The sequence below is a fragment of the Allobosea sp. 10L417 genome (assembly GCF_056395485.1).
Genome location: NZ_JBFTJP010000010.1, coordinates 166,630 through 210,585, shown reverse-complemented (window position 1 = coordinate 210,585; position 43,956 = coordinate 166,630). Strand labels below are relative to the sequence as shown.

General features: G+C 67.2%; 35 protein-coding genes and 1 pseudogene (1 of these 36 only partly in view). 20 read left to right on the top strand and 16 right to left on the bottom strand.

Translation table 11 applies throughout. The features are described 5' to 3' along the window. The coding region (locus AC1DE3_RS22455) for an aldehyde dehydrogenase family protein (RefSeq protein ID WP_476780551.1) at positions 1 to 1,041 on the top strand (1,041 nt) is incomplete at its 5' end. A 54-nt stretch (positions 1,042 to 1,095) separates the two neighbouring features. On the opposite strand, the gene AC1DE3_RS22450 is transcribed toward AC1DE3_RS22455, so the two are convergent. Then, complete coding sequence (locus AC1DE3_RS22450; protein ID WP_441510812.1) at positions 1,096 to 2,109, bottom strand: zinc-binding alcohol dehydrogenase family protein; 1,014 nt, start codon at positions 2,107 to 2,109, stop codon at positions 1,096 to 1,098. Positions 2,110 to 2,208: 99 nt separating this feature from the next. On the opposite strand from AC1DE3_RS22450, the gene AC1DE3_RS22445 reads away from it, so the two are divergent. Continuing rightward, positions 2,209 to 2,571, top strand: a complete 363-nt coding sequence (locus AC1DE3_RS22445; protein WP_441510813.1) for a winged helix-turn-helix transcriptional regulator — start codon at positions 2,209 to 2,211, stop codon at positions 2,569 to 2,571. A 4-nt stretch (positions 2,572 to 2,575) separates the two neighbouring features. Here the strand turns inward: AC1DE3_RS22445 and AC1DE3_RS22440 are convergent, their stop codons facing one another. The 3 genes from AC1DE3_RS22440 to AC1DE3_RS22430 all read right to left on the bottom strand — a co-directional run bounded on the left by AC1DE3_RS22440 (position 2,576) and on the right by AC1DE3_RS22430 (position 9,436). Then, positions 2,576 to 3,454 carry a transglutaminase family protein gene (locus AC1DE3_RS22440; RefSeq protein WP_441510814.1) on the bottom strand — a complete coding sequence of 293 codons (879 nt, stop codon included), beginning with the start codon at positions 3,452 to 3,454 and terminating at the stop codon, positions 2,576 to 2,578. After that, positions 3,451 to 5,973, bottom strand: coding sequence for a circularly permuted type 2 ATP-grasp protein (locus AC1DE3_RS22435; protein WP_441510815.1), 2,523 nt, complete (start codon positions 5,971 to 5,973; stop codon positions 3,451 to 3,453). Before AC1DE3_RS22435 ends, AC1DE3_RS22440 begins: the two co-directional genes overlap by 4 nt. A 73-nt stretch (positions 5,974 to 6,046) precedes the next feature. Further along, the gene (locus tag AC1DE3_RS22430; protein WP_476852793.1) at positions 6,047 to 9,436 is read right to left on the bottom strand and encodes a transglutaminase family protein; all 3,390 of its coding nucleotides are present in this window, start codon (positions 9,434 to 9,436) and stop codon (positions 6,047 to 6,049) included. Positions 9,437 to 9,682: 246 nt separating this feature from the next. Between AC1DE3_RS22430 and AC1DE3_RS22425 the strand changes: the two genes are divergently transcribed. The 8 genes from AC1DE3_RS22425 to eda all read left to right on the top strand — a co-directional run bounded on the left by AC1DE3_RS22425 (position 9,683) and on the right by eda (position 18,045). Next, complete coding sequence (locus tag AC1DE3_RS22425; protein ID WP_441510817.1) at positions 9,683 to 11,275, top strand: ABC transporter substrate-binding protein; 1,593 nt, start codon at positions 9,683 to 9,685, stop codon at positions 11,273 to 11,275. Between the two features lie 134 nt (positions 11,276 to 11,409). Next, positions 11,410 to 12,474, top strand: coding sequence for an ABC transporter permease (locus AC1DE3_RS22420; protein WP_441510818.1), 1,065 nt, complete (start codon positions 11,410 to 11,412; stop codon positions 12,472 to 12,474). Between the two features lie 10 nt (positions 12,475 to 12,484). Then, a complete protein-coding gene (gene nikC / locus AC1DE3_RS22415) occupies positions 12,485 to 13,390 on the top strand; it encodes a nickel transporter permease (protein ID WP_441510819.1) in 906 nt (301 codons plus the stop codon). A 4-nt stretch (positions 13,391 to 13,394) separates the two neighbouring features. Beyond that, on the top strand, positions 13,395 to 14,252 hold the full coding sequence (locus tag AC1DE3_RS22410; RefSeq protein ID WP_441510820.1) for an ABC transporter ATP-binding protein: 858 nt from the start codon (positions 13,395 to 13,397) through the stop codon (positions 14,250 to 14,252). Continuing rightward, positions 14,249 to 15,001 (top strand): ABC transporter ATP-binding protein, encoded by a 753-nt coding sequence (locus AC1DE3_RS22405; RefSeq protein ID WP_441510821.1) that lies wholly within the window; start codon positions 14,249 to 14,251, stop codon positions 14,999 to 15,001. The genes AC1DE3_RS22410 and AC1DE3_RS22405 overlap by 4 nt, the downstream gene beginning before the upstream one ends. A gap of 171 nt (positions 15,002 to 15,172) precedes the next feature. Then, the gene (gene zwf / locus AC1DE3_RS22400; protein ID WP_441510822.1) at positions 15,173 to 16,675 is read left to right on the top strand and encodes a glucose-6-phosphate dehydrogenase; all 1,503 of its coding nucleotides are present in this window, start codon (positions 15,173 to 15,175) and stop codon (positions 16,673 to 16,675) included. Then, positions 16,675 to 17,361, top strand: coding sequence for a 6-phosphogluconolactonase (locus tag AC1DE3_RS22395; RefSeq protein WP_441510823.1), 687 nt, complete (start codon positions 16,675 to 16,677; stop codon positions 17,359 to 17,361). Before zwf ends, AC1DE3_RS22395 begins: the two co-directional genes overlap by 1 nt. Positions 17,362 to 17,400: 39 nt before the next feature. Continuing rightward, the gene (eda, locus tag AC1DE3_RS22390) at positions 17,401 to 18,045 is read left to right on the top strand and encodes a bifunctional 4-hydroxy-2-oxoglutarate aldolase/2-dehydro-3-deoxy-phosphogluconate aldolase (protein ID WP_476780554.1); all 645 of its coding nucleotides are present in this window, start codon (positions 17,401 to 17,403) and stop codon (positions 18,043 to 18,045) included. Between the two features lie 134 nt (positions 18,046 to 18,179). Here eda and AC1DE3_RS22385 read toward each other — a convergent pair whose 3' ends face one another. Together AC1DE3_RS22385 and AC1DE3_RS22380 are read right to left on the bottom strand one after the other, a co-directional pair. Next, positions 18,180 to 19,283, bottom strand: coding sequence for an NAD(P)/FAD-dependent oxidoreductase (locus AC1DE3_RS22385; RefSeq protein WP_441510825.1), 1,104 nt, complete (start codon positions 19,281 to 19,283; stop codon positions 18,180 to 18,182). A gap of 9 nt (positions 19,284 to 19,292) precedes the next feature. Continuing rightward, complete coding sequence (locus tag AC1DE3_RS22380) at positions 19,293 to 20,468, bottom strand: M20 aminoacylase family protein (RefSeq protein ID WP_441510826.1); 1,176 nt, start codon at positions 20,466 to 20,468, stop codon at positions 19,293 to 19,295. Between the two features lie 451 nt (positions 20,469 to 20,919). Between AC1DE3_RS22380 and AC1DE3_RS22375 the strand changes: the two genes are divergently transcribed. Continuing rightward, on the top strand, positions 20,920 to 21,231 hold the full coding sequence (locus tag AC1DE3_RS22375) for a peptidoglycan L,D-endopeptidase MepK (protein WP_441510827.1): 312 nt from the start codon (positions 20,920 to 20,922) through the stop codon (positions 21,229 to 21,231). A gap of 18 nt (positions 21,232 to 21,249) precedes the next feature. Here the strand turns inward: AC1DE3_RS22375 and AC1DE3_RS22370 are convergent. The 3 genes and pseudogenes from AC1DE3_RS22370 to AC1DE3_RS22360 all read right to left on the bottom strand — a co-directional run bounded on the left by AC1DE3_RS22370 (position 21,250) and on the right by AC1DE3_RS22360 (position 24,157). Then, positions 21,250 to 21,775, bottom strand: a pseudogene (locus AC1DE3_RS22370) (GNAT family N-acetyltransferase). Positions 21,776 to 21,807: 32 nt separating this feature from the next. Beyond that, positions 21,808 to 22,776 carry a threonine ammonia-lyase gene (locus AC1DE3_RS22365; protein WP_441510828.1) on the bottom strand — a complete coding sequence of 323 codons (969 nt, stop codon included), beginning with the start codon at positions 22,774 to 22,776 and terminating at the stop codon, positions 21,808 to 21,810. A 124-nt stretch (positions 22,777 to 22,900) separates the two neighbouring features. Further along, positions 22,901 to 24,157 carry a peptide ABC transporter permease gene (locus AC1DE3_RS22360; RefSeq protein WP_441510829.1) on the bottom strand — a complete coding sequence of 419 codons (1,257 nt, stop codon included), beginning with the start codon at positions 24,155 to 24,157 and terminating at the stop codon, positions 22,901 to 22,903. 188 nt (positions 24,158 to 24,345) lie between these two features. On the opposite strand from AC1DE3_RS22360, the gene AC1DE3_RS22355 reads away from it, so the two are divergent. Both AC1DE3_RS22355 and mobA read left to right on the top strand, forming a co-directional pair. Continuing rightward, positions 24,346 to 24,861, top strand: coding sequence for a DUF2478 domain-containing protein (locus AC1DE3_RS22355; protein ID WP_441510830.1), 516 nt, complete (start codon positions 24,346 to 24,348; stop codon positions 24,859 to 24,861). 33 nt (positions 24,862 to 24,894) lie between these two features. Then, entirely contained in the window at positions 24,895 to 25,521 is a 627-nt protein-coding gene (gene mobA / locus AC1DE3_RS22350) for a molybdenum cofactor guanylyltransferase MobA (RefSeq protein ID WP_441510831.1), read from the top strand. Between the two features lie 15 nt (positions 25,522 to 25,536). On the opposite strand, the gene AC1DE3_RS22345 is transcribed toward mobA, so the two are convergent. From AC1DE3_RS22345 to AC1DE3_RS22335, 3 genes are all read right to left on the bottom strand, one after another. Beyond that, positions 25,537 to 25,938 (bottom strand): SRPBCC family protein, encoded by a 402-nt coding sequence (locus AC1DE3_RS22345; protein WP_441510832.1) that lies wholly within the window; start codon positions 25,936 to 25,938, stop codon positions 25,537 to 25,539. 88 nt (positions 25,939 to 26,026) lie between these two features. Beyond that, a complete protein-coding gene (locus tag AC1DE3_RS22340; RefSeq protein ID WP_441510833.1) occupies positions 26,027 to 27,142 on the bottom strand; it encodes an Mrp/NBP35 family ATP-binding protein in 1,116 nt (371 codons plus the stop codon). Positions 27,143 to 27,171: 29 nt separating this feature from the next. After that, positions 27,172 to 27,399 (bottom strand): sulfurtransferase TusA family protein, encoded by a 228-nt coding sequence (locus tag AC1DE3_RS22335; RefSeq protein WP_441510834.1) that lies wholly within the window; start codon positions 27,397 to 27,399, stop codon positions 27,172 to 27,174. Positions 27,400 to 27,609: 210 nt separating this feature from the next. Between AC1DE3_RS22335 and AC1DE3_RS22330 the strand changes: the two genes are divergently transcribed. Then, positions 27,610 to 28,824 (top strand): molybdopterin molybdotransferase MoeA, encoded by a 1,215-nt coding sequence (locus AC1DE3_RS22330; protein ID WP_441511187.1) that lies wholly within the window; start codon positions 27,610 to 27,612, stop codon positions 28,822 to 28,824. Between the two features lie 15 nt (positions 28,825 to 28,839). Here AC1DE3_RS22330 and AC1DE3_RS22325 read toward each other — a convergent pair whose 3' ends face one another. The 3 genes from AC1DE3_RS22325 to AC1DE3_RS22315 form a co-directional block, all read right to left on the bottom strand. Beyond that, positions 28,840 to 29,610: a TIGR02186 family protein gene (locus tag AC1DE3_RS22325; RefSeq protein ID WP_441510835.1), complete on the bottom strand. Its 771-nt coding sequence runs from the start codon at positions 29,608 to 29,610 to the stop codon at positions 28,840 to 28,842. Then, complete coding sequence (locus AC1DE3_RS22320; protein ID WP_441510836.1) at positions 29,607 to 30,536, bottom strand: sulfite exporter TauE/SafE family protein; 930 nt, start codon at positions 30,534 to 30,536, stop codon at positions 29,607 to 29,609. The genes AC1DE3_RS22325 and AC1DE3_RS22320 overlap by 4 nt, the downstream gene beginning before the upstream one ends. Positions 30,537 to 30,715: 179 nt before the next feature. After that, positions 30,716 to 34,081 carry an SEL1-like repeat protein gene (locus AC1DE3_RS22315; protein ID WP_441510837.1) on the bottom strand — a complete coding sequence of 1,122 codons (3,366 nt, stop codon included), beginning with the start codon at positions 34,079 to 34,081 and terminating at the stop codon, positions 30,716 to 30,718. 400 nt (positions 34,082 to 34,481) lie between these two features. Here AC1DE3_RS22315 and AC1DE3_RS22310 point away from each other — a divergent pair, with 400 nt between their 5' ends. The 5 genes from AC1DE3_RS22310 (at position 34,482) to AC1DE3_RS22290 (ending at position 40,960) form a co-directional block, all read left to right on the top strand. Beyond that, positions 34,482 to 34,877, top strand: a complete 396-nt coding sequence (locus AC1DE3_RS22310; protein WP_441510838.1) for a MerR family transcriptional regulator — start codon at positions 34,482 to 34,484, stop codon at positions 34,875 to 34,877. A gap of 191 nt (positions 34,878 to 35,068) precedes the next feature. Next, positions 35,069 to 36,865: an acyl-CoA dehydrogenase C-terminal domain-containing protein gene (locus tag AC1DE3_RS22305; protein WP_441510839.1), complete on the top strand. Its 1,797-nt coding sequence runs from the start codon at positions 35,069 to 35,071 to the stop codon at positions 36,863 to 36,865. A gap of 150 nt (positions 36,866 to 37,015) precedes the next feature. Then, positions 37,016 to 38,224, top strand: a complete 1,209-nt coding sequence (locus AC1DE3_RS22300; protein WP_441510840.1) for an acetyl-CoA C-acetyltransferase — start codon at positions 37,016 to 37,018, stop codon at positions 38,222 to 38,224. Positions 38,225 to 38,247: 23 nt separating this feature from the next. After that, on the top strand, positions 38,248 to 40,452 hold the full coding sequence (locus AC1DE3_RS22295; RefSeq protein WP_441510841.1) for a 3-hydroxyacyl-CoA dehydrogenase NAD-binding domain-containing protein: 2,205 nt from the start codon (positions 38,248 to 38,250) through the stop codon (positions 40,450 to 40,452). Positions 40,453 to 40,465: 13 nt separating this feature from the next. Then, positions 40,466 to 40,960, top strand: a complete 495-nt coding sequence (locus tag AC1DE3_RS22290; RefSeq protein ID WP_441510842.1) for a peptide deformylase — start codon at positions 40,466 to 40,468, stop codon at positions 40,958 to 40,960. 143 nt (positions 40,961 to 41,103) lie between these two features. Here AC1DE3_RS22290 and aptA read toward each other — a convergent pair whose 3' ends face one another. Then, a complete protein-coding gene (gene aptA / locus AC1DE3_RS22285) occupies positions 41,104 to 42,444 on the bottom strand; it encodes an omega-aminotransferase AptA (RefSeq protein ID WP_441510843.1) in 1,341 nt (446 codons plus the stop codon). Positions 42,445 to 42,621: 177 nt separating this feature from the next. Here aptA and AC1DE3_RS22280 point away from each other — a divergent pair, with 177 nt between their 5' ends. Then, positions 42,622 to 43,956 carry the 5' portion of a hypothetical protein gene (locus tag AC1DE3_RS22280; RefSeq protein WP_476852792.1) on the top strand. It continues 468 nt past the right edge of the window, so only the first 1,335 of its 1,803 coding nucleotides appear in the window; it begins with the start codon at positions 42,622 to 42,624; its stop codon lies beyond the right edge, outside the window.

Sequence of the window (43,956 nt, the reverse complement as noted above, 5' to 3'; positions counted from 1 at the left end):
ACGCGCGAGCCGCTCGGCATCATCGGCATGATCACGCCGTGGAACTTCCCGATCGCGATCCCCGCCTGGAAGATCGCGCCGGCGCTCGCCTGGGGCAATTGCGTGGTCCTGAAGCCGGCCGATCTTGTGCCCGGCTCGGCCTGGGCGCTCGTCGACATCCTCCAGCGCGCCGGCCTGCCGAAGGGCGCGCTCAACCTCGTCATGGGCCGCGGCTCGGTCGTCGGCCAGGCGCTGCTGGAGCACAAGGACGTCACCGCCATTTCCTTCACCGGCTCGGTCGCGACCGGCCGCAAGGTCGCGGCTGCCTGCATCGCCTCCAATCCGATGAAGAAGGTCCAGCTCGAGATGGGTGGCAAGAACCCGCTCGTCGTGCTGGACGATGCCGACCTCAAGACGGCGGTGGAAGTCGCGGTCAACGGTGCCTTCTTCTCCACCGGCCAGCGCTGCACGGCCTCCTCGCGCCTCATCGTCCAGGCCGGCATCCACGACAAGTTTGTCGAGGCCTGCATCGAGCGGCTGAAGGGCGTGGTCGTCGACGACGCCCTGAAGAGCGGCACCCATATCGGCCCGGTGGTCGACCAGGGCCAGCTCGACCAGGACCTGAAATACATCCAGATCGCCAAGGACGAGGGCGGCAAGCTGGTCTTCGGCGGTGAATTGCTGAAGCGCGAGACCCCCGGCTTCTATCTGCAGCCGGCGCTCTTCACCGAGACGACCAACGCCATGCGCATTTCGCGCGAGGAGGTCTTCGGCCCGGTCGCCAACATCGTCCGCGTCAAGGATTATGACGAGGCGCTTGCGGTGGCCAACGACACCGAGTTCGGCCTCTCCTCCGGCATCTGCACGACCTCGCTGAAGCATGCGACGCATTTCAAGCGCAACAGCGAGGCCGGTATGGTGATGGTCAACCTGCCGACGGCGGGCGTCGACTATCACGTGCCGTTCGGCGGCCGGAAGGGCTCCAGCTACGGCCCGCGCGAGCAGGGCGCCTACGCCAAGGAGTTCTACACCACGGTCAAGACGGCCTATACGCTGGCTTGATCGGTTTTTCAGGCGGAAAAGAGAGGGCCGCGCCGCATGGCGCGGCCCTTTTCGTCAGAAGCCTTCCAGCACGATCTTGCCCTTGGCGCGGTTGCTCTCGATCAGGGCCTGTGCGCGCTTGAGGTTTGCCGCGTTGATCGTGCCGAAATGCTCCGCGAACGTCGTGCGGATCGTGCCGGCATCGACGAGGCGCGACACTTCCGTCAGGAGCTTGCCCTGCTCGGCGATGTCGGCGGTCTGGAAGACCGGGCGGGTGAACATCATCTCCCAGTGCAGCGACAGGCTCTTGCGCTTCAGCGGGTTGGCGTCGAGCGTCTTGGGGTCGTCGATCAGGCCCAGCCGGCCCTGCGGCGCCAGAAGCTCGACGATGCCCGCAAGATGCGTGTCGGTATGCGTCGTCGAGAAGACGAAGGCGGGCGCGCCGATGCCGAGCGCGGCGATCTGTTCCGGCAAGGGCTTCGTGTGATCGACGACATGGTGGGCGCCGAGCTGCTTAGCCCAGGCCTGCGTCTCGGGCCGCGAGGCCGTCGCGATCACGGTGATGTCGGTCAGGCGGCGCGCAAGCTGGATCGCGATGGAGCCCACTCCGCCTGCGCCGCCGATGACGAGCAACGCAAATGCCGCGCCCGGCACTGGCTTGCGGATGTCGAGCCGGTCGAACAGCATTTCCCAGGCTGTGATCGAGGTGAGCGGCAGGGCCGCTGCCTCCGCAAAGCTCAGCGTCGCCGGCTTGGGGCCGACGATGCGCTCATCGACGAGATGGAGTTCGGCATTCGAACCGGGCCGATCGATTGCGCCGGCATAGAATACGGCATCGCCCGGCCTGAAGCCCTTCACCTCCGGCCCGACCGCTTTGACGATGCCCGCGGCGTCCCAACCGAGCACATTCGCCTGTCCATCCGTCGGCTGGCTGCGGACGCGGACCTTCGTGTCGACCGGGTTGACCGAGACGGCTTTGACCTCGACCAGCAGATCGCGCCCGGCGGCCACAGGTTCGGGCAATTCCAGATCGATCAGGCTGGTCTCGGCGGCGATGGGTTGTGACTGGCGGTATCCGACGGCGCGCATGGCGTCTCTCCTGCATTGCGATGGAGGTGAAATGCGCATAACTGTCGCATGGCACAAGAACGCACAATTTTAGCTCATAGTGTCGAAAAGGGTACCGTGATGCCGCCGCGTTTCAAGGAGCCGTATTCCTCTGCCGCTTGTCCGGTCGAGGCCACGCTGGGGCTGATCGGTGGCAAGTGGAAAGGGATCGCGCTCTATCACCTGATGGGCGGAACGCTGCGCTTCAGCGAGATCCGCAGGCGGGTTCCCGGCGTGACGCAGCGCATGCTCACGACCCAGCTCCGGGAGCTGGAGGTGGATGGGCTGATCGTCCGCGTCGTCTATCCCGAGGTGCCGCCACGCGTCGAATATAGCCTCTCGGCCAAGGGGCGCACGCTGGAGCCGGTGATCGTGGCACTGAAGGCGTGGGGCGAGGCGCATGCCTGCTCCTCGCAGCCTCGAACGGCGGTGGCCGCGGCGTGAGCGTTCAGCCGACCGGGATGACGTCCACGGCAACGCCGATCTTCTGCGAGCCGGGGCCGATCACCACGCCGTCGAGAGGGGCCACATCGGCATAGTCCCGGCCGATGGCGGTGACGATATGGTCGTCGGCGACGATCAGATCATTGGTCGGGTCGAGGCCGACCCAGCCTGTCTCCGGGCCGCACCAGAGCAACACCCAGGCATGGCTGGCGTCGGACCCTTCGAGGCGTTTTTCGCCGGGCGGCGGGATGGTTCGGATGTAGCCGCTGACATAGGCGGCCGGTAGGCCGAGGCCCCGCAAACCACCGATCATGATATGGGCGAAGTCCTGGCAGACGCCGTGGCGCTGGGCGAAGGCCTCGGCGATGGGCGTGCTGACCTCCGTCGCCTCCGGATCATAGGAGAAGTCGCGCCGGATGCGTGCCATCAGCTCGCTGGCGGCTTCGAGCACCGGTCGCCGCGCGCCAAAGCTCTCGGCCGCATAGGCGATCACCGCCGCAACGGGGGGAACGAGCCGGCTCGGATAGAGGTGATGCGCCGGCGAATCCGGGGCCAGGCTGTTCGATGCCAGCGCGAGCTGCGCGACCTCCTCCCAGTTGCGGGTCAGCCCGGCATGGGGCGGGGCCTGCCGATGCACTTCGATCCGGGCGCGCATCTCCACCTTCAGCTCGCGATGCGGCTTGGTGATCGTGACCGTGGTCATCCGGTTGCCGAAGAAGCATATGCCGTCGCTGCGCTCGGCCGGCCGCGGCGAGATCGAGAGCTCGGCCTTCCGCACGATCTGACCGGGGCCGTCATGCGGCAGGAGTCGCAGGATGCAGCGGGAAAACGGGACCTGGCGGCTGTAGCCGTAGGTGGTGACGTGGCGCAGCTCGTAGATCACGCGATGCCCGTCATCCGCGAGCCTTCGGGGCCGCTGTTCTGGAGGAAATAGCGGTCGGCGATCGCGCTGGAGACGCCCATCAGCAATTGCTCGAACAGCAGGATGCTGGTGCGGTCGAGCCGGCTCGCTTCGGTCGTGCGGCAATCGGCGGCGAGCCGCAGCACCAGCCGGCGCGGCGCTTCCAGCATGCCGTCGTCGGAGAGCGCGGGCAGGGCGGCGATCTCGGCATCGAGCCGTTCGATCTGGAAGGCGACGGAGCGGGGATTGTAGGGGTCGAGCATCACCAGATCGAGCACCGGCTGCAGGCTCGCGCCGAGCAGGTAGCGCGAGCGGTAGGTGATCTGCGAATCCGTCAGGTCGAGCAGGGTGTCGAGGCTGTCACCGGAGGCATGGCTGTCGGCGAATTGCCGGGCGAAGCGGCAGGTCACGATGCCACGCTCTAGGCGCCGGCCGATATCGAGGAAGCGCCAGCCCGCGCCGCGCACCATGTTCTCCTGGCTGAGGCCGGAGAAGGCGGCGAGCGTCTTCAGCGCCCGGTCGGCGCTCTCATAGGTCTCGCCTTCGCTGTGCTTGCGGCCTTCCTCGGGGAGAAGCTGGCGCTGCAGATCGCCGAACAGCCTCCAGGCATCGACCGAAAGGCGCTCGCGGATCACCGAGGCGGTTCGCCGGGCCTCCCGGACCGAAGCGGCGGCCGAACCATAGTCGTCGAGGCTGAAGAGCGCAGCGCGTGCTTGTGCAGCCGGGTCCTTGTGTCCCGCACCGCTCGGGGCGGCTCCCCAGGCGACGAGCATGCCCGCCAGTTGGCGGACGGTCTCGCCGTGGCCCGGCGCCGGATCGGGATCGATCAGCCGGCCGAGCAGGGCCCGCACCAGCCGCAACGTGGCCTCGCCACGCTCCAGATAGCGGCCGAGCCAGAACAGATTGTCGGCGGCGCGGCTCGGCAGCGTGCCGGTCACCCGCCGGATGCTGGTGCGGTCGGGTGTCGGCAGCAGGCTGATCTGCGCCACCGGCTCCTCCGAGGTGATCCAGACATCGCTGGAGCGCACGCCGTTGCGCAGGCTGACTGCGCGCGCATCGGGCTCGTCGGAGATGCGGCAGAAGCCGCCGGGCATCACCTTCCAGCCATCGGGTGTCGCCGCGGCGAAAACACGCAGCGTCATCGGATGGGGTTCGAGGCGCCCGTTCTGGAAGACCGGCATGGTCGAGAGCCGCACCACCTCCTGCCCGACATAGTCCATGCCGCGTGCCTGGATACGCCGGCGCAGCGCCTTCCGCTCGGCCTCGGGCAATTCGGCGGCCACGATGGGCGCCGTATCGAGCCCGCCGCCGGCGCTGCGGAAGGCGGGCGCCACGCTCATCTCGTCGAACCGATCGAGCACCGCCTGGCGCTCCGGCTGCTGGCCGCACCACCAGGTCGCGACATTCGGCAGGATCAGCTCCCCGCCCGTGAGTTGCTCGGCTAAAGCCGGCATGAAGCCCATGAGAGCGCGTGACTCGACCACGCCGGAGCCCAGCCCATTCGCGACATGAACATGGCCTTGGCGGACGGCCTCGACCAGCCCGGCCACACCCAGCGCCGAGCCGGCATTGAGTTCGAGCGGGTCGGCGAAGTCGCCGTCGATACGCCGCCAGATCACGTCGGCGCGCTTCAGCCCGGCGATGGTGCGCACATGGACGCGGCCCTCCCGCATCAGAAGGTCGCCGCCCTCGACCAGCAGGAAGCCGAGATAGCGCGCGAGATAGGCCTGCTCGAAATAGCTCTCGTTGAGCGGGCCGGGGGTGAGCAGGCAGATGCGCGGCTCGACACGCCTGGAGCGCGCAACGAGCCCGGCGCGGAAGCTCTGGAAGAAGGGCGCGAGCCGCTCGATGTTCATGCTGCGGAACATGTCCGGGAAGGCGCGGGCGAGCGCCAGCCGGTTCTCCAGCGCATAGCCGGTGCCGGACGGCGCCTGCGCCCGATCCTGCAGCACCCACCACCGCCCGTCCGGCCCGCGGCCGAGATCGGCGGCGTAGAGCTGGAGCGCGCCGCCGCCGGGCGCGCCATGGAGGGGCCTCAGATAGTCCGGGCTGCCGGTGACGATCGCAGCCGGGAGAAGCCCTTTCGCGATCAGCTCGCCCGGCCCGTAGAGGTCGTCGAGCAATGTCGACAGGATCTCGGCGCGCTGCGTGATGCCTGCCGCGATGACCTGCCACTCCGCCTCGGGAATGACGAGCGGCACATGCGACAGCGGCCACGCGCGCTCGCCGAAGCCCGGATCATTCGCATCGACGTCGCCATGGACGCGATAGGACACGCCGGTGTCGCGGACATGCCGGTCGGCCAGCCCGAAGCGCTGCGACAGCTCGGCCGGCGTCAGCGCGCACCATTCCGACAGGAACGGCTCCCAATGCGGTCTGACCTCACCGGTCTCGTCGATGAATTCGTCGAAGGCGCCGGACAGCGGCCGATAGCCGGCGAGAAGGGCAGCGCGTCGGTCTGCCCTGCTGCGTCCCGTCCGGGTGCGGCCCTGCACTGCCATTCGCTCTGTCAGACCCCCACGCGCTTCCGTTCGACTGATCCCAGTCGAACGGAGATGATTCGCGCCAATATGACTACCGCCTCAGATCCAGCGTGAGCGGAAATTCGGCGCTGCGCTCTTCCGGCGGAATCGCCAGAGCGCCGGGACTATGACCGATCGCTTCGAAGCGCGCGAGCCGTCTTGCTTCGGCTTCATAGGAATTGACCGGGGGTGTCTCGTAATTGCGACCGCCCGGATGCGCGACATGGTAGATGCAGCCGCCAAGCGAGCGTCCGGCCCAGCTATCGACGATGTCGAAGGTGAGCGGCGCATGCACCGGGATCGTCGGGTGAAGGCCCGAGGCCGGCTGCCAGGCCTTGAAGCGCACGGCCGCGATCGCCTCGCCGGAGGCGCCTGTCTCGGTCATCGGTAGCCGCCTGCCATTGCAGGTGATCAGATGACGCCCCGGAACGAATCCCCTCGCCTTCACCTGCAGACGTTCCACCGAGGAATCGACATAGCGCACCGTGCCGCCGATCGCGCCTTCCTCGCCCAGCACATGCCAGGGCTCCAACGCTTGCCGGATCTCGATCTCGACGCCGCCATGCGCGACTTTGCCGAAGAAGGGGAAGCGGAACTCGGCCTGCGCCTCGAACCAGACCGGGTCGAAGGCATAGCCGGCGCGCTTCAGGTCCGCGAGCACCTCGCGGAAATCCTGCCAGACCAGCTCCGGCAGCATGAAGCGGTCGTGCAGCGCGGTGCCCCAGCGCACCAGCTTGCCATCCAGCGGCTCGCGCCAGAACCAGGCGATCAGCGCCCTCAGCAGCAATTGCTGCGCCAGAGACATTCGCGAATCCGGCGGCATCTCGAAGCCGCGGAACTCCAGCAGCCCGAGCCGTCCGGTCGGCCCGTCCGGCGAATAGAGCTTGTCGATGCAGATTTCGGTGCGATGCGTGTTGCCGGAGACATCGACCAGCAGGTTGCGGAACAGCCGGTCGACCAGCCAGAGCGGGATCGGTGCCTCACCCGGTTTCGGCACCTGCGCCAGTGCGATCTCAAGCTCGTAGAGCTGGTCCTGCCGGGCTTCGTCGATGCGCGGCGCCTGGCTGGTCGGGCCGATGAACAGCCCGGAGAACAGGTAGGACAGGGCCGGGTGCCGATTCCAGTAGAGCACGATGCTCTTCAATAGGTCCGGCCGGCGCAGGAAGGGTGAATCAGCTGGCGTCACGCCGCCGAGCACGACATGGTTGCCGCCGCCCGTGCCGGTGTGGCGTCCGTCGACCATGAATTTCTCGGCGCAAAGCCGCGCCTGCCGCGCCTCCTCGTAGACGCCCCGCGTGATCGCCACTGCCTCGCGCCAATCGGTGGCCGGGTGGATGTTGACCTCGATCACGCCGGGGTCGGGCGTGACCTTGATGACATCGAGGCGCGGGTCGAAGGGCGGCGCATAGCCCTCGATATGCACGGGCAGGCCTGTCTCCTCGGCCGCCGTCTCGATCGAGGCGACGAGGTCGAGATAATCCTCCAGCCGCTCGACTGGCGGCAGGAACACGCAAAGCACATTGTCGCGGATCTCGAGGCTGAGCGCGGTGCGCACATGCTCGCCGCCGATCTCCTGCTCGGTGCGCTGCTGGGCTGTACCTGCCACGCCGGGATCGGCCTGGACGGACATTTGTGGCGGCGCTGCGAAGCTGGTCGGGGCCACCGGCGCCGGTGGGCTTCCGGCGCCCGGCGCCGGCGCGGCCTGCGAGACGCCGGCCGGCGGCAGCGGACCACGCGGCTCCGTCGGGTCTTGCGGATGGATATGCGGGTATTCGGCTTTCGGGACTTCGGGGAGGGAGCCGAGCGGCAGTCGATAACCGACCGGCGAGTCGCCCGGCACGAGGAAGAGCTTGCCGCGCCGCAGCCGCCATTTCTCCGAGCGCCAGCGCCGGTCGTTCGCGGCCGCCTGCCAGCGCTGAACCGGGATGACGAAGCCGCGGGGATGGCCGAGACCGAGCTGGAAGACCTGCGCCATCCGCGCCCGCTCCTCGGGATCGGCGAGGCGTGAATCGAGCGGGTCGACATTGTCGGGAAGCTGCGCCTCCTTCAGCAGCCAGTGGCCGGTATCCTCATAGGCCGGGATGACATAGTCGGCGCCGAGGCCGAGATTTTCCGAAAGCTCCCTCGCCAACGCCTCGGCATCCTGGACGGCGGCGCCGGCTTCGAGCTCCCGGTCGCCGCCGGTCCTGGCACCGGGCTCGCGGGCGATGAGGTCGGGGTTGCGCCAGATCGGCTGCCCGTCCCGGCGCCAGTAGAGCGCGAAGGCCCAGCGCGGCAGGCTCTCGCCCGGATACCATTTGCCCTGGCCGTAATGCAGCATCCCTCCGGGCGCGAAGCGCTCGCGCAGGCGCCGGATCAATGCGTCGGCGCGCTCGCGCTTGGTTGGTCCGACCGCGGCGATGTTCCACTCGGCTCCGGTCTGATCGTCGATCGAGACGAAGGTCGGCTCGCCGCCCATGGTGAGCCGAACGTCCTGCGCCTGCAGATCGGCCTCGACCTTCTCGCCGAGCGCGTCCAGCGCCTGCCAGGATTCGTCGGAGAAGGGCAGGGTGATGCGTGGCACCTCGTGCACCCGCGCCACGCTCATCCGGAAGTCGAAGGTCGTCTCGGCATAGCTCGCCACGCCCGAGACCGGCGCGGCCGAGCGGTAATGCGCCGTCGCCGCCAGCGGCAGGTGGCCCTCTCCGGTGAGAAGCCCGGAGGTCGGGTCAAGGCCAACCCAGCCCGCGCCGGGAATATAGACCTCGGCCCAGGCGTGAAGGTCGGTGAAGTCCTTGTCGGTGCCGCGGGGGCCCTCCAGCGGGTCGACGTCGGCCTTCATCTGGATCAGATAGCCGGAGACGAAGCGGGTCGCGAGGCCGAGATGCCTGAACGCCTGGACCAGCAGCCAGCTCGTGTCGCGGCAGGAGCCGGAACGGATCTGGAGCGTGTGCTCCGGTTCCTGCACGCCCGGCTCCATGCGGATGCCATAGGCAATCATCCGCTGCAGCCGTGCGTTGACGTCGACGATGAAGGTGACGGTGTTGACCGGCTCCTTCGGCAATTCGGCGAGGAAGGCTTCGAGTAGCGGCCCGGCCGGCTCCGTCACCAGATAGGGCGCAAGCTCCGCGCGCTGCTCCGGCGTGTAGGCGAAGGGAAAGGTCTCTGCCTCCGCCTCGACGAAGAAGTCGAAGGGATTGATCACCGACAGCTCGGTGACGACGTCGACCTCGATGCGGAATTCCGTGACGGGCTCCGGGAAGACGAAGCGCGCCAGCCAGTTGCCGGCCGGGTCCTGCTGCCAGTTCACGAAATGCTGGGCCGGCGTCACCTTCAGCGAATAGCTGTTGATCGCCGCCCGGCAATGCGGCGCCGGCCGCAGGCGGATGATCTGCGGCCCGAGCGTGACCGGGCGATCATAGGAATAATGGGTGACGTGGTTCAGCGCGGCGATGATGGCCAAGGTTCGGCTCCCCCGGGACGCTGGCAAAGGCGGCAGACCGCCCACCGAGACAGGTTAGCGAGCCGGATCGCATGCGCAAGGCGCCCGGTGGACAGGGTGGCGGCAGGCCGGAGAACCTCTGCCCAAGAGATGTGCATAATGGCGAGCGGATGGACTGCGCTCGGCTGGACAGCCGAGCCCGACTGGTTGCAGATAGCCGGCAAGGAGCCATCGATGGCTCCAGAGACACGAACAACGGGGAAATCGATGCGTCACGTAGCCAAGTTGATGGCGGCTTCGGCCTTTGCGGCCTTGATGTCGACGACGGTCGCCTTCGCGCAGACGCCGAAGGATACGGTCGTCATGGCCAAGCAGATCGACGACATCATCACGCTCGATCCGGCCGAGGCTTTCGAATTCTCCGGCGTGGAGGTCGTCGCGAATGTCTATGACAAGCTGATCAACGTCGATATCGCCAACAACAATGCGCTGGTGCCGGATCTCGCCGAGAGCTGGACCGTCAGCCCCGACAGCCTGACCTACACCTTCAAGCTGCGCAAAGGCGTCAAGTTCCACTCCGGCAACCCGCTGACCGCGGCTGACGTGGTCTACTCCGTCCAGCGCGCGGTCACGCTGAACAAGTCGCCGGGCTTCATCCTGCGCCAGTTCGGCTTCGTCGCCGAGAACGTGCTCGATAAGGTCAAGGCTCTCGACGAGAACACCGTCCAGATCACCGTCTCCAAGCCCTTCGCGCCGACCTTCTTCTACAACTGCCTGACCTCCGGCGTGGCTTCGATCGTCGATTCCAAGCTGGTCAAGGCCAATGAGAAGGACGGCGACTGGGGCAACGCCTGGCTGAAACTCAATTCCGCCGGATCCGGCGCCTACAAGGTCCGCGCCTACCGCCCGAATGAGCAGTACACGCTCGACGCCAACGAGAGCTGGTACAAGGGCGCGCCGAAGAGCAAGCGCATTGTCGTGCGCCATGTCGCCGAGCCGGCTTCGCAGCGTCTGCTCGTCGAGAAGGGCGACGCCGATATCGCCCGCAACCTCTCCAAGGATCAGCTCGCTGCGGTCAAGAGCAACGACGCGATCAAGATCGTCCAGGGCGACAAGGGATACATCCTCTATCTCGGCCTGAACCAGAAGAACCCGAACCTAGCCAAGCCCGAGGTGCGCGAAGCGCTGAAGCTGCTGGTCGATTACGCCTCGATCGAGAAAAACATCCTCGAAGGCACCTACAGGGGCCACGAATCCTTCCTGCCGCAGGGGTTCCTGGGCGCGATCTCGGACAAGCCCTACCAGCTGAACCTCGCCAAGGCGAAGGAACTGCTCGCCAAGGCCGGTCTGGCCAACGGCTTCACCGTCACCATGGACACCCGTTCGGTTGCGCCGATCACCGATATCGCCCAGGCGATCCAGGCGACTTGGGCCCAGGCCGGCGTCAAGCTCGAGATCATCCCGGGCGACGGCAAGCAGACCCTGACCAAGTACCGCGCCCGCACCCACGACATCTATATCGGCCAGTGGGGCCCGGACTATCTCGACCCGCACACCAATGCCGAGACCTTCGCCATCAACGAGGACAATGGCGAGGAGGCGAAGTCGAAGACGCTGGCCTGGCGCAATGCCTGGGATATCCCGGACATGACCAAGATCACGCAGGGCGCGGTGCTGGAAGCTGACGCGGCCAAGCGCAAGGCGACCTATGAAACGCTGCAGCGCGAGCATCAGAAGGTCTCGCCCTTCGTCATCATGTTCCAGCAGATCGAGGTCTCGGCCGAGCGCAAGAACGTGAACGGCTGGGTCATCGGCCCGAGCTCGGACACCAATTTCTACGCGACCATCGTCAAGAACTAAGTTCCGTGACGCAGGAGACCCGCCCTGGCCCTCGGCCTCGGCGGGTCTTTGCGTTCCCGTAGAATACGCTGCCGGCGTGACCCGCCCGGCCAGGAGAGACCGTTGCTCATGACGATCAGGAACGGAGGCGAGGCATGACGGCCGTGACGCAGGCGCCAGCCCGCAAGAGCGCCTCGCCGGGAAGGCTGGGCCGTTGGGGCCGCGCGCTCTCGCGCGAGCTGACGACCGTGGTCATCACCATGTTCGGCCTGCTGCTCGTCACCTTCTTCATCGCCCGGGTCATCCCGATCGATCCGGTGCTCGCCGTCGTCGGCGACAATGCCCGTCCCGAGACCTATGAGGCGGCGCGCATCGAGCTCGGCCTCGACAAGCCGCTCTGGCAGCAATTCGCGATCTATATCGGCAAGGTCTTCACCGGAAATCTCGGCACCTCCGTGCTGACCTCCAACCCCGTTACCGAGGATATCAAGCGCGTTTTCCCGGCGACGCTGGAACTTGCCACGCTCGGCACGTTGATCGGCGTCCTCATCGGCGTTCCGCTCGGCATCCTCGCCGCCGTCAACCAGGGCCGCTGGCAGGATCAGGTTGCCCGCGTCGTCGGTCTCGTCGGCTATTCCGTGCCGGTCTTCTGGATCGGCCTGATGGCGCTGCTGCTGTTCTACGCCAAGCTCGGCTGGGTTTCCGGGCCGGGCCGCATCTCCGTGGTCTGGCAGGATATCGTCACCACCCGCACAGGCGTCATCATGATCGACGCGGCGCTCGAAGGCGAATGGGAAGCCTTCTGGGACGCATTCTCGCACCTGATCCTGCCGGCGCTCGTCCTCGGCCTGCTGTCGGTCGCCTATATCAGCCGCATGACCCGCAGCTTCATGATCAGCGAGCTGCAGCAGCAATACGTCATCGCGGCCCGCGTGAAGGGTGTCTCGGAAACCGCCGTGATCTGGCGCCACGCCCTGCGCAACGCCGCGGTGCCGCTCTTCACCGTGATCGCGCTCTCCTACATGCACCTGCTCGAAGGCTCGGTGCTGACCGAGACGATCTTCGCCTGGCCGGGGCTCGGCCGCTATCTCACCAACGCGCTGCTCAACGCCGACATGAACGCTGTGCTTGGCGGCACGCTGGTGGTCGGCGTCGTCTTCATCGCGGTCAACCTGCTGACCGACATCATCGGCCGGTTGGCCGATCCGCGTGTGCGCTGAGGAGGCGGATATGAGCGACACTTCCTCCGCCGGCCTGCATGCTTGGCTGATCAGCGATTCGCCGGCATCGCGCCGCCAGGCCCGCCTCGGCCAGCTCTACCGGCAATGGCTCGCCTTCAGGCGCAATCCGATGGCAGTGGCGGGCCTCGCCATCATCGTCCTGCTGCTGCTGCTGGCCGCCTTCGCGCCGCTGATCGCACCGTTCGACCCGCTTGCGCAGGCACTCGACAAGCGGCTGCTGCCGCCGTCCGCGACCAACTGGTTCGGCACCGACGCGCTCGGGCGCGACATCTTCAGCCGCATCGTCTACGGCACGCGCATCACGCTGGTCATCGTGCTGCTGGTCGTGGTGACGGTCGGTCCCTTCGGCCTGCTGATCGGCGCAGTCTCCGGCTATTTCGGCGGCTGGGTCGACCGGTTGCTGATGCGCATCACCGACGTTTTCCTCGCCTTCCCGCGCCTTGTGCTGGCGCTGGCCTTCGTCGCGGCGCTCGGCCCCGGCATCGTCAACGCGATCATCGCCATCGCGATCACAACCTGGCCGCCCTATGCGCGCGTCGCCCGCGCCGAGACCATGGTGATCCGCAACCAGGATTACATCGAGGCGATGCGCCTGCAGGGCGCCTCGCGCGCCCGCATCATCTGGAAGCATGTCGTGCCGATGTGCATGCCTTCGCTGATCGTGCGCACCACCTTCGACATGGCCGGCATCATCCTGACCGCGGCGGGGCTCGGCTTCCTCGGTCTCGGCGCGCAGCCGCCGATGCCGGAATGGGGCGCGATGATCTCCGCTGGCCGCGAGCAGATCTTCGACCAATGGTGGGTCGCGACCTTCCCGGGCCTCGCGATCTGTGTTGTCGCGCTCGGCTTCAATCTGCTCGGCGACGGGCTCCGCGACGTCATGGATGCGAGGTAACGTCATGACGAGCGAGCAGCCTCTTCTCGAGGTCGACAATCTCAAGGTCGACTTCCACACGCCGACCGGCATCGTCCGGGCCGTGCGTGGCCTTTCCTTCAAGCTGGGGCGCGAGCGCCTCGGCATCGTGGGCGAGTCCGGCTCCGGCAAGTCGATGACCGGCCGGGCGATCCTCGATCTCATTCCACACCCCGGCGTCGTCAGTGCCGATGGCATGCGCTTCCGCGGCCAGGACCTGACGGCGATGGACAAGGGCATCAGGCGCAAGCTGCGCGGCCGCCACATCTCCATGGTGATGCAGGACCCGAAATTCTCGCTGAACCCGGTCCAGACCGTCGGCAGCCAGATCGCCGAGGCCTATCGCATCCACCGCAAGGCCGGTTCTCGCGAGGCGCGGGAGCGCAGCCTCGCCATGCTGGAATCCGTGCAGATCCGCGATCCCGCTCGCGTCTACGACCTCTATCCGCACGAGGTTTCGGGCGGCATGGGCCAGCGCGTGATGATCGCGATGATGCTGATCGCCGAGCCCGAGATCCTGATCGCCGATGAGCCGACCTCGGCACTCGACGTCACCGTGCAACTCCAGATCCTGAAGATCCTCGACGATCTCGTGACCGAGCGCGGCATGGGGCTGATTTTCATCAGCCATGACCTGCATCTCGTGCAGTCCTTCTGCGACCGGGTCATCGTTATGTATGGCGGCAAGGTCATGGAGACGCTGCCGGCGGCCGAGCTTGCCGACGCCTCCACGCGCAGCCGCCGCCATCCCTATACGCTCGGCCTGCTCGAATGCCTGCCGGACCTCGACCATCCCCGGGCGAAGCTCTCCACCCTCAACCGCGACCCGGCCTGGCTGGCATGACAAACGCTGCGATCTCCGTCGACAAGCTCAACGTGTCCTTCGGCGACTCCCATGTCGTGAAGGACCTTTCATTCGAGGTGCGCAAGGGCGAGAGCTACGGCCTCGTCGGCGAGTCCGGTTCCGGTAAATCGACCGTGCTGCGCGTGCTCTCGGGCCTCAATCGCGACTGGAGCGGTTCGGCCACGATCGAAGGCGCCGTGCAGCCCAAGGTCCGGGACAAGGCCTTCTACCGCCATGTCCAGATGGTCTTCCAGGACCCCTACGGCTCGCTTCACCCGAAAAAGACCGTGGACGACACGCTGGCCGAGCCGTTGGCGATCCACGGTGCCCGTGATGCCGAAGCGCGCATCGGCAAGGCCCTCTCCGATGTCGGCCTGCCGGCCTCCTTCCGCTTCCGTTATCCGCATCAGCTTTCGGGCGGCCAGCGCCAGCGCGTCGCCATCGCCCGCGCTCTGGTGCTCGAACCCTCGATCCTGTTGTTGGACGAGCCGACCTCGGCGCTCGACGTCTCCATTCAGGCCGAGGTGCTCAATCTGCTCGCTGCGCTCAGGCAGGAGCGCAAGCTGACCTACATCCTCGTCAGCCACGATCTCGCCGTCGTCGGACATATGTGCGAGCGGCTGCTCGTCATGCAGTTCGGCCGCGCCGTCGAGGAAATGACCGTCGGGACGCTTGCCGCGCGTCAGCCGCAGACGGCCTACGCCAAGCAATTGCTGGCGGCGAGCGCGGGCTTCCGCCGCGCGGGCTGAGCAGCGAGGGGATCGGCCCTGCGCCGTTCCCTCTTTGCAGCACGGCAAAACCGTCTCACTCTAGTCGCAGCCTTGCGTTAGCTGCTTCGCGTCCGGATCGAAGCTTGGCCGGACTGCAAGGCTTCGCGCCGGTCCAGCGAACCGGCACCGCCTGACGGAGTTACAGGACTTATGGACGCCATCGTCGACAACCCGCTTCGGCCCGAGAGCATTCCCGAGCGGACACCGGTCCCGCCCTTCGATCTCGTGATCTTCGGCGCCGGCGGCGATCTCGCTTTGCGCAAGCTTTTCCCGGCTCTCGCCCAGCGCAATCGCGAGGGCGTACTACCCGGCGAAAGCCGCATCTTCGCCGTCGTCCGCAAGGAGGAGGATGTCGAAGGGCTGCCCAAGCAAATCGCGAAGCGGCTCCATGAGGAGGGAATTCCGAAAGAGCAGGTCGAACCATTCCTGCGCCGGTTGACGATGGTCATGCTCGATGCGGTCCAGCCCGAGACCTACAAGGCCTTGAAGCAGGCGCTGGGCGAGAGCGAGCGCGTGCGCTCCTTCTATCTCTCGACCCCGCCTGACCTCTTTATCCCGATCTGCGAGAACCTCGCCAAGGCGGACATTCTGACGCCGACCTCGCGTGTCATCCTGGAGAAGCCGCTCGGCCGCGATCTCGCCTCGGCGCGGCAGATCAACGATGCCGTCGCGCGCATCCTGCCGGAAAGCCGCACCTACCGGATCGACCATTATCTCGGCAAGGAGACGGTGCAGAACCTGCTCGTCCTGCGCTTCGCCAACACGCTGTTCGAACGCTCTTGGTCGAGCCGGGACATCGACCATGTCCAGATCACCGTAGCCGAGACCGTGGGGCTGGAGCAGCGCGCCGGCTATTACGACAAGGCCGGGCATATGCGCGACATGGTGCAGAACCATCTCATGCAATTGCTGACCCTCTTCGCCATCGAGCCACCGAACATGCTGGAGTCCGGGGCGGTTCGCGAGGAGAAGATCAAGGTGCTGAAGGCGCTGCGCCCCATCGTAGGCCCGGACGTCCAGCGCTACACCGTGCGCGGCCAGTACGGGCCGGGCCAGATCGACGGCCAGCGCGTCCGCGGCTATGCCGAAGAACTCGGCCACGGCTCGAACACCGAGACCTTCGTCGCCATTCGCTGCGAAGTCGATAATTGGCGCTGGGCCGGCGTGCCGATCTATCTGCGCACAGGCAAGCGCATGGCGCAGCGCTATTCCGAGATCGCCGTCACCTTCAAGCCGGTGCCGCATTCGATCTTCGGCAACGGCAGCTGCGACAGGCTCGATGCCAACCGCCTCTTCATCCGCCTGCAGCCGAACGACGGCGTCCAGCTCCAGCTGATGATGAAGGTGCCGGGCTCAGGGCGTCTCAAGATCGTGCCGCGCCAGCTCGACCTGCGTTATTCCACCGCCTTCGACGAGCGCACGCCGGATGCCTATGAGCGCCTGCTGACCGATGTGATCCGCGGCGACCAGACTCTGTTCATGCACCGCGACGAGGTCGAGCAGGCCTGGGCCTGGGTCGATCCGATCATTGCCGGCTGGCAGGACTACTATCCGCATCCGCATCGCTACGCCGCGGGCTCCTGGGGGCCGTCGCAGGCGATCGGCCTGATCGAGCGCGACGGCCGCTCCTGGGCCGATCCGGATTTCGTCTGATGGCGGCCGGCCCGCTCGCTTGGCACCGATTCGCGACGCTGGCCGATGCCTCGGAGGCCTTGGCCGAGACCGTCGCGGTGCGGCTGGCGCAAGTGCTCGCCGAGAAGGGCCGGGCGCTGCTCGCCGTGCCCGGCGGCACGACGCCGGCACGCTTTCTCGCGGCGCTCGGACAGCACGATCTCCCATGGAATGATGTCACGTTGCTGCCGACCGACGAGCGCTTCGTCGCGGCCGATGACGAGGCATCGAACGAGCGCATGATCCGTGCGCAATTCGCACCGCTTGCGGACGGACGCGCCGAGTTCCTCTCTTTCCATGGACGTGGCAGCGACATCGAGGCGGCCGCGGCCCTGCTATGCGCGGAGCTGGCAGCACTTCCGCCGCTCGATCTGCTGGTCAGCGGGATGGGAGCGGATGGGCATATCGCTTCACTCTTCCCCGGCGCCGAAGCCACCTTCGATGCCGTGCCGGACAGCGGCATCGTCGTGGCCCGCCCGCCGGGTTTGCCGCCCCGGCTGTCGCTTTCGCCAGTGCGCCTCCGCGGTGCAGGTTGGGCGAGCCTGCTCGTTTCCGGGGGCGCCAAGGAAGCGGTGCTGAAGGAGGAGGCCGCCCGCAAGGCGCCGCTGCCGGTCGATATGCTGCTTGGCCGGGAGCAGGGGCTCGACGTCTACTGGGCGAAGGAGTAGAGCCCGGTCATCCGTTCAAATCGATTGAAAGATGAAGCCATGGACGAGACTGCCGCCATTGCCCGGTTGAAGAGCTGCGGCGTGATCCCCGTCGTCGTGATCGAGGATGCCTCGCGGGCCGTCGATCTCGCCCATGCGCTGGTCGCCGGCGGCATCGATGTGGTCGAGGTCACGCTGCGCCGCCCGGCCGCGATGGAGGCGCTCGCTGCCATCGCGAAGTCGGTCCCGAAAGCGCTGCCCGTCGCCGGCACGGTCGTCACGCCCGCGCAGGCCGCGCAGGTCAAGGATGCCGGCGCGCAGGCCGTGGTCAGCCCCGGCTTCAGCGAGAGCGTCGATGAAGCCCTGCGCAAGGTGGACCTGCCGTGGCTGCCGGGTGTCGCCACTGCTTCCGATTGCATGCGCGCCGTTGCGGCAGGCCGCACCACCGCCAAGTTCTTCCCGGCAGAGCAGGCCGGCGGCCCACCGGCCCTGAAGGCGCTTTCCGGCCCGTTTCCGCAGATGAGCTTCTGCCCGACCGGCGGCGTCGGCCTCAAGAACCTTGGCGACTATCTCGCTCTGCCGCAGGTAATCTGCGTCGGCGGCTCCTGGCTCGTGCCGGCCGATGCGATCGCAGCCGGCGACTGGAACCGCATCACCACCTTGGCGCGCGAGGCGAAGGAAGCCTTCCTGAAGGCACGGGCCTGACCCGGCCGCACACGCGTAGGCCGTGCGTCATTCTCGGGCGGAGCGAAGCGCAAACCCGAGAAGTTCCGGCAGGATGCGGCGCTGGAGTCTCTTTCGGCACGAGATGCTCGGGCCAAGCCCGAGCATGACGCGACCTACGCCAGCTTCTCCCGCACCATCTCCGCGATCGCCAGCGAGCTCGTCAGCCCCGGGCTTTCGATGCCGAGCAGATTGACGAGGTCCGGTACGCCATGAAACTCGGGACCGTCGATGCGGAAATCCGGCATCGGTTCGGTCGGCCCATGCAGCTTCGGCCGGATGCCGGCATAGTCGGCGACGAGCGCACCGTCCGGCAGTGCAGGCCAATAGGTCCGGATCGCAGCGTAGAACTTCTCCGCCCGCTTGGGATCGACGACGAGATCCTGGTCGTTTTCTACCCACTCGACATCGGGACCGAACTTGACCCGCCCGCCCATGTCGATGGTGGCGTGGATGCCGAGGCCGGCAGCTTCCGGCACCGGGTAGACAAGATGCTTGAAGGGTTGCTTGCCGGTCAGGGCGAAGTAGTTGCCCTTGGCATAGTGTTGGACCGGCACATGCTCGGCCGGAAAGCCTTCGAGCAGGCCCAGCAGCTTCGGTGCACCATGTCCCGCTGAATTGATGACGGTGCGCGCGGTATAGGTCGCCGGATCGGCGCCGCCGAAATCGACGCTGAAGCCTTCCGCCTCGCGCCGCCAGCCGGTGATCGGCGTGTTGAGCGCGAGCGAACCGCCGGCCGCCTCGCACTCGCCAAGCAGCGAGAGCATCAGCGCATGGCTGTCGACCACACCGGTCTCGGGTGAGAGCAGGGCGATCTCGCAGCGCACCTCCGGCTCCATCGCTTTCGCATCAGTGCCGGAGAGCCAGCGCAGCGAATTGACGCCGGACGCCTGCGCGCGGGCCATGATCGTCTCCAGGGCCGGCTTCTGGGCCTCGGAAGTGGCGACGATCAGCTTGCCGCAGGCTTTGTGCGGCAGGCCACGCTCTTGCAGGTAGCGGTAGAGTTTGCTGCGGCCCGCGACGCAGACGCGGGCCTTCAGCGAGCCGGGGGGATAATAGATTCCAGCATGGATGACCTCGGAATTGCGTGCCGAGGTCTGGGTGCCGATGCCCTCGGCAGCCTCGGCGATGACGACCTCGCGCCCGGCCAGCGCCAGCTCGCGGGCAACCGCGAGGCCGACGACGCCGGCCCCGATCACAAGGCAATCGATGTCGCTCATCTTCGGTCGTCAGGCCGCGCGCTGCGGCATGGCGATCTCGATCAGGCTCGTCCAGTAGTTCACGCCGACCGGGATCGCCGCGTCGTTGAACTCATAGGCCGGGTGATGCAGGCCCGCCGAGTCGCCGTTGCCGATATTGATGAAGGCACCCGGGCGTTCCTCCAGCATATAGGAGAAGTCCTCCGAGCCCATGGTTGGCGGGATGTCGGTCTTGATCGCGTCGGTGCCGAAGATCTCCTTGGTCACGCTGGTGACGAAGTCGGTCTGGCCGGCATGGTTGAAGGTGACGGGATAGCCGAGATGGTATTCCAGCTCGTACTTCATGCCGAAAGCCTTCATCACGCCGTCGACGATCTCGGTGATGCGCTTCTGCGCGAGCTCGCGGATCTTCGGCGTCAGCGTGCGGACCGAGCCCTTGATCTCGGCCGTCTGCGGAATGACGTTGAAAGCCTCGCCGGCATTGAGCGCGGTCACGGAGACGACGATCGACTCGAGCGGGTCGGCATTGCGCGAGGCGACCGTCTGCAGGGCGCTGACCAGCGCGCAGGAGGCGACGATCGGGTCGTTGACGTTGTGCGGCGCCGCCGCATGTCCGCCCTTGCCTTCGATCTTGATGTGGATGCGGTCGGCGGCGGCCATGGCCGGCCCCTTTGCGATTTCGAAGCGGCCGACCGGGATGCCCGGCTTGTTGTGCATGCCGTAGACTTCCTGGATGCCGAAGCGGGTGATGAGCCCGTCATCGATCATCGCCTTGGCGCCGGCGCCGCCCTCTTCGGCGGGCTGGAAGATCAGCACGGCAGTGCCGTCGAAGTCGCGGGTCTGGGTCAGGTACTTCGCGGCGCCGAGCAGCATGGCGGTGTGCCCGTCATGGCCGCAGGCATGCATCTTGCCGGGGATGGTCGAGCGATGCTCGAGATTGGTCTCCTCATGGATCGGCAGCGCGTCCATGTCGGCGCGCATGGCGATCACCTTGCCGGAATCCTGGTTCTTGCCCTTGATGACGCCGACGACGCCGGTCTGGCCGATGCCCGTCACCACCTCGTCGACGCCCCATTCCTTCAGTTTTTCGGCCACGAGACCCGCGGTCCGGTGAACGTCGTACATCAACTCGGGGTGGCGATGGATGTCGCGGCGGATCGCGGCGATTTCGGGGGTCAGCGCCGCAATGAGGTCGGTCTTGGGCATCGTATCCTCTGAGATGCATGGGGCGACCGCGCAGAAAGCGGGTGCCGTCCGGCACGCTAGCCCAGCCCAGGCCTCCCTGTCCAAGCCGGCAGCGCGCAGGGGGCGGGCTTTGGCGGAATGGCGAGATGCCTTCTGGAAGATAATCGTCCGCCGGCAAACGGGCGGGAGCGATCTTGGTTACGGCCGCGAAATACTCCGGAAAGGCCCAAGCCATGATTTGGCCTTCCTTGACGAATAGCTCAGGCATCCTTCGCTCTGGCCATCGAGAATATCTGGCCTGATCCTTCCAAATTTCCCCTTACATGTCTGGTAGATGATGCGTCGCTTGTCGTTGCTTGCGTTTGTTTTTGGTTTCTTGCCTTCGGTCGCTCTGGCTGACATTGCTCCCGAGAAAATCTCCTTTCAGCCGCAGGTCAAGGGTCTGGGCTGTCTGAAGCCCGAGACGAAGGCGATGATCGCCGAACTCGTCGCGAAGATCGGTCCCATCCAGATCACCTCGACCTGTGGTGGCCGTCATGCGCGGAACTCGCAGCACTACAGCGGCAGGGCGGTCGACTTCCGGCCGCTGGCGGCCTCGGCGCGCAAGGCTGCGGCAGCGGCACGCTCGCTCGCCAATGTCGGCGGCGTCGGCACTTATTCGAACGGCCTCGTCCACGCCGATGTCGGCGCGCTCGAGATCTCCTGGCACGGCCACAAGCGCAGCCGCTACGCTTACGCCAGCAAGCGCAGCCGCTATGCCAGGGTCGCGCGCAACAGCAACTGATGGCGCTTTCCGGCGTCCTCAGCGGGCGGTGACGTCGAGCGCATGCCGATAGACCAGATCGTTTGGATCGGGTCTGTCGGCGAGCGTATCGCGCACCGCTCCAAGCCGTTCCGCCACCGCGATCGATGTGGCGTTGCCAAGCGCGACATAGCTCACCAAGCTGGAAAGCTTCAGCTTCCGTGTCGCCCAATCCCGCAAGGCACGGGCAGCTTCGGTGGCATAGCCATGCCCTTCATGGCCGGCATAGAGCAGCCAGCCAGCCGAGTTCCTTCTCCGGGAAGAGCGGGCCGTCATTGATGCCGACCTGCCCGATGCAGGCACCGGTCAGTCTGAGCTCGATCATCACCGCGCCGTGCCCGAACAGCGACCAACAGGCGATGTCGTGGCAGAACATGCCCCAGGCCTGCCGCGTCGCGTAGGGGCCGCCCATTCCCGTGGAGCGAGACGACGCCAGAAACGCGGCATAGGCGGGAAAATCCGCTTCGGCCATCGGCCTCAGCGTCAGGCGCTGCGTCTGCAGCGTTGGAACGGGATGGTGGCTCATGCGAGGCTTCTAGAGCCGCGCTGCCGACCACGCTAGACGGCGAATTCGGTGCGCCAGCGCGCGATATCGTCCAGCGCGACGTTCGATCCGCAGAGCACGAGGCAGACGCGCTCTCCGGGGCGGAACGTTTCCTTCCGCGCCAGCGCGGCCGCGACCACGCAGGACGCAGCGGGCTCCAACAGCACGCGGCCATTCTGGAGCACCCAGACGAGTTCGCGAACAGCTTCCGCGTCCGACACCAGGACGATTTCCTCAAGGAACTGGCGGGCCGCGGCCATGGTGCGTTCCGTCGCGAAGGGAGCGCCGAGCGTGCGCGCGATCGAGGTCGGGCGGATCGCGACCGGCTGGCCGGCGGCGAGCGCCTGGGTCATCGTGGTCGCGCCCTCGGTTTCGACGCCGTGCAGCCTTACGGCCGGATCCAAGCCCTTGAGCGCCGCGCCGACGCCGGCCGAGAGGCCACCACCGCCGATCGAGACGAAAACATGGTCGAGCCGCCCCCCGGCATCGGCGGCGAGTTCGAGGCCGAGCGTTCCATGGCCGGCGATGATCGCCGGATCGTCATAGGAATGAACATGGACCATGCCTTGCCGGGCGTAGTCCTCGGCCTTGGCGAAGGCGGCGACGGAATCCTCGCAGAGCTCGACCTCGCCACCCGCCTGTTGCGTCAGCTGGATGTTGAGCGCGGGCGTCGCCTTGGGCATCAGGACGAGGGCGCGGGCCCCCATGGAGCGGGCGACGAGCGACACTGCGATGGCATGATTCCCGCCCGAGACGGTGACGACGCCGCGCTTCAATTCGGCTTCGCTCAGCCCCATCAGCTTGTTGTAGCAGCCACGGACTTTGAACGAGCCGCCGAGCTGCAGGCTCTCGACCTTCACCCAAGTCTCGACCCCGAGCCGCTCGGACAAGCCGGCGCTGTAATAGGTCGGCGTGCGGCGGACCTTGCCGGCGATGCGCCCGGCTGCGGCCTGGATATCGGCGAGGGTAACATCGAACGGCATGGGCGCTTCTGTCCTCTCCCGGCTACGCGGTAGCCTTCCATGCTGCACGAGAGCGCGTCGGGCGCAGGGCCGTCAAGCACGAGAGGCGCGCTGCGCCTCGCCGATAACCGACAGGGGGATTAAGTCAGTCCGCCGGCGGCTCGCCCGCCTTGGGGCGCGAGCGGCCGGTCGAGCGCATCGGCAGCGGCACCGCGGGCCTGTCGGTGCGGTATTGGCCGCGGGCGATGGCGCCGAACAGCAGCACCACGGCGGTCAGCGTCATCAGCCACCAGGGCAGGAGTGGCGCGAAGCCGAAGACGGCGAGCGCGAAAGCGGTGGTGAATGCAGCAACGCCGCCGGCCGCCAGCGCGCCCGGCATGCGGCCGGCGGCGCGGATGGCGAAATACAGGCAAGCGGCAGCGGCCGCAGCGCCAACGAGGCCGAGCTCGTACCAGGTCTCGAACAGCAGGGTGGCCGGCGCGGGCTGCGGCAACATGCCCCTGAGCTGGTCGCGGACCACGGTATCGAGCCCGTGGCCGGTGATGAGCTCGATCGGCGACTGCCGGATGACATCCGCCCAGATCGACAGCATCTGCGCGAAATCGTCGGCGCTGTCCGGCAGTACGGAAACCAGTGGCGCGAGCAGGAACGGCAGCAGGGGGGCGAACAGCATCAGCCCGGCGATGATGGTTGCGATCACCTGCGCGGCCCGCTCGCGGCTGGCGGTGACGGCGCCGAAGGCTACCGCGCCGAAGAGCATCGCGACCGTTTCGCCGTCATCGAACCGCGTCAGCGCCAGCAGCGCCACGACGAGGGCGAGGCCGAGCGCGCTCATCCCGCGTTCGCGCGACAGCAGCCAGGCGAGAGCCGGCCAGGCGGTGATCAGGATGATCGAGACGCCGCGCTCGACGGCGCCTGGCGGCGTCTCCGCATGCCGCAGGGCCGCGATGATGATCAGCCCGAGCGCGAACATGCCGGCGCTGCCGGTGCCGAGCGGCGAAAGGTTGAGATTCGAGGAGCGCATCCGTTCCGGAAGCGCCGACAACCCGGTGAAGCCGAGCACGACGGCGAGCATCAGATTGCCGGCTTTTTCGGCGGCCGAGGTGGGGAAGGGGCTCCATACCAGCGAGAGCAGCGCCCAGGCCACGAGGCCGAGCAGGATCAGTCCGGGTCGGCTGAAAACGGCTCCCTTGAGGGAGCCGACGAATTTGGCGGGCTCCTCGATCAGCATCGCGATGATCAGCAATGCGATGCCGATCGGCACGAGGACGACGGCGGCGCGGCGCGAGACCAGCGCGGCCAGAGGCAGGACGAGCGCGAGCGTGCCGAAGCCGATGCGCCGCAGCAGCAGCGCGGCATCGGTGGCCGGGTCGAGCGGAGCTTGAGCGTTGTTACGGATCATGCGTTCCGGCGGGGTGATAGGCGGCAGCTCGCCCGGTTGCCCGAAACGAACCGATGCCACCCTAGCGAGAGTGCGGGCGCGCGACTGTAGGTGCGGCGCAACACTGCGCCGGCATCTCTCACGCGGGGAATGAACCCGCGGCGCCGGTGCCTCTGGCGCCTGGGGAGCGTTCGTGAGAGGAATCCGGCATGACCATGCTGGCTGCCATCCCCTATACGAGCGGTTTCCCGATCGACGCCTTCATGCAGGACGTGGCGACGCAGTTGAAGCGGCGCGGCCTGCGGCTTGGCGGGGTGGTTCAGCACAATGACGCAGCCTGCGACGATCGCTGCATGGCGATGTCGCTGGAGGATCTCGGCAGCGGCTATCGCTTTCCGATCAGCCAGGATCTCGGCGCGGGTGCCGCCGGCTGCCATCTCGATGCCGCCGGGCTCGCCGCAGCCGCAGCGGTTTTCGCCGGCGCATTGGCAGAGCGCGTCGATCTCGTCATGGTCAACAAGTTCGGCAAGCAGGAAGCGCTCGGCGAAGGGTTGCGCCATGAGATCGCCAATGCCGTGATGGCGGGCCTGCCCGTGTTGCTCGCGGTGCGCCGCGACTTCCTGCCGGCATGGCGCGATTTCGCCGGAGACGACTGGGTCGAACTGGCTGCGGATATGGCGGCGGTCGAACGATGGGTCGGCGATGCGATCCGGCTTGCGGCCTGACGCTGCCCTGACACAGATCCGAGGCGTGTCGGCATGACGACCCCGATGCTGCTTTCCACGTTCGGCCTCGTTCTCGCAGGCGGTCTCGCACGTCGGATGGGCGGAGGTGACAAACCGCTCGAACTGCTCGCCGGCAGGCCGATCCTTGCCCATGTGATCGAACGGCTTCGCGGGCAATGCGATGGCCTCGTCCTCAACGCCAATGGCGACCCGGCGCGCTTCGCGGCCTTCGGCATGCCGGTGGTCGCTGATACCGTGCCGGGCTTCGCCGGTCCCCTTGCGGGTATCCTCGCCGGCCTCGACTGGCTGGCCGAGCATCGGCCGGAAATGGAATGGCTGCTGAGCGTCGCGGCCGATACGCCTTTCATCCCGAACGATCTCGCCCGGCGCCTGCATGAAGCCCGGATCGCGGCCCAAGTCCCGCTGGCCTGCGCCGCCTCGGCCGGGCAGGCGCATCACGCCATCGGCCTCTGGCCGGTCCGGCTGCGGGAGGATTTGCGGCAGGCGCTCGCGGCCGGTGAGCGGAAAATCAGCCGCTGGACGCAGGGGCACGGCGTTGCCGTCGCGGAATGGGCTGCGGGACCCCTCGATCCGTTCTTCAACGTCAACACGCCGGGCGACCTGCGCGAGGCGGGGCGGCTCGCACGATTGCTGAGCTAGCCATCGCGGCGGCGGTCAGCGTTCCAGCAGGGCCTTCAGCGCCGCGAGATCCCGCGCGATCATGCCCGCATCGGCGGCCATTTCGTCGTCGGACATGCCGTCACGCTGGAACAGCGTGAAGACGATCTCGGCACCGTCGCCATTCGCTACCACCCGCATCGGATTGTGCATGGCCGGGCCGTGCTCGGGGACCACTGCATGGTCGAGCACGCCGTGGCGGTTCGGCTCGCTGAACAGGATGCGCATCGGTCCCATCGGGGTTTCGGCGCGCCAGGTCATGCCCTCGACATGCACGAAGCTGTGGCCGAGACCCTCCGCCCATTGTGGGAAATTCTCCGGCTCGGCCAGGAAGGCATAGACCTCCTCAACCGGGCGATCGATGCCGATGCCGATATGCCGGGCGCGCTGGATCGCCATCCCCGTTACTCCTTTATCTAGAACAAAAGAAGAACAAAATGAGCGAACTGTCAAGCGGCGGGCGGGAAGCGCCTTGCTTGAAACGGTGTCACTCGATGACGATGCGCGGCGCTGCTCTCATGGCCCCGCCGAGGCCGGCTTGGACCTGCCGTGCCAGCGCGACATAGGCTTTGGCATGGGGGCTCTGCGGATCGCTGGCGACGATCGGGCGGCCTCCGTCCGATGTCTCGCGGATCGGCATGGCGAGCGGAATCTCGCCGAGGAAGGGGATGTGCAGCCGCTCGGCTTCGTGCCGCGCGCCGCCATGGGCGAAGATGTCGGACTGGTGTCCGCATTCCGGGCAGATGAAATAGCTCATGTTCTCGACGAGGCCGAGGATCGGCACCGCGACCTTCCTGAACATGGCGACGCCGCGGCGCGCATCGAGCAAGGCGAGGTCCTGCGGCGTCGAGACGATGACGGCGCCGGCCAGCGGCACCTGCTGCGCCATGGTGAGCTGGGCATCGCCGGTGCCGGGCGGCATGTCGACGACGAGCACGTCGAGCTCGCCCCAGGCGACCTCGCGCAGCATCTGGGTGATCGCCGAGATCACCATCGGCCCGCGCCAGATCATCGGCGTCTCCTCGTCGACGAGGAAGCCGATCGACATCACCTTCAGCCCATAGGCCTCCATCGGCGCCAGCGTTCGGCCCGAGACGATCTGCGGCTTGCCGGTGATGCCGAAGATCTTCGGCATGGACGGGCCGTAGATATCGGAATCGAGCACGCCGACCTTGAGGCCGAGCGTCGAGAGCGCCACGGCGAGATTGGCCGCGGTGGTCGATTTGCCGACGCCGCCCTTGCCGCTGGCAACCGCGATGATCTGTTTCACCCCCGGCACGCCGGCCGGCTTCGGCGCGCCGCCGGGGCCGGGCCGCTGCGCCTGCTGGCGCGCCTGCATTCCGGCCGATGGAGGCGCCTTGTCGGCGGTCAGCCCGACGAGCACCTGGGTGACGCCCGGCAGACCGCTGACGGCGCTTTCCGCAGCCTTGCGGACCGGCTCCATCGCGCTGGCCTCGGTCGGGTCGATGCCGATCGCGAAGATCACCTTGCCGCCGTCGACGAGGATATCGCCGATGCGGCCGGATGCGGCGAGCGATTGTCCGCTCGCCGGCAGCTTCACCAGTTCGAGCGCCCGCAGGACATCGGCTTGGGAGACGGTCACGTCGTTGAACTCCGTTCGCTGGCGCGGCGCTAGGCCGCCTTGCGGATATGGAAGACGATGGCGCCGTCCGCATCCCCCTGCCGCTCGATGACATCGCCGGTTTCGCGCGCGAGGTTGGGCAGGTCGATCGCCGCCATCGGGTCGGTGCAATGCACGACGAGCAGGGCGCCGGCCTGCGCCGTGCTCAGGGCCTTGCGCACCCGCAACACCGGAAGCGGGCATTTCAGGCCACGCAGATCGAGCGGAATGGTGTCCATGGTCTCGCGCCCACTGGGCCGTTGTTGTCGCCGCTTCATAGGACGGCTGTTCGGGTGGGAGCAACCACGCGCCATGCCGCATGCTTGACCGGCCTCGTTTGGGCGAGGATGAAGGTGCAACGGACCCAAGCGCGCCGGGGTGGCGATACGGGCGCAGCTCCGGAAAGGACGAGTGCCGTGACGGGTAGGCGGGGCGGACCAGGAGGGGATATCGGATTGATCTCCCTCGATGAGGCGGGAGGCCGCTCGGCTGCCTGCGCCGAGCCGGTGCCGGGCGTGCTCGAGCTGCCGCTCGTCGAGGCGGATGGGCGTGTGCTGGCGGAAGCCGTGGTCGCGCCGATCGATTTGCCGCCCTTCGCGAATTCCGCGGTCGACGGCTATGCCGTCCGCCATGCCGATCTCCTGCCGGGTGCCGAGACCCGCCTGCCGCTCCTCGGCCGAACGGCGGCTGGCGATCCGGCCGGCACGCTCGGACACGGCGCTTGGCGCGTCTTCACCGGCGCTCCCGTGCCTGATGGTGCCGACCTGGTCGTGATGCAGGAGGATGTCTCGCTGAGTGGCGACGAGGTCATCCTGCCGTCCCCGGCGAAGCGCGGCGCCAATCTGCGCAGGGCTGGGGAGGATGTCGCCCGGGGGCAGGAGGTTCTTCCGGCGGGCCGGCGCCTGCGGCCGCGGGATCTCGGGCTGCTCGCCGCTTTGGGTTTGGAACGGGTGCGGGTCAGGCATCGCCCGCGCGTCGCGCTGTTCTCGACGGGCGACGAGCTGACCGAGCCCGGGCAGCGCTTGAGACCGGCGGCGATCTACGACGCCAACCGGGCGATGCTGCGTGCCCTGTTGGCGCGGGCGGGCGCCGATGTCGTCGATCTCGGCATTCTGCGTGATGAGCCCGCTGAGCTGGAGCGGCACCTGCGCGCGGCCGCCGGCGCCTGCGATCTGGTCGTCACTTCGGGCGGCGTCTCCGTCGGGGAGACCGATCATGTCAAGGCTGCGCTGTCGGCCTGCGGTTCGCTCGACCTCTGGCGCGTCGCGATCAAGCCGGGCAAGCCGATCGCGATCGGCGAGGCGGCCGGCACGCCCTTCATCGGCCTGCCGGGCAATCCGGTCGCGGTTTTCGTCGGGTTTGTGTTCGTCGCTCGGCCGCTGCTGGCGCGCCTTGCCGGCACGGTGGACGAAGCGCCGATCGTCTTTCCCGTCACGGCCGGCTTCCAGCATCGGAAAAAGCCTGGGCGCCGGGAGTTCCTGCGCGCCTCGCTGGAAAGGCGCGACGATGGCGCCGTGATCGCGCGCAGGCATCCCGGAGAGGGGGCCGGCTCTCTCGCCTCGCTCGCGCAATCCGATGGGCTGCTCGTGCTGGCGGAGGAACTCGAGCAGCTGGAGGAGGGCAGCAGCGTGCCCTTCCTCCCTTATGTCGGTTTGCTGGGCTGAAACCGCCGGGCCGCTTTAATCGCGCCGGAAGATGACGCTTGCGCTCCAGCCGAGGAAGAGCGCCAGCAGCACGGTCGCTAGGCCGTACAGCAAAGACCAGTCATAGGCCGCGGAAGCGAGCCGCTGCTCGATGCCGGTCTTGATCACCTCGAAATTCGTCTGCTGGCGCGCCAGTGGGACGCCACCGGAATAGAGAACGATGTCGACGGTATAGGAGCCGGTCGGCGCGGTGGCGGCGATGTCGATCGGCGCGCTGAACAGGCTGTTCGACAGGAAGGTGACGCCGCGCTCGTCATAGCCGTACAGGTCCTTGCTCTGCATGATCCTGACCAGACTTTCGCGGAAGCGGATCGAGCCGGGGTCGAGGTCGACCCAATTCCCCTGTGGCAGCTCGGCATTGGCGAGGCCGATGCGCCCCCGCCGCGCCGTTTCGGGGCTCATCATGGCCGAGATCGGCCGGTTGCTGGCGACGTGCAGGAAGACCGGATTGTCCGGGAAGCGGCGCTGCGACCGGTTGATCCAGATCGGGCCGAGGCGCTCCTTCTCGCGCACCAGAAGCATGCGCCGGGGGCCGCGGACGGTGACGATGATGTCGTAGGGATCGCCGCGCGCCACCGTGCGCCCGTCGCGCTCGACCAGGCCGAAGACCGTCAGCTGGCTGCCGGTGTAGTTCGAGGTGATCTGGATCTGGTGGCTCGACATCGCCGCGATCAGGGTCTCGGCCTGGGCCTTCGACGCGGCGAAGCCGGCGGAGAACGCGGCGAGGAGGGCGAGGAACCGCATCATCGCGCGCTCTCCGGCACGACCACCGAGAAGCGTTCGGTCGGCGGAATGAAGAGCTCGATGGCGAAGCGCAGGCCGACCGAGAGGATCAGCAGCGCCAGCAGCAGCCGGAACGATTCGACGTTGAGGTTGCGCGCCGCCCGGCCGCCGAACTGCGCGCCGATGACGCCGCCGACCAGCAGCAGCGTGGCGAGGATGAGATCGACCGACTGGTTGGTGACCGCGTGCAGCACGGTCGCGCCCGTCATGGTCACCAGGATCTGGAAGAGCGAGGTGCCGACCACCACCGCCGGCGGAATCCGGAAGAAGTAGATAAGCCCCGGCACCAGGATGAAGCCGCCGCCGACGCCCAGCACGGCGCCGATGAAGCCGATGACGATGGCGAGCAGCGCGATCGGCAGCACGCTGCAATAGAGGCCCGAACGATAGAAGCGCTGGCGGAAGGGCAAGCCCATCCACCATGGATGCATGCCGCCGCGCCGCTTCAGCCGCGCGGGCTTGCCGGCGCGCACGCGCAGCATGGCGCGCAGGGCGTCGTAGAGCATCAGCCCGCCGATGATCGAGAACAGCGTGACATAGGAGAGCGTGATGACGAGCTCGAGCTGGCCGAGCCGGCGCATCGTGTTGAAGAACAGGACGCCGAGCACCGTGCCGACGATGCCGCCGCTGACGAGGACGCCGCCAAGCTTGAGATCGAGCGCCCTGCGCCGGAAATAGGTCAGCACGCCGGTCATCGAGGAGCCGGCGACCTGCGCCGCCACGGTCGCGACCGCCACCGCCGGCGGGATGTCGAGAAAGATCAGCAAAGGGGTGAGCAGGAAGCCACCGCCGACGCCGAACAGGCCGGAGATGAAGCCGACCGCGCCGCTCAGGCCGAGCACCATCAGCACGCTGATCGGAAGCTCGGCGATCGGCAGGTAAATCTGCACTACTACCCCTCGCAAGGCGGGTGCATGGCCTTTGCCTGCACCGATTTGTCCCAGACTGAACCGTCCAGGTTAAAAGTTGTTGCTGAAATGGAAGACGGGCCGCTATCGGCCCGTCGTAAAAGATTATCGTTTTCCTTGCCGCGTCAACACGTCGAAAGGATGACGCTGCCGCGTTGGACTCAGCTGCGCGCCGGCTTGGCCGGCTTGGCCGCCGCCGCCGCGGTAGGCCCGGCGTCCCAGCCCTTGGCCGGCGGAGCCACCTCGTTGGCGATCGTATCTAGCGTCTTGGGCTTCCAGTTCGCGGCGGTCGTCCTGGCGGCAGCGAGCTCGTCCGGCTTCAGGCGCTGGGCAACCTCGTCGCGCTTGCGGGCGGCGTCCTCGTCGCCCTGATTGGCGGCGACCGAGAACCAGACGAAGGACTGGGCGAGGTCGGTCGGCGCCCCGAGGCCGCGGCCGAGCAGAACCGCGAGGTTGTATTGGCTGTCGCGCACGCCGAGTTCGGCCGCGCGGCGGAACCACTCCGTCGCGGCGGCATAGTCCGGCTTGCCGGAGACGCCCTCGGCATGCAGCACGGCGAGGTTGTGCATCGCCTTGGCGTTGCCGCGCTCGGCGGCGCGCTGGTACCAGATCCGGGCGAGCGAGAGATCGCGCTGCGTGCCGATGCCCTTCTCGAACATGTTGCCGACACGGAACTGGGCGGGGGCGAGTCCCGCGACGGCGGCGCGCTCGAACAGGCGCAGCGCCAGCTTTGCGTCGCGCTGCGCGGCGGGGCCGTCGGCAGCTTTGCTCGCCAGCTCGAAGACGGCGCGGGCATCGCCGTCGAAGGCGGCCTTGCGCAGCCCGGCGCTGCCGAAGCCGGCCGGCAGATCGCCAACCCCGGTGACGCTCTGAACGGATTCGGGTGTGACGGTCGCGGAGGCTTCCGTCTGTGCCGCGGCCGGCGCCGGTGTCACGAGGGGCGGCGGGACGGCGGCTGGTTGATCCGGCACGGCCTGGCCCGGAATCAGGTTGGCCGGCGCTGCCAGCGGTGCAGGCGAGAGCGCCGAGGACTGGTCCTTGGCAGGCGGAAGGTCCTTGGCCGGAGCGGGATCCTTGGCCGGAGTCTGCACGCCCTCCGGCGAGGCTTCCGGCTGGGCGATCAGGCTACGCGCCGCGGTGCTCGCTGTCTTGGTGCCGTCGCCACGCATCACGCCGGTGACGACATGGGCCGTGCCCATCGCCAGGATCAGCGCGGCGAGGCCGAGCAGCAGCGGGCGCTTGCGCTTCTCCAGGATCTCCTTGAGCTTGCCGGAGCTCTTCGCTGCGGGTTCGGAGGCGGCTGCGGGAGCGCTGGCGGCGGCTTCGCTGGCGGCCTTGGCCGAGCGCCGGGCGGCAGCGATCAGGCTCTGCCGCACCGATTGGGCGTCCTGTCCGCTGCTGGCGGCGCTTTCGGGTCGCGGGCGACCCGAACCCGGCTCGAGCGGCAAGTCGAAGGCCGCGCTTGGCAGTGCGGGGCCGGATTCGCCCAGAGCCGGCGCGGCCGAGGCGCCGAAGCGATCCTGCGCCGCCGCGCTGACTGCGGGGCCGGCATGGTCGCGAGCCCCGAACGCGGGCGCGCGGACCGCAGGCGTGTCGCTGCGGGCGGCAGGGGCCTGGAGCGGCGGCGCGTTCCGGCGCTCGCCCTGCAGCTCGGTTTCGAGGCCGGCGAGCCGCGCCATGATCGCCTCGAGCGACAGATGGACGGCGCCCAGCGCGTCCTGGGTCTGGCGCTCCGACGAGACATGGGTGTCGCGCATGCCGGTGACGAGGCTCGACAGCTCGGCAATGCTCTTGCCCGGCGCCGAGGTGCTGGCCGCCTGGACGAGGGCCGCGCGTTCGGCCGCCGTTTCCTCGCGCATCGAGCGCAGATGGACGACCAGATCCTGCAGCGTGCGCTCGATGCCGTTCTCGGCCGAGCGGGTCGCCGCCGCCTCGTCGAGCCGGGAGGCGATGCCCGAAATCTGCTGTTCCAGCGCTTCGAAGGACTCCGCACCGGCGCCGGGGGCTCCGGCCTCGTCGATCTTGTCGGCGAGATGGCGCAGCATCTGTTCGATCGGGCTCAGATCGACCGGCGCAGCGGACTCGGCGGCCCCGACCATGCGGGAGAGCTGGCTCGACGCGGCCAGGCTCTCGATCCGGCCGGCCAGCGCTTCGATCTGGCGGGTGACGGCAGACGGGCCCTGCTCCGCGAGCAGCTCGATGCGGTGCTGCAGCGCGTCGATGCGGTTGTCGAGATGGTCGCCATGGCGCTGCGCGGTGACGTCGTCGAATTTGCGCGACAGCAGGTCGATCTGGCTTGCGAGCGAAGCCAGGGGAGCGGTGTCGAAATCCTGCGGGCGGCTGGTCAGGACCGCGCTGCGGACATCCTCGATCGCTGCCGAGAGATTGCGCATCTCCCGCAGGTCCGGCTGGGTTTCGCGCAGCCGGCCGATCTCGAAGCCCAGCGAAGCGACCTGCTGGGAGAGATCGTCGAGCCGATGATCCTGCCCGCCGGACGGCATGAGGCTGCGCAACTCGGCAATGTCGCGCAGGACGGGATCGAGATTGGTCGTCTCGCTCCCGCGCGCCGCCAGCGCGTCGACCTTGGCGGCCAGATGCGCGATCTCATGCTGGAAGCGCTGGTAGCTGTCGCCGGCCCGATCCTGCGATAGCCGGGAAACCTCGGCCTCGATTCGTGTCAACGGCTTGAGCAGCGGCTCGAACTGGTCGCGCCGGTCGAAGTGGTCGAGGCGCTCGGCCAGGGCGGCGATCTTGGCCTCGATCGCGCTGGTGTCAGGCTGGCGTGGCTGCGGCGCTGCAGGGCGCTGCCCAGCGCGCCGGCCCTCCGAAGACAGCCGCGAGCCAAGCTCGCGCAGATCCTCGCGCAGGGCGGAAATGCGTTCCGGCGTGACGTTGGCCGCCCGCGAAGGCGAAGGAATGATCTCTTCGTTGTCGAGAACGCGCTGGCGCGTGCGGATGTCGGTGACGGCCGCCTCGAGTCCGTCGCGGCTGAAGGCGAGGCGTGGCGACGGCTCCACTCGGTTCTGAGCCTCTTGGCTGCGGCGCTCGATCTCGGCAATGCGCTCGCCCATCGTCTTGATCGCTTCTGCGATGACGTTGGTCGCGCGCTCCTGCCGCTCGGCGGCGCCGCGCTCGCTCGACGACAGACGATCCTCGGTCTTCTCGATCCAGCGCGTGATCGAATCGAGAGCACCGGCGGTCCGGCTGCTGGCTTCGCGCGTCAGGCGCTCGATGTTCGCGGCCTGGCCGATGAAGGCGTTGAGTTCCGAGCGCGACGGCGCCGGGTCGACCTTGCGGGGCGCCGTGTCCGTCTGCGCGAGCGAGAGACGTGCCAGCCGCTCGGACAAGGCTGCGATGTCGAGCTGTTCGGGCATCGCGTCAGCCGGCGCGGGGGCCTCGCTCTCGTCGCGGATCTTGTGGTCGAGCCATTCGCCAAGCGTCATGCCGGCGCGGCGAGCTGCCGCCTTTGCCGCGTCGCGCGTCCGGGGATCGACGCCCTTGACGCTCCAGGGCAAGCTGGTGGCCATGTTCTCGCTCGCCTACGGGGCCCTGTCTCCCGGTGAGCGCGGCCCCCTGATGCCGCCACCCCCGCGCGAACCTTGGCAGTCGTGAAAACAACGTTGACGACGCCGATACGCGTTCCCGACATTTGGCCGGCATGGTAAACAGCGGGTTAAGAAACGGCTTCGAGACCGTTAATTTTTTGCGAATGGCGCGCGGGAGGCTTTTGCCGGCGCTGATGTAACGGTAACTTACCCCGCAAACGGACGTATTACCTGACGCAACGATAGCGCCTTCCCTATGAGGAGGTATCCCGATCGACGCTGCCGTACGGACAGCGATTCGATCACCGAAAGGAACGAAACCTCCATGTCACGCCAAAATCTGGCTATGGCGGGTTCTTCGAGTCACGAAGCCCGCTCCGCGATGCCTACCCAAGCTGATGAGGCCGGCGAATACACCATCAGCGATCTTGCCCGCGATTTCGGCGTCACACTCCGGACCCTTCGCTTCTACGAGTCCCGCGGCCTGATCGCGCCGACGCGCTCCGGTATGGCGCGTGTCTATTCGCCTCGCGATCGCGCCCGCCTCGCGCTAATCCTCAAGGGCAAGCAGCTTGGTTTCACGCTCGTCGAGATCCGCGCGATGCTCGCCAACGAGGACAAGAAGGGTGCTGCCGACAAGGCCGCCAATGTCGGCGGGCTGCAGCTCAGCCGCGACCAGATCGTCGAGCAACTCGATCTGCTGCGCAGCCAGCGCGCCGAGATCGAGAGCGCGATCACCGAGCTCGAGGCCTCGCTGTCCCGTATGCCTAAGGCCTGATCGCTGCCGCATCAGCCTTCATGAAACCCCGGCTGTGCCGGGGTTTTTTGTTGCCGCATGGACAGTTTCCGTCCGCAGAGTGACAAAATGTCGGTGTACCCGTTGCAAGTCGAATGAGATTGTTTATATGTGAACTATATTGAGGCGCTCCCAAACGGAGGCGAGCGGCCCGCGACGAGAGGGAGGACCACATGCCGGTCTACAAGGCGCCCGTCGACGATACGCTTTTCCTGCTCAACGACGTTTTCAATATCGAGCGCTACAACAATCTGCCCGGCTTCGCCGATGCGAGCGCGGACGTGATCGAGGCCGTGCTCGGCGAGGGCGCGAAGCTCTGTGAGCAGGTCCTCCAGCCGATCAACTACTCCGGCGACCAGGAGGGCTGCACGCGCCACGCCGACGGTCGCGTCACCACGCCGAAGGGCTTCAAGGAAGCCTATGAGGCCTATGCCGGCGGCGGCTGGATCGGCCTCGCCATGGACCCGGAATATGGCGGTCAGGGCCTGCCCTACACGCTCGGCGCCGTGATGAACGAGTACGCTTCGGCTGCGAACATGGCCTTCGCCATGTATCCGGGCCTGACCATGGGCGCGATCGCCGCGCTCTACGTTCATGGCTCGGACGAGCAGAAGCGCGCCTACCTGCCCAAGATGATCGAGGGCAAATGGTCGGGCACGATGAATCTGACCGAGCCGCATTGCGGCACCGATCTGGGGCTGCTCAAGACCAAAGCCGTGCCGAACGGCGATGGCTCCTATGCCATCTCCGGCACCAAGATCTTCATCTCGGCCGGCGAGCAGGATATCACCGAGAACATCATCCACCTCGTGCTCGCCCGCATCGAGGGCGCACCGGCCGGCACGAAGGGCATCTCGCTCTTCGTCGTGCCGCGCAACAAGGTAAGCGCTGACGGCTTCGTCGGCGAGAACAACCACGTCTCCTGCGGCTCGATCGAGCACAAGATGGGGATCCACGGCAACGCAACCTGCGTCATGAACTACGATGGCGCGCAGGGCTGGCTGGTCGGCGAGGAGAACCGCGGGCTCAACGCCATGTTCGTGATGATGAACGAGGCCCGCCTCGGCGTCGCCATCCAGGGCCTTGCCCAGTCCGAGGTCGCCTACCAGAACGCTGTCGTCTATGCCAAGGAGCGCCTGCAGGGCCGCTCGCTGACCGGCCCCAAGAACATTGCGGGACCGGCCGATCCGATCATCGTCCACCCCGACGTGCGCCGCACGCTGATGTCGATCAGGGCCTTCAACGAGGCGGCGCGCGCCTTCGTGCTCTGGAATGCGCTGCAATCCGATATCGCCCATCGCTCGGGCGACGCCGCCGAGCGCCAGGCGGCCGACGACCAGCTCGGCCTGATGACGCCGGTGCTCAAGGGGGTGCTCACCGATATCGGCTTCGACAACGCGGTGAAGGCGCAGCAGATGTTCGGCGGCCACGGCTACATCGCCGAGACCGGCGTCGAGCAGTTCGTGCGCGATGCCCGTATCGCCATGATCTACGAGGGCGCCAACGGCGTGCAAGCGATGGACCTCGTCGGCCGCAAGCTCGGCCGCGACGGCGGCCGCGGCATCATGGCCTTCTTCAACGAGGTCGGCGGCTTCCTCAAGGAGAATGCCGAGAACGAGGCGCTGAAGCCCCTGCTCGGGCCTCTCCAGGTTTCGCTCGGCCACCTCCAACAGGCAGCGATGTGGTTCATGAACAACGCGCTCGCCAAGCCGGACAATGCCGGCGCCGGCGCGAATGACTTCATGCATCTGCTCGGCCTGGTCTCGCTCGGCTATATGTGGGCGAAGATCGCCAAGGCGGCGTTGGAGAAGCTCAACGCCGGCGCCGACGGCGCGACCGAGCGGATGAGCGCCAAGCTCGTCACCGCCCGCTTCTTCATGGAGCGCACCTTGCCGGAGACCGCCGCGCATCTGGCGCGGATCACCGCAGGGGCCGACACGACCATGGCTCTGGCGCCCGAGCAGTTCTGAGGCTGCGGCTCAAGGGCACGTCATGCTCGGGCTCGACCCGGGCATCTCTTGATGAGTTCGCTGGATGAGGAGATGGTCGGGGCAAGCCCGACCATGACGTCCGGCAGGAAACAAAGCCGCCGGGTCGCGGCAGGCCAGGGAGTTCCCTCGATGGCAGACGCATTCATCTACGACCACGTCCGCACGCCGCGCGGCAAGGGCAAGGCGGACGGTTCGCTTCATGAAGTGACCGCGATCGAGCTCGGCACCCAGACCCTGCGCGCCATCAAGGACCGCAATGGCCTCGATCCGCTCCTCGTCGAGGACGTGGTGATGGGCTGCGTCGATCCGGTCGGCGAGGCCGGCGCCGACATCGCCCGCACCGTGGCGCTCAAGGCCGGCTACGGCAAGGAAGTGCCGGGCGTGCAGATCAATCGCTTCTGTGCCTCCGGCCTCGATGCGGTGAACCTCGCAGCCGCGCAGGTCATGTCCGGCCAGAAGGAGATGACGATCGGCGGCGGCGTGGAGTCGATGTCGCGTATCGGCATGGGCGCCTCGGGCTTCGGCATCGCGGTCGACCCATCAGTCGCGATCGACACCTATTTCATGCCGCAGGGCGTCTCGGCCGACCTGATCGCGACGAAATACGGCTTCTCGCGCGACGATGTCGACGCCTTCGCCGTCCGCTCGCACCAGCGCGCCGCCCAGGCTTGGAAGGAAGGGCGCTTCAGGAACTCGGTGATCCCCGTGACCGACGTCAACGGCCTCACCATCCTCGACCACGACGAAACCATCCGGCCGGACGCCAATATGCAGGCGCTTGCGGCGCTGAAGGCCTCCTTCGTACAAATGGGCGAGATGGGCGGGTTCGATGCGGTCGCGACCGCCGCACATCCGGATGTCGAGTTCATCAACCACGTCCACCACGCCGGCAATTCCTCCGGCATCGTCGACGGCGCGGCGGCCGTGCTCGTCGGCTCGAAGCGGGCCGGCAAGGCCGCAGGGCTGAAGCCGCGCGCCCGCATCAAGGCCTTCGCCACAGTCGGCTCCGACCTCGCGCTGATGCTGACCGGGCCGATCGATGTGACCGAGCGCGTCCTCAAGAAGGCCGGCATGACCACGAAGGACATCGACCTTTTCGAGCTGAACGAGGCCTTCTCCTCGGTCGTGCTGCGCTACCAGCAGGCGCTCGACATCGACGATGCCATCCTGAACGTCAATGGCGGCGCGATCGCCATGGGTCACCCGCTCGGGGCGACCGGCGCGATGGTGCTGGGCACCGTGCTCGACGAGCTGGAGCGGACGAACAAGCAAACCGCGTTGGTGACGCTCTGCGTCGCGGTGGGCATGGGCGTCGCCACCATCATCGAGCGCGTCTGAGCGGAAGGGCAGGGAGAGAGATCATGAACCTCACCAATTTCCGCTTCGAGAGCGACGCCGACGGCATCGCTGTTGCGACCTGGGACATGCCGGGCCGCTCGATGAACGTCATCACCCCCGAGGTGATGGAAGAGCTCAACCAAATCGTCGACAAAGTCGCCGCTGACGAGGCCATCAAGGGCTGCGTCATCACCTCCGGCAAGGAGAGCTTCTCGGGTGGCGCCGACCTCACCATGCTCCAGGGGCTGCGCGACCTCTATGGGAAGCTCGCCAAGGAGAAGGGCGAGGCGGTCGCGATGCAGAGCTTCTTCGACGAGAGCCGCAAGCTTTCGCTGCTCTATCGCAAGCTCGAGACCTGCGGGAAACCTTTCGCCGCCGCGATCCACGGCGTTTGCCTCGGCGGCGCCTTCGAGCTCTCGCTGTCCTGCCAGTATCGAGTCGTCTCCGATGATGCCTCGACCCGCGTCGGTCTGCCCGAGATCAAGGTCGGGCTGTTTCCGGGCGCCGGCGGCACCCAGCGCGTGGCGCGGCTGATGCAGACCGGCGACGCCTTGCAGATGATGTTCAAGGGCGAGCAGGTGAAGGCTTTGCCGGCGCGCAATTCCGGCCTCGTCCATGCCGTCCTGCCGCGAGCCGAGATCGTCCAGAACGCCAAGGACTGGCTCAAGGCCAATCCGCAGGCGACGCAACCCTGGGACCAGAAGGGCTTCAAGCTGCCCTCGAACAAGGTGCATTCGCCGGCCGGCATGCAGATCTGGCCGCCAGCCAACGCGATCTATCGCCGGGAGACCAACGACAACTATCCGGCCGCCCGCGCCATCCTCTCGGCAGTCTATGAAGGGCTGCAGCTGCCGATCGATCTCGGCCTCAAGGTCGAAAGCCGCTACTTCGCCAAGATCCTGCGGACGAAGGAGGCGGCTTCGATGATCCGCTCACTCTTCGTCTCGATGCAGGAATTGAACAAGGGCGCCCGCCGCCCGGCCGACGTGCCGCCGTCGAAGCTCAAGAAGGTCGGCGTTGTCGGCGCCGGCTTCATGGGCGCGGGTATCGCCTATGTCACGGCGCAGGCTGGCCTCGAGGTCGTGCTGATCGACAAGGACATCGAGGCGGCCGAGAAGGGCAAGGCCTATTCGCACAAGCTGGTTTCCGACCAGATCATGAAGGGCCGCGCCAAGACCGCCGATCGCGACGCGCTGCTCGGCCGCATCAAGGCCTCGGCCGATTATGCCGATCTCAAGGGCTGCGACCTGATCGTCGAGGCGGTCTTCGAGGACCCGAAGGTCAAGGCCGAGGTCATCGCCAAGGTCGAGGCCGTGGTCGGTCCGCGCACGATCTTCGGCTCCAACACCTCGACGCTGCCGATCACCGGCCTCGCCGAGACCAGTCAGCGCCCGAAGAACTTCATCGGCATCCATTTCTTCTCGCCGGTCGAGAAGATGCTGCTGGTCGAGGTCATCATGGCCAAGAAGACCGGCAAGAAGGCGCTCGCCATGGCGCTGGACTATGTCCGCGCGATCAAGAAGACGCCGATCGTCGTCAACGACGTCAGAGGCTTCTACGCCAATCGCTGTGTCGGCAACTACATCCGCGAAGGCCATCTGATGCTGATGGAGGGCGTGCCGCCGGCGATGATCGAGGCGGCCGGCAAGCAGGCCGGCATGCCGGTCGGCCCGCTCTCGCTCAATGACGAGGTCGCGGTCGACTTGGCCTACAAGGTGCTGAAGGCGACCAAGGCTCAGCTCGGAGAGGGCGCGGTCGATCCGGCGCAGGAGAAGCTGCTCGCCGACATGGTCGAGAAGCACGGCCGTCTCGGCCGCAAGAACCGCAAGGGCTTCTACGATTATCCGGAAGCCGGGCCGAAGCGCCTCTGGCCGGGGCTCGCCGATCTCGTCGGCAAGCGGCTCGACCCCGAAAGCGTTGACATGGAGGAGCTGAAGCACCGCCTCCTGGTGACGCAGGCGCTGGAAGCCGCGAAGACCTATGAGGAAGGCGTCGTCACCGATCCGCGCGAGGCCGATGTCGGCTCGATCATCGGTTTCGGCTTTGCTCCTTTCACCGGCGGCACGCTCTCGTACATCGACAATATGGGCGCTGCCGCCTTCGTGAAGCTCTGCGAGAAGCTGACCAAGGCCCATGGCGAACGCTTCAAGCCGAACCGCCTGCTGAAACGCATGGCCAAGACCGGCGAGAGCTTCTACGGCACGGCAGAGAAGAAGGCGGCGGCCTGAGCGTCCGCCAGCCATGGCCGTCCGCCCGATCTTGCGTTTCCCCGATCCGCGTCTGCGCGTGGCCGCCCTGGCGGTCACGCGCTTCGATGCCGATCTGCGGGAACTGGCGACGGATCTGCTCGACAGCATGCGTGCCGCGCCAGGGATCGGCATCACGGCGCCGCATATCGGCGTTCTGTCGCGGCTGGTCGTTCTGGAACTGGCGCCGGGCGAGGTCCGGACCTACGTTAATCCCGTCCTCGACAGCGTGTCGCGCGAGACCATCCGCCATGTCGAGGGCAGCGTCTCGATGCCGGGTGTCACCGATGAGATCGAGCGCCATTCCCGCGTCCGGGTGCGCTATCGCGACCTCGACGGAACGGAGCATGTCGAGGAGGCGGAGGGCCTCCTCGCTGTCTGCCATCAGCACGAGATCGACCAGCTCGACGGGATCTTCTGGATCGACCGCCTGTCGCGGCTGAAGCGCGACAGGCTAATCGCGCGCTACAACAAGCTGCGGCGGGGATAGGAAGAGCACCGTTCGGGTGCGGGCCGTCATGCTCGGGCTTGACCCGAGCATCTCATGACGCGGAGGCTCCGGCACGTTGTCTTGCCCGAGATTCTCGGGTCAGAGCTTCGCTCCGCCCGAGAATGACGCCCGGTGTCTGCGCCTCAGTTCGCAACCGACCGGATCGTCCGGCGCAGCTTGCCGATCAACTCCTCGACCTGCGATTCCGTGATGATCAGCGGCGGCGAGAAGGCGATGGTATCGGCGGCGGTCCGCACCATCAGCCCTTCTTCGCGGAAGAGGCGGTCCATGGCTTCGAACGCACGCTTGCCGACGCCATCGGCGCGCGGGGCGAGGTCGACGGCGCCGACGATGCCGAGCGTACGGATGTCGACGACGTTCGGCTCGCCCTTCAGGCTCATCACCGCGTCGGCCCAGGCGCCTTCCATCGCGTGTGCGCGCTCGAACAGGCCTTCGTCGCGGTAGATGTCGAGCGTCGCCAGGCAGGCGGCTGCCGCCAGCGGGTGGCCCGAATAGGTGTAGCCGTGGAACAGCTCGATGACGTTGTCCGGGCCGCCCATGAAGGCGTCGTAGATGTGCTTGCGCACGATCACGCCGCCCATCGGCACCGTGCCGGAGGTCACGCCCTTGGCGAAGGTGATCATGTCCGGGATCACGCCGTAGCGCTCGGCGGCGAAGGCGAAGCCGAGGCGCCCGAAGCCTGTGATCACCTCGTCGAAGATCAGCAGGATGCCGTGCTTGTCGCAGATCTCGCGCAGGCGCTTGAGATAGCCTTTCGGCGGCGGCAGCGCGCCGGTCGAGCCCGCCATCGGCTCGACGATGACGGCGGCGATGGTCGAGGCGTCGTGCAGCGCGACGATGCGCTCGAGATCATCGGCGAAATGCGCGCCGTATTCCGGCTCGCCCTTGCTGAAGGCCTGCTTCTCGCGGTCATAGGTATGGGCGAGGTGGTCGACGCCGGTCAGCAGCGAGCCGAAGAATTTGCGGTTGTTCGACATGCCGCCGACCGAGATGCCGCCGAAGCCGACGCCGTGATAGCCGCGCTCGCGGCCGATCAGCCGGGTCTTCGCGGCCTTGCCCGAAACGTTCCAATAGGCCAGCGCGATCTTGAGCGCCGAATCGGCCGCTTCCGAGCCCGAGCCGGCGAAGAAGACATGGTCGAGATCGCCCGGTGCCAGCGCCGCGATGCGGGCGGCGGCGGCGAAGACCTTCGGGTGGCCGTACTGGAAGGACGGGGCGTAATCGAGGTCGCGCGCCTGCGCCTGGATCGCCTGGATGATCGGCTCGCGGGCATGGCCGGCATTGCAGCACCACAGGCCCGCCGTGCCGTCCATCACCGGCTTGTTCTCGGGCGTGTAGTAGAACATGCCCTCGGCACGGGAGACCATGCGGGGGTTCTTTTTGAACGACCGGTTGGCCGTGAACGGCATCCAATAGGCTTCGAGGTCGTTCGGCGTGCCGATGGCGGAGGATGCGGAAGTCATCGAAGGCCCCTGTGGATTAACCTTGGTTGAACCTAGCAGGCGAAAGCGGACTGTAAATTGCCATGATGGCACGCCATGGCTGCGCCGAACGGATGACGGCTGGAGCGAAGGCCGCAGGTGACGTTAGGTCGCCGATGGCGTAATCTCCCCGCTTGGGGCACAGACGAACGGACCCCGATGACGGACGGCGATAGTGATCCTGGACGGCTGGACGAACGGGCCGCGGCGATCCTTCGTGCGGAGTTGGCCCGCGTCCTCGCTTCCGATGCCTTTCGCGCCGCACCTCAGCTTTCGGCCTTCCTGAGCTTCATCGTCGAGCGCACGATCGAGGGGCGCGCGGCCGAGCTGAAGGGTTATACCATCGCGGTGGAAGGCCTCGGGCGGCCAGCCGATTTCAACCCGCAGATCGATCCGATCGTTCGGGTGGAGGCGGGGCGGCTCAGGCGTGCGCTGACGCAGTACTATGCCGGCGAGGGACAGGGCGATCCGGTTGTGGTCTCGATGCCCGTTGGAGGGTATGTTCCCGTCTTCGAGGTCGTCGATCCGGATACGGAGATGACGTGGGAACAGACCTCGGTCCTCGCCCTTCGCGACGATCCCCCAGTGACGGAGGCACTTCCGGTCGCAAAGGCGGCCGATCGCGTCGCCACGCGGCGTTGGTCCATCGTCACGGCGGCGGCGCTTGCTCTGGGGCTTCTTACGCTCGCCTGGTGGTATCTGGCGCCGGCTGACACGCCGGCCGGGCTGAGTTCGGCCAAGCTAAACGGGAACGAGCAGGTCGCGGGTGCGCAGCCGGCGATCACGGCCCCCCTCCAGCTCGTCCGCGTCGCCATAACGATCCCGGTGGTGCCGTCGGATCCCAAGCTGGCAGGCATCCTCCACCGGTTTTCCGATCTGCTGGTCGATGCCATGGCCCGCTTCGACGATCTCGTGACGATCAAGGCCCCGCCGCCGGGAACTGCGGCGCCCGCGGACGTCGATTATGTTTTCGAGATGAACGTTCAGGCTGTCGACAGCGGCGTCGAGGGGCTGGGGCGTCTGCGTTCGGTCCGGGACGGGCGCATCGTCTGGACGGCGTCCTCCGGCCGGCCGTCGCTCGAACTCCTGCAGGATTCCGAGCTTGCCGAGATGGCGCGCAACCTGGCGACCAGGCTGACGGAGCCCTTCGGCATCATCCCGGCCGACATACGCCAATCCCAGTCGTTATCGGCGGTTCGTTGCATCCTGCAGGCTTTCGATGCCCGTCGCACCATGGTCCCGGAAGACCATCTCGCTGCCCGGTCCTGCCTTGAAAGGCTGATCGAGCAGGACCCGAGCTTCTACCCGGCATGGGCCCATCTCGCCATCATGACGCTTGGAGAATACGGTTCGGGCTTCAATCCGGACGACCTCGTTCCCAAGGCGGGCGAGCAAAAAGACAAGCCGCCGCTCGATCGCGCCCTCGCCGCGGCTTTGACGGCCATCCGCCTGGCGCCGTCCGGTGCACGGGCCTATCAGGCCATGATGRAGGTC

Bases quoted from the DNA above. Each gene is read 5' to 3' on its own strand.
- zwf (WP_441510822.1), top strand. From the start codon at position 15,173: ATGGACGCCATCGTCGACAACCCGCTTCGGCCCGAGAGCATTCCCGAG.
- AC1DE3_RS22310 (WP_441510838.1), top strand. From the start codon at position 34,482: ATGCCTACCCAAGCTGATGAGGCCGGCGAATACACCATCAGCGATCTT.
- AC1DE3_RS22405 (WP_441510821.1), top strand. From the start codon at position 14,249: ATGACAAACGCTGCGATCTCCGTCGACAAGCTCAACGTGTCCTTCGGC.
- AC1DE3_RS22355 (WP_441510830.1), top strand. From the start codon at position 24,346: ATGACCATGCTGGCTGCCATCCCCTATACGAGCGGTTTCCCGATCGAC.
- AC1DE3_RS22290 (WP_441510842.1), top strand. From the start codon at position 40,466: ATGGCCGTCCGCCCGATCTTGCGTTTCCCCGATCCGCGTCTGCGCGTG.
- AC1DE3_RS22395 (WP_441510823.1), top strand. From the start codon at position 16,675: ATGGCGGCCGGCCCGCTCGCTTGGCACCGATTCGCGACGCTGGCCGAT.
- AC1DE3_RS22420 (WP_441510818.1), top strand. From the start codon at position 11,410: ATGACGGCCGTGACGCAGGCGCCAGCCCGCAAGAGCGCCTCGCCGGGA.
- AC1DE3_RS22315 (WP_441510837.1), bottom strand. From the start codon at position 34,081: ATGGCCACCAGCTTGCCCTGGAGCGTCAAGGGCGTCGATCCCCGGACG.
- AC1DE3_RS22360 (WP_441510829.1), bottom strand. From the start codon at position 24,157: ATGATCCGTAACAACGCTCAAGCTCCGCTCGACCCGGCCACCGATGCC.
- mobA (WP_441510831.1), top strand. From the start codon at position 24,895: ATGACGACCCCGATGCTGCTTTCCACGTTCGGCCTCGTTCTCGCAGGC.
- aptA (WP_441510843.1), bottom strand. From the start codon at position 42,444: ATGACTTCCGCATCCTCCGCCATCGGCACGCCGAACGACCTCGAAGCC.
- eda (WP_476780554.1), top strand. From the start codon at position 17,401: ATGGACGAGACTGCCGCCATTGCCCGGTTGAAGAGCTGCGGCGTGATC.
- AC1DE3_RS22450 (WP_441510812.1), bottom strand. From the start codon at position 2,109: ATGCGCGCCGTCGGATACCGCCAGTCACAACCCATCGCCGCCGAGACC.
- AC1DE3_RS22375 (WP_441510827.1), top strand. From the start codon at position 20,920: ATGATCGCCGAACTCGTCGCGAAGATCGGTCCCATCCAGATCACCTCG.
- AC1DE3_RS22300 (WP_441510840.1), top strand. From the start codon at position 37,016: ATGGCAGACGCATTCATCTACGACCACGTCCGCACGCCGCGCGGCAAG.
- AC1DE3_RS22425 (WP_441510817.1), top strand. From the start codon at position 9,683: ATGCGTCACGTAGCCAAGTTGATGGCGGCTTCGGCCTTTGCGGCCTTG.
- AC1DE3_RS22365 (WP_441510828.1), bottom strand. From the start codon at position 22,776: ATGCCGTTCGATGTTACCCTCGCCGATATCCAGGCCGCAGCCGGGCGC.
- AC1DE3_RS22345 (WP_441510832.1), bottom strand. From the start codon at position 25,938: ATGGCGATCCAGCGCGCCCGGCATATCGGCATCGGCATCGATCGCCCG.
- AC1DE3_RS22385 (WP_441510825.1), bottom strand. From the start codon at position 19,283: ATGAGCGACATCGATTGCCTTGTGATCGGGGCCGGCGTCGTCGGCCTC.
- AC1DE3_RS22305 (WP_441510839.1), top strand. From the start codon at position 35,069: ATGCCGGTCTACAAGGCGCCCGTCGACGATACGCTTTTCCTGCTCAAC.
- AC1DE3_RS22435 (WP_441510815.1), bottom strand. From the start codon at position 5,973: ATGGCAGTGCAGGGCCGCACCCGGACGGGACGCAGCAGGGCAGACCGA.
- AC1DE3_RS22335 (WP_441510834.1), bottom strand. From the start codon at position 27,399: ATGGACACCATTCCGCTCGATCTGCGTGGCCTGAAATGCCCGCTTCCG.
- nikC (WP_441510819.1), top strand. From the start codon at position 12,485: ATGAGCGACACTTCCTCCGCCGGCCTGCATGCTTGGCTGATCAGCGAT.
- AC1DE3_RS22380 (WP_441510826.1), bottom strand. From the start codon at position 20,468: ATGCCCAAGACCGACCTCATTGCGGCGCTGACCCCCGAAATCGCCGCG.
- AC1DE3_RS22325 (WP_441510835.1), bottom strand. From the start codon at position 29,610: ATGATGCGGTTCCTCGCCCTCCTCGCCGCGTTCTCCGCCGGCTTCGCC.
- AC1DE3_RS22410 (WP_441510820.1), top strand. From the start codon at position 13,395: ATGACGAGCGAGCAGCCTCTTCTCGAGGTCGACAATCTCAAGGTCGAC.
- AC1DE3_RS22295 (WP_441510841.1), top strand. From the start codon at position 38,248: ATGAACCTCACCAATTTCCGCTTCGAGAGCGACGCCGACGGCATCGCT.
- AC1DE3_RS22445 (WP_441510813.1), top strand. From the start codon at position 2,209: ATGCCGCCGCGTTTCAAGGAGCCGTATTCCTCTGCCGCTTGTCCGGTC.